Origin of the sequence: Sphingobacterium sp. BIGb0165, assembly GCF_024810095.1 — a bacterium.
GTDB lineage: Bacteria > Bacteroidota > Bacteroidia > Sphingobacteriales > Sphingobacteriaceae > Sphingobacterium > Sphingobacterium detergens.
Genome location: NZ_JANUEB010000007.1, coordinates 346,029 through 403,699, shown reverse-complemented (window position 1 = coordinate 403,699; position 57,671 = coordinate 346,029). Strand labels below are relative to the sequence as shown.

Below are 57,671 nucleotides of genomic sequence, written 5' to 3'. Positions count from 1 at the left end.
CGATCGAAGATGCACCGGCGTCCATGGATATTTTTGTTGTTGCTAAAGGTTGTCCAAGTTTTAATTTTAGACTTGTCGCTCCGGCATCAATATCCAATACCTCAATTTTATATGGTGAAAGATCCAATTTGGCATCAATTGCACCAATATCAAAGTTCAGCTTCCATACGATATTTGGATTGAGTGCGATGTAGGTATTGTTATTTTTGCTATTAAAATCTTTGTCTTTGAATTTACCTTTTAAGTTAATATCAATCTTATCTGAAGATTCACCATGGGTAGTCATACCCAAAAGATATTCACTAGAGGTATTATATGCGGTGAAAATTGAAGATGTAGTTGTACTATCGTTTTTTAAGGATGTAGCGCCTAAATCGATGTTTAAATTTGCGCTTTTGATTTTATCGTCTAGAGGGACTTGTAGCTTTTGTGCTGTATAGTTGGTCTTATCATTTGGATCGTCCATATCGATCTGTACCCCTTTGTTTTTTAATAATTGCGTCAAAAGAGGTTCTTTTGGAGTAGATAATCCGATATATGTAAGAAAACCCAGGATAACTACAGTAGCACCGATAGCAATAAACTGTCCGATTTGTTGATCCTTAGGGACCAGCATACGGATTCCAGCGAGGACAATAAATAATGGCCAATATCTGAAAATTCCTACCCAATTAAAGGAAATACTGTTAAGTTGGGATAATAATAAGACAATCCCTATAAAAAGAATTGTAATTCCAGTTGTTATACGTTGTGTGTTCATGACTAATTCCGTTTGTTATATATCCCAAAAGTAAATCGCTTTGTTAGACACTGTACGAAAGATTAGGCTATTATACATAAAAATTCGGTAAATGTGACTAATTGATCGGTAAGTAATTTTGTTTTTCTCCTACTTTTTAGGTTTTCGCTTGTTTATATATTTGTTGGAATTAAGTACCTTTAATGGATACATGGGCCAAACATCGTGCTTGGTTTGTATAATACATAGAATTTAAATTGATAATATGATTTTTCATCACATTGGTGCGTATCTAATACTACTGAAGTCAGTCTTTAAAAGGCCGGAGAAAGGGCGTATCTATTGGAAAGAGACCATGCTGACAATGACCGATATTGGCATAGGATCTTTAGGACTTATTGTGATCATTTCCACGTTTATTGGAGCGGTAATGACCATGCAGATCGCTTTTCAGATGGTTTCCGATCTAATTCCAAATTCGATTATTGGTTCCATCAATAGGGATTCAAATATTTTGGAGCTAGGACCTACGATTTCAGGATTGGTACTGATGGGGAAAATTGGCTCATCGATTTCTTCCCAGATTGGGTCAATGCGTGTGACTGAGCAGATTGATGCATTGGAGATTATGGGGATAAACGCTCCGGGTTATCTCATATTGCCTAAAATATTGGCAGGGGTGACTATGATTCCGATGCTGGTTATTATCGCCATAGTCTGTGCACTAGTAGGTGGTCTACTGGGTGGCTCTCTTTCTGGAGCTGTAACTCCAGCGGATTATATTTTAGGTATTCAAGATAATTTTAATGGATTTACAGTGACCGTAGCACTTGTAAAGGCTGTTGTATTTGGCTTTATTATTACTTCCGTGTCGGCATATAAAGGCTATAAAGTGAAGGGAGGGGCCTTAGAAGTAGGACAAGCGAGCACTGAAGCTGTTGTCGTTGGATGTATTACCATTCTGGCAGCAGACTATGTGATTACAGCATTAATGCTTTAAAAAGATCATATGATTCAAATTGAAAATATTAATAAGTCTTTCGGTGATAACCATGTTTTAAAGGGGATCAGTGCAAATTTTGAACCTGGAAAAGTGAGTTTAATTATTGGTGGATCTGGTTCGGGAAAAAGTACCTTATTAAAATGTATTGTCGGATTACATCATCCGGAAAAAGGAAAAGTGTTGTTTGACCAAACGGACTTCACGAGGATGAATTTTGAGGAACGCGTGCCCATCCGGAAAGAAATAGGTATGCTGTTCCAAAATTCGGCCTTATTCGATTCAATGACAGTCGAGCAGAATATTATGTTCTCGCTGGATATGTTCACAGATATGTCTAAATCTGAGAAATTGGACCGTGCGAACCATTGCTTGGAACAAGTTAATTTAGAGGGGCGCAACAAGTTGTTCCCCGCGGAGCTATCCGGAGGGATGAAAAAACGGGTAGGCATTGCACGTGCAATCAGTATGAATCCCAAATATCTTTTTTGTGATGAACCCAACTCAGGTTTGGATCCTGAAACCTCTATTGTAATCGACGAGCTGGTTCTTAAAATTACACAAGAATTAAAGTGTACAACGGTCGTTGTGACCCATGATATGAATTCGGTTATGGGAATAGGTGAATATATTCTGTTTTTATATAAAGGGCAGAAATTCTGGGAGGGATCCAATAAAGATATGATGCGGTCTGATGTCGAAGAGTTAAATAATTTTGTATTTGCAAGCCCGTTGATGAAAAGTGCAAAGGCCTCTATGGGATAATAAATGCTGAAAAGGAAGCGTATGATTGAAATCTGTAATCAATAGCTTTTTTTTGTACAGATTGTGTCTTTATTGATTTACATGGAATTTTTATATGTTTTAATCTTACGAATGTTATTTTTAAGTAAGATGGGCGAACGCTAAATTTCAATATGAAAGAAATTTAGCTTAGTTTTGTCGGAAAATTTTGATTTTGGCAACAACGAATATACAACTATTGACCCCACAACACTGGAAGGACTATGAGCTCATTGACTGTGGTGATTTTGAAAAATTAGAACGTTTTGGAGATCTTGTATTAATCAGACCCGAACCACAAGCTGTATGGCCTAAGGCTTTGAGCGATGCAGAATGGAACAAACGTTATCATATCAAGTTCAAGGGGCGTTCAGCTACCTCTGGAGAATGGTTGAAAAAAAATCCGAAGATTCAAGATCGTTGGCATATCCAATATAAAAACGATGATGTAGCGATCAAGTTTAGGTTGGGCCTTACCTCGTTTAAGCATGTTGGTATATTTCCTGAACAGGCTGTCAATTGGGATTATATTTCGGAATCTGTTCGTTCTTTCAAGACTGAAAAACCTAAAGTTTTAAATCTTTTTGCCTATACAGGAGGAGCTTCATTAATAGCTAAAGCTGCAGGAGCGGATACAACACATGTCGATTCCATTAAGCAGGTTGTTACATGGGCCAATGAAAATATGGAGATTTCCAATCTCGACAATATTCGTTGGATGGTTGAGGACGCATTGAAATTTGTCAAGCGTGAGCTAAAACGCGGAAATACTTACAATGGTATTATATTGGATCCACCAGCATATGGACATGGGCCTAAAGGAGAGAAATGGAAGCTTGAAGATCATATCATGGAGATGATGACTGAGGTTGTTCAATTACTGGATCCTAAGGAGCATTTCTTGATCTTAAATACCTATTCATTAGGTTTCTCTTCGGTTATTGTTGAGAATCTAATAAAAACTGCATTTCCGAAAGTGGAGAATTTAGAAATTGGCGAACTTTTTCTACAGGCTACAGCAGGACCAAAATTGCCGTTGGGTGTTTTTGGGAAATTTCGTAAAATTGCAAAGTAGATCTTGCTGTTGAATAAACGCAAGTACTTAATAATATAAAACGCGGCAGGTCCACAAGACCTGCCGCGTTTATTTTTGGCATGAAATAGATATCGTACCTAAATATGAACATTATTTAAACGGATCATAGCAAGTTCCAATTGTAATGGTATGGCTTCCAGGGTACTTTTAGGGATATAAAAGAGTTTATTTTGTAGCTTATGATAGTAATCTATCCCTAGCTGTAATTGCGCCTTGAACTTCGTGATATATTTTATTTTTTTGTCATTGAGGATGTCTTTATTGTCCTCGACGTACTTTTGGATATGATCGATGTAAAGGTCTAATTCATTGATTAGCACAAATGGTCTATCTGAATGCATTAGGATAGAGCCGCGGCCATAAATATGATCAACCATCTGTTTTAAAGAATATTGCCTTTTGAACCAGATCAGATTAGGTCCGGGGCAAATAGAAACAGCAGTCTGTTCTTTATTTCGTTGGATGCCGTATTTGAGGTAGGCAGGAGCTGCGAGACCTTCACAGAGGCAGGTTTTTTCGGTTATGGTATCGAATGACCTGCTATATTCTTCTGCGGTAAGTCCTTGCGCCTGCAGTTCTTGGATCTTTTGATACTGATAAGCGCGTGAAGCGGTGCAAATCGGTTTTTCTCCGAACTCACGATTAGCGATAAGATATTCCTTTTTGCAGGGGCTACCCGGTCTCCCTTTTTTGATGCGTTCCAATCGTAATTTTTCGGCACTACTTGGCCTAAAATTATTAAACGGTACTCCTAAAGGCGATGCTCCACTGCAATAAAAATCTGTTTTCTCAGCTTCCTCTAGAGCTTTCAATGTTTCATTGTCTACAGTTGTCGCCTCTGGGACCATTAGAAAAGGGGAACCCCAGCCTACGGCATCAAATTTATAATAATCCAGTAGAAACTGATGCTCCATAGCTGTCCCTACTCCGCCTTGTACAGTGTATTTAATTGGAGGCAAATCCGTTAATAGTACTCCTTGAGATGCCCAATAATCCTGATAGATTGTAAATAGTTCAATTTTTAAATTTTCTTTTTTTTCTTTGAATTCTTCAAGGATGGGTCCCAGTAAAAAACCTTCTGTAGCGAAAGCATGCCCACCACAATTCAACCCAGATTCTACCCGGAATTCAGATACCCAAACACCTCTTTTTGCAAGATATTTTGCCTGGATGAGTGATGATCTAAAGTCGCTGACTTTCAAAACAACCTTTTTGTCAAACGTGCCGTCAGTTTTTGGAAAGAATGCTGGTAATTCGGCCAGATAGGCATATAAATGAGGATTCATTCCTGCTGATAGGATAACAGCGGAATGTAAAGTGGAATTGACGAATCCGCGTAGCGCAGCTGAAGCGTCTGAATACTTTTGATCCAAGGCAACATCATTTTTGAAATTCAGTTTATCCACTTTGGACATAATATTGACATCGATTTCGCCGGGTTTTACATAGCCGACCAATAATTCTTGTAACTGCCGCTTGATACTGGTATTGGTCTCAATCTCCATGGCATGATAGATTGGTCTAGCAGGATGAGATTCCGGCAATAACTGAAAATATTTTGTTAGATCCGAATCTGCTGTAAAAGATTGTTGCTTTAGCGTTTCCATTTGCTGCTCGACTAAAGTCTTGACCAAATCAAGATAAGCGGTGATTCGACTGGCCCTATAATCTTCTTCTTGCTTATGAATTGGGTGAAAGGCCAGCTGGTTAAGTTTGCAGTAATATGCCCGGATACGCTCTATGAGCTCATCGTCTACAATAGACATGACCGTTGAGATGCCATAACGGGCAACTTTGATTGCTGAGTCTATCGAAAAAGCAAGTCCTAATACAGGGATATGGAAAGTGTGCGTCATTCTTAAATAGTTCTTTTACGAAATAATCAAGAATAATGCGATTAAAAAATAATGACTACACGTGTAAAGTGGTGATTGTGATCACTATTCAAATACAATGGTTTTGTAATCGTTGAGCATTACACGGTCTTCACTCAATAAGCGGATCGCCCTACTTAAAACGGCTTTTTCAATCTCCTTTCCGGCAGTAACCATATCTTTGACTGTGTAGGTATGATTGACATGACGAATATCTTGAACAATGATAGGGCCTTCATCAAGCTGGTCAGTGACAAAGTGTGCTGTCGCACCAATAATTTTTACACCTCGGGAATGTGCCTGTTTGTAAGGATTTGCCCCAATAAATGCAGGTAGAAAAGAATGATGAATATTGACCAGCCTATTTTCGAATGTTGCAACAAATAAAGGGGAGAGGATCCGCATAAATTTTGCTAGAATAATATAATCAAAATCGTATTGTTTGATTTGGGTAATTAATTGTGTCTCAAAATCTTCTTTCGATATACCTTCATGCGAAATATAATGGAATGGGATCTCAAATTTATCGGTAAACGAATGTAAAGTGTCATAATTACCAATGACAGCCTGTATTTCTGCTCCCCAGGTTTCAAAATGTTGCCGGACAAGAATATCAGCTAAACAGTGGTGTTCTTTGGTTACGAGAACAACAATTTTCTTTCGATTACTGGGGTTGACTTGAATCTGAGCTGAGGGAGGAAGTACCTTGGCGAGGGAATTGGCTAGCTGTGTCTGATCAGGAAAAAGACCATTACAGACAAGACGGACAAAAAACTTGTTCGCCTCCTCATCAACATATTCTCGCATGGTAATGATGTTAAGCTGAAATTGGGCCAGTGTGTTGGAGATATTGGCTACTAATCCAACGGCATCTTGACATTGGATCAGAATTAAGGTTTGGTTGTACATGAAATATTGGTCGTAGGTCGCAAAAAAGCGGGTTAATTTAACCCGCTTTTTTTGTTAGTTCTTCTTCAAGGTCCACTTCTACACGTAGATTTTCGACAATATGTTTTTGTCGATCTGGTGTATTTTTACCCATGTAATATTCTAATAATTGTTGGATTTTATTGTCTTTTGATAAAATAACGGGATCAAGACGGATATCTTTTCCGATAAAGAGACCAAATTCAGATGGTGATATTTCACCTAAACCTTTAAATCGTGTGATTTCAGGTTTGGCGCCAAGTTTCGCAATTGCTTTTTGTCTTTCTTCATCTGAGTAACAATAGATCGTCTCCTTTTTATTCCGTACCCTGAATAAGGGTGTTTGGAGGATAGATACATGTCCCGCTTTGACCAAATCAGGGAAAAACTGTAAGAAAAAGGTCAATAAGAGCAGACGGATGTGCATGCCATCAACATCGGCATCGGTAGCGATAACGATATTATTATAACGTAGTCCATCTAACCCATCTTCAATATTGAGGGCGTGCTGCAAGAGGTTGAACTCTTCGTTTTCATAAACGATCTTTTTAGACATGCCATAAGAGTTCAACGGTTTTCCTTTTAAGCTGAAAACGGCTTGAGTCTGTACGTCACGTGATTTGGTGATCGAACCTGATGCGGAATCACCCTCTGTTATGAAAAGTGTCGTTTCTTGGTTGCGCTCGTTTTTATCGCTAAAATGGACTTTACAGTCGCGCAATTTGCGGTTGTGTAAAGAGGCCTTTTTAGCCCTTTCATTCGCTAGCTTTTTAATCCCTGCAATATCCTTCCGTTCTCTTTCAGATTGGAGAATACGTTTTTGAAGCGCATCCGCTGTACTTGGATTTTTATGCAGGTAATCATCCAATGCTTTTTTGAGAAAGTCATTAATAAACCCTCTTACAGTAGGGCCTTCTGGGCCTACACTCTGAGAGCCTAATTTTGTTTTTGTTTGGGATTCGAAAACCGGTTCCTGTACTTTTATTGCGATGGCACCAATAATCGAGGATCGAATATCTGATGCGTCAAATTCTTTTTTGTAGAACTCGCGAATGGTTTTTACAAGTGCTTCGCGGAATGCTGCTTGATGTGTTCCCCCTTGTGTGGTATGCTGGCCATTAACAAAGGAATAATATTCTTCTCCATACTGTTGACCATGGGTCATTGCAATCTCGATGTCTTCCCCGCGTAGGTGAATGATTGGATAGCGCATGGATTCGGCATCAATATTCCTTTCTAATAGATCTTTTAATCCATTCTCAGAAATAAATCGCTGTCCATTGAAGTTGATCGTAAGACCTGAATTCAGAAAAACATAATTCCAGATCATATTCTCTACAAATTCTGAACGGTATTTGTAGTTTCTGAAAATAGAATCGTCTGGATAGAATGTTACCGATGTGCCATTACGTTGAGTAGTGTCTTTCTGCTCATCATTTACCAATTCCCCTTTGGAAAACTGCGCGATACGCGTTATATTTTGGCGGTAGGACTGTACCGTAAACTGGCTTGATAATGCATTGACGGCTTTTGTACCCACACCATTTAATCCAACGGATTTTTGGAAGGCCTTGCTATCATATTTACCACCCGTATTGATTTTGGAAACTACATCTACGACAGAGCCAATCGGAATTCCACGGCCATAATCGCGTACTGAAACTTTGTTTTCGTTTACAGTGATATCAATGGTTTTACCGGCACCCATCACAAATTCGTCAATCGAGTTGTCGACGACTTCCTTCAATAAGACATAGATGCCATCATCGTAGGCCGAGCCGTCCCCCAATTTTCCTATGTACATTCCCGGACGAAGGCGGATATGCTCTTTCCAATCCAGGGACCTAATACTGTCTTCGTTATATGTACTCATAAATTTATGTAGAACTTAGCTAACAAAAGTATAAAAAATAAAAACGATATATGGTATAGAAGACTAAATTTTTTAGATATCTATGGTTTCTGATATGATTGGTAAAATTGGCGATTTCCCAAGAAATGTTTACATTTAGTGTAAGTAATTATAAAGAGAAAAATTTATGGGGTTATTTGATAAAATCAGGAATGAATTTATTGATATTATCGAGTGGGTCGATAATAGTACTGATACGATCGTATGGAAATTTCCTAGGTATCAGAATGAAATAAAAATGGGAGCGCAACTTACTGTACGTGAGGGGCAAGCAGCGGTGTTTTTTAATGAGGGTGTGGTCGCCGATGTATTCCAACCCGGAAGATATGAATTGACGACACAAAACATGCCGATTATGACAACCATCAGAGGTTGGAAGTACGGCTTTAATAGCCCGTTTAAGGCTGATGTCTATTTTATTAACCTACGTCAGTTTGTCAATCAACGTTGGGGAACAAAAAATCCGATTATGTTGCGTGACCCTGAATTTGGGCCGATACGTCTTCGTGCTTTTGGAAATTTTTCATTCCAAGTGAAAGATGTCCCTGTTTTTATGAAACAGCTGGTTGTGACGACCCCGGTATTTACTGTAGATGATATTACTGAGCAATTGCGCAATATTGCTGTGTCAAGAGGTATGGATGCTATTGCGGAGTCAAAAATTCCGGCTTTGGATCTAGCGTCTAACTACGATGAAGTTTCCGCATTGATTCAACAAAAGATAACCAGAGATTTTGAGGAGATCGGGTTGAGCTTGACCAAATTTTTGATTGAGAATATCTCATTTCCAGAAGAAGTGGAAAAAGCACTGGATAAAAGAAGTAGTATGGGCGTGGTTGGGAACCTTGGTGCTTATGCGCAATTTCAAGCAGCCAATTCGATGGAGAAAGCAGCGGAAAATCCAAGCAGTGGTGGTATTGTTGGTGCAGGCTTTGGTGCAGGTTTGGGTGCTGGGATGGTTGGACAAATGGGTAATGTATTCCAACAGAATAATTTTGACGGGAATAACCCTACTGGTGTTGCTGGTGCGGGAGCTGTTGCAGCAGGATCAGCTGGGCCACCGCCATTACCCAAGGCCGTTGCTTATTACCTGGCTATAAAAGGCAAGCAGGAGGGACCTTTCGATCAGGAGCAATTGCGTGGATTAGTGGGTGAAGGTACACTTACCACGTCAACGTTAGTATGGAAGGAAGGGCTCGATAACTGGACTGAGGCTGATAAAGTTGTAGAATTGAAGGATTTGTTTTCACAGACCCCGCCACCAATTCCTGGAGTTTAGAGATATAAGTGCTATCACGAGTATGAGTTTTGAAGAGAAAACCTCCGAAATAGATCGGAGGTTAAAATGCCAAGGTTGTGGTGCCGTTTTGACTTATCAGCCTGGAACTTCCTATCTGGAATGTTCTTACTGTGGGACTAAAAATGAAATTGTGGATGAAATGCCAGTAAGCGGTGAGATTGAAGCAACGGATTATAAGGTTTTTGGTAAAGCGATGGAGGGTGTGGCAGATGAACGTTATAGTTATCTAGCTGAGGTTGTTCATTGCAACAACTGTGGCGCTAATTCAAGGTTGAATCCGCATGTTACCGCAGATGTATGTGCTTTCTGTGCATCGCCATTGGTTATTGATCATCAGCAAAGACGTATTGTCAGACCCCACGGGCTTTTACCTTTCACTGTGGACTACAAACAGGCGTTTGGATTATTGACACAATGGGCAGGGAAGGTCTGGTTTGCCCCCAATGATTTCAAAAAAATCTTTAATACACGGAATGACCGTTTAAAAGGTGTTTACATCCCATTTTGGTCCTATGACTCCGATGTAGATTCTTCTTATGAAGGATCCCGTGGGGAATATTATTATGTAACACGGACACGACGTAATTCAGACGGTGAAACGGAGGAATATGAAGAGCGCCGCACGAACTGGTATCCGGCTTCAGGAAGGATCTATAGTCGATTTAGAGATATTGTTATTTCCGGATCGACCTCACTGCCTGAAAAATTTTCAGACAAAATAGGTCCTTGGAACCTAGATTACCTGAAACCGTTTAATGAACAGTATTTAAGTGGTTTTATCGCGGAGACTTTCAGTGTTGATCATGTGGTGGCTGCCGGAACTGCCCGTGCTATTATGGATCGTGAAATTGTGCGACAGGTAGAGGATGATATTGGTGGGGATACACAGGACATTGATTCCATCGATAGCGATTTTAAGTCGATCAGATTGAAATATATTTTGTTGCCGATCTGGCTCTCAGCCTATCAATATAAAGGTAAGAGTTATCAAATTATGGTGAATGCTTTCAATGGCAAGGTTTATGGACAAAGACCGTACAGCGTCTGGAAAATTGTATCCCTGATCCTTTTGATTCTTTTAGTATTATATCTTTTGAGCTTTATGGGCTAAGGTTTGTAATGGTGATACAAAAAGAGCTGTACTTTTTTAAAAGTACAGCTCTTTTTGTTGCTGTAAAATGTAATTATTTATTCAATGAAAGCAAGAAGCCGATCGTGAAGTTTGCGTCCCAGTCAAATACAAAGGTATCGCAATTGGTCGCATCTTTAAGTGCTTTATAGATGTTTACTCCGCTTTTGGTTTTTATTTTTTCTGCTTTATAAGAGGAGGGGTCATTCAATACAGTAAACCGTTCTTCTCCTTGACGTGTTTGAGATGCTAGTTCAAAGGGAACACCACCAATGATAAAACATACTTCTCTTTTTGCAGCAGGTATTTTCTCACCTAATTTTTTCACTTCCGCATAAACGGCATCGTCTTTTAGATCTTTTTCATAATATTTTGCACCAGGTGCTTCCTCAGATTTGGTATCACCATCAATCCAGGAGATTTTAGTGTTGCCCGAACCGATATCCACAACAAAAGAGTTTTCTTCATAAGCTTTAGGAAGAACAGATTTAAGCGCTAGCTTTCCTTCTTGTTCGGCAGTCACTAAATTAACAACAAAACCCATTTTTCTGAGTTCAGAACTAATCACAGTCGTCTTAGGTTCTTTCTGTGCACCAGAGCTAATAACAAAGTGGATGTTTTTAGATTTCACACCTTTATCGAGCATCATACCGATATAGTCTTTTAAACCTTTACGGATATCTTCGGTATTGGCTAAACCTTCATAAGCAAAGGATTTTCCAAAATCTTTGGAGATAATTTCCCAACGATTTTCTTTATCCATATTGACGACAAAGGAATTAAATCCTGAGGCGCCCACTTCTACAACACCGTTATACTCTCCATCAACCGGTTTTTCAGGTTGATAATTGAATGAACGCGCGCTTCCAGAGGTCGGGGTAGCTGCATCTGGTGCATTGAAACTAGTTGTATCTGCTTTATTAACAGTTGGGGTTGTGTCGAATTTGCCTGATTGCATCGCCCAATAGCCAATAGCAAGAATAGGTACAGCGATAATAAGTGCTTTGATAGGCCATCTTAATCTAGCCCATGTCGATTTCTCTTCCATAATTTTGAATAATATGATATTGTTTTGTTAATTAATCTAGTAATGTAAAGCCTTTGTCGATTTTCTCCTCTGGCTTGAGTTCGTAGCTCGCATCGGACATCTGAGTGACATTAAGTACTTTCAAATTACGTTCATCGACCTTACGGATAAATTCTTCCAGTTCTCCTTGTGAAGGGGCGCCACCGACTGTGATGTTGTTGTTTTGATCCAAGAAATCCAAGTTGGATCTAATTGAAGCAATGTTTTGGCTGATAGCACCTGTAGCTGCATTCATCGCTTCCTGAAAAGCCCATCCATCTTTGATATTAAATACATCGGCAAGTCCATCCGTTGCATTTTTCATTTTTTGTGTTGCTTCTAACTTCTTGGAAATAATAGAAATACTGCTATCCAATGTACTTACATAGATACGTGCTGCGCTTTCGTTGTCTTTGAGGACTTCCAGTACTTTCGCAAACTGATTGGCGTATTGCACATAGCTACGGGCATTTTGTTCTTCGGATTCCCCTTCTTTACCTAGCAAAAAAGCTTTGGTACGTGTTTCCTTGGCATCTCTTGCATAGGCATTGGCTTTCTCAGCATTATTTTTGCTGGCTTCTTCTTTTGATTTTTCATCAAGATTAGCAGCTTCAGCTGTAAACCTTTTCGCATAAGTATACTTTTCTTCCGCAGTTTTTTGCGCTGTTTCACCGCTTTGAATCATATCAATGCGAACCCCGTCCACATTACTGATCTTTTCCTTTACACGTTTTAACGTGTCTTTGGCGTCACGGGACAGCAATTGTAAAGTCTCGATGGGATTGTTTCTAATAATGGATTTCTCCCCTTTGAACAACAGTACAGTGCCCAAGCGATGCAGTAGGGCGATGATCTTAGGAGCTAAAAGCAATAAGGTGATCAGGATAATACTGAAAATAACAAATAAAATGCTCTTTCCTGCGTATTCGAGCATAATGGGAAGGAATTTGAAAAAAGCAAATGCGCCGCCCAAAAGCAATGCCCAAAAGAAAACAGTAGAAGCAGTTTTTTTTGCTTCCGGAGATTTTAATTGTGCAGGTAAATGATCTCCCAAAACTTGAAATATGGGGAGTTGTGTCTTTATTTCAGCAGGAATATTGATGTATTGATCTTTTCTTTCCATTGATTTATAGTTATGTAATTGATTGATTAATCATATGCAATGCGTTGTTTATTTCGGTAATAACCTCACCAACAGCAGCGTTGCCTGTTGCTATTTTTTGTTCGATTTCTTTGATCTTTGGTTCGTACTTTTCATTAATCTGTCCCAGGGCGACCTGCTTTTTCTGTAGGTCATCTTGCAATTTGGTGATATTTTCCGTTAATGCTTTGATTTCACTGTTCAAATTCGCAATTTCCATTGTTCGGTCCTGTTCTGTCCTTTTCTTTTCCTCCTGTTTCTGGTCCGACTCTTTGGCTATGGTTTCTTTAAGCTTATTAGCATAATTTGTGCCAGTTGCCACAAGTTTTTCCTTCGATAGTGAACTATCTACAAACTTAAGTGAGGTATAGGCCGCTTTTAAGGTGTTTTCTTCTACTTTTCCCATTGCAGCAGCGGCATTCCAGACTTCAAAAAAATCGACACCCTGTTCATTGAGTTTTTCGAGGATGGCATAAACCTTTAGTTTCATTTCTTTGAGATCCGTAGATCCATCGTTGGCTGTAATAGGAATAGGCGGCGGAGTCTTGCCTGTTGCTACTGACTGTGTTACCGACATATATGTTTGTGTGGGAGTATTTAATTTTTCTTGTGTCGGAGCAGCAGGTGCTGGAGCCGGAGATTGAGGGGCAGAGCTTGTCTGATCATCTTCGAAAATTAATTTTTTAAGACTGTTTAATATCCCAGAACTTCTTTGGTTTTCGTTGTTGCTCATCATGTGACATTTTATTATACGTATACTAAAATAGTAAAAATTAGGATTGTGGCAGCTAATTTATTGGAACGAAATCATCATAAGGTTAATTAATGGTCAGAATGAGGCGAATAGACCTAGCTGATCATTTTCATATTGATAAAATATGGATGCAATAGATGTGACTTCAGTATCTGAAAAATAACACAGGTTGAAATTTGTCCGATGATAGGATTGCGATCGGTCTTACTTGTCGAAAGAGTTATGCTAAATGCCCCAGCGGGAATGCATATGCAATAAATAAAATAACTAATCGCGGGTCAATGGGGTATTTGATGAAATGAAGAAGTATCAATTGATCAAAGGGGGGTAGGTATTGGCTTTTTAAAAACAAAGAGCATGTCTGCAAAGTAGAAGTGAAGCTTGTGCATATTGAATATTGGAGAAAAGTCTATCGGGGAATAACTATGAAAATGAAAAAGGGCTGTCCAGATGACAGCCCTTTTATGAAGAATAGATAGAAAGTACTTCTATCTTCCAAAGTCGTCTTGAACACGAACAATATCGTCTTCATCTGAAGGGTTGTTCGCATCGGTATGTTGCCAAATTTCTGCCAAAATACCAAAGCCATCCAAGCCAATTAGACGGTGACGTTGTCCCTGACGTAATCTGATTGTTTCACCTTCTTTCAAAGTAGATACCACTGACTCCTCATCGGTATCAGAAACCATAACACCTACGTTGCCTTGAATAACACGCCAGATTTCAGCGCGGCGGTGGTGGTATTGCCAAGAAAGTCTCTTGTCTGGAGCAACGATCAGAATTTTTGGGCTTAATTTTCCTGAAATTCTTAATTCCTGAACATCCAATCCACCAAAATACTCATTTGCGAACTCTTGTGCCTGGGATTCGTCGATGACAAAAAAGCCACCCCAAGGGCGCGCTGCATCCGACTTCTCAATGTTGAATCCTTTGGATGTCAACATCTCTTGCACTTTTTCAAATAATGCGGTTTTATCTATAGCCATCTTATAAAATTTCTAAAAATTTATTGATCATTAATTCAGCAGCTAAATATAGAAAAAAATCATTAATATTTTTAGTTAACCGTTTTAGCTTTACTGAAATCATTAATAAAATGTGGTTTTTTATCAAATATACAATCTATCAATAGGATATGTTTTCAAAATGAAATACTTAGTTTTGTGGTCAATCTAATTTCAGGATATGTCAAATTTTCAAGTCGATAGAGAAAATACAGCATTTATGCAGGCTGTTGCATTTGTTAATCAAACCAATCAGAATGTATTTATTACAGGAAAAGCAGGTACGGGAAAGACGACTTTCTTGAAGTATATTCGTGAGCATAGCTATAAGAAAATGGCGATTACTGCGCCAACGGGAGTAGCCGCCATGAATGCGGGTGGGACGACCTTACATTCCCTATTTTGGCTTCCTTTCGGAACATTTGTTGAAGATTATGAGTTGCGCTGGGATGAGCAGGATAGTCATATTTACAATAAATCTCGTTTGTTCAGTACGATAAAGTTAACGAAGCAACGTCGGGCGATTCTACAGGAACTGGAATTATTGATTATCGATGAGGTTTCGATGGTACGGGCAGATACACTGGATGCGATCAATGTGATATTACAATCTGTTCGTCGTGATATGCGTCCTTTCGGTGGATTACAGGTCTTGTTTATTGGAGATTTATATCAATTGCCTCCTGTGGTCAAAGATGCGGAATGGAATATTCTCCGTGATCATTATTCGTCTGTATTTTTCTTCAATGCGAAGATTCTAAGGGATAGCCCTTTGGTCATGCTGGAGCTTAATAAGATTTATCGTCAGCAGGATGAAGGGTTTATTTCGATCTTGAATGCAATACGGAATAATCAATGTACCAGTGAAATGCTAACTACTCTAAATGGTTATTACCAACAGGATTTTGTGCCAAAAGAAGAGGAGCAATATATTACATTGACATCCCATAACCGGAATGCCGATGAGATCAATAGCGCACAACTGGCTTCGTTGTCTGGAAAGATGCTCAACTTAAAAGCCGTTGTGAAAGATGACTTTGCGCAAGGTTCTTATCCTGCCGAGGAAACGCTATCCTTAAAAATAGGAGCGCAGGTGATGTTCATCCGGAATGATTCCGGTGATGAGCGGAAATATTATAATGGTAAGATCGGTACTGTAAAACATATTGATACAATACAAGGTACTGTTTCAGTCACTTTTCCTGACGGATCTGAAGAGGTGACAGTCAAAAGAGAGACTTGGGAAAATATCCGTTACAATTATGATAAGGGGCAGGATCAAATCAAAGAGGAGATCCTGGGTACATTTTCTCAATTTCCTTTGCGACTAGCCTGGGCTATTACAATCCATAAAAGCCAGGGTTTGACTTTTCAGAAAGCAATTATTGATGCGGGTACCTCATTTGCGGCCGGACAGGTTTATGTTGCGTTAAGCCGTTTGACGAGTTTGGACGGACTTGTACTTAAATCCATTATTCCATCTTATGCCATCCGTACGGATTATCAGGTGGTCGAGTTTGCACAACGTGCATATTCCCAATCCAGTATTAACGAAATATTGGAACAATGCCAACGAAATTATCTGGGGCAAATTTTGATGAATGGTTTTCGATGGGATGGCCTCTTGGTGGAAACTTCGGAGCTGCTAAAATCAATGGATGAACGCAATATCGATGGGAAAGAGCAGGCTGTTCAATTTTTCCAGGAGATCGTTAAACAGCTTCAGACACAGGAGAAAGTGGCTCACAAATTTATTGTTGTCCTTTATGATCTCCTTCGGGATAAGGATGCGATTGATTATGACCTGATTTGCGAGCGTTCTACTGCCGCTGTAAATTGGTTTTTACCACGAATGGATAAGGATCTTATTGCGGCCCTGACAAAGCATATTGAGGAATACCAGATCCGCAAGCGGACAAAGAAATATGTTGATGAATTGAAAGCAATATTGTTGGATTATAAGAGAAAACGTGAGCAGTTGCAGCATTGTCTAATTATTGCCGAAACGCTATCCAAAAGAGAAGATTTTCAAACAGCTATGCTTGATGTAGCTGCGCAGGTCAAGACAAAAGAAAAAGATGAATTGGTGGCACAAAGCGCTGACGAAGAAGGGGCTAAAAAACTGGATACAAAGGATATTTCTTTAGAAATGTTTAAAGAGGGGATGACTATCGCTGATATTGCGGGCAAGCGTGGGATGGTCGCTGGTACAATCTATGGGCATCTGATTAATTTTGTGGGAACAGAGGTAGAGGCAACAGAATTAATTGATCAAGAAAAGCTTGATCGTATCCTTGATGTTATTCGTGCAAATCCAGACAAATCATCCTCCGAACTGAAGATGTTGCTGGGTGCAGATATTGATTATCCGGATATTAAAATTGGACAAAAAGTTTTAGGATTGTAGTGGGTAAGGATTTATGATGTATATTTGTCAACCTTTTATTATAAGCTAATTGAAAGAGGAGAAAACCAATAAGAAAATTAACAAATGGATTGTATTTACTTCCATGCCGATTCAGATGGGTGTGACAATATATTTGTTTTATTGGGTCGGGAGTTGGTTAGATAATAAATATGCCATTGTGGGTGATTGGGGAATGAAAGGATTGACGTTGTTGGGTGTGGTTGTATCCTTGTATCAGTTCATTAGGCAGGCAAATCAAATTAATAAGAATGAATAGTTATTTGAAAAGCATACTTATACTGCTGATCGTCTTTGTGGCAAGTTTTGCTGCGCATTATTTAGTGATATCCGGAATGAACGTGGAACAATACTGGAGCAAAACCTCCTACAGTCTGGTGGGAATGTATACTTTTGGATTCTGTTCTTCGTTGCTGGTTGCGGTCTTGATATTTTTTGCAAATTGGTCTATGCCGGAGAAACTGGGGGTTATATTTCTGGGCCTAGTGCTCTTGAAAGGTGTTGCAGGATATATTTATATTAAAGACGGGTTAAAGACCTTTGAAAATAACTTTATCGAATATAACTTTTTGGTTGTATTTTTTATCTCTCTGTTTGTGGATGTCTACGTCGCTTTTAGCGCTTTAAATCAAGCAGATAAAAAGGTTTAAACTATTTTTGGAAAAAGTTTAAACAAATGGTGATTTATGCCAAATAAAATTGTATTTTTGCGCAAAATTTTTTATTATTCAATAGTAATCTGAAATGGTGAATCTTAAGAGAGCACTTTTATTATTTGCAGTAATTTTTCTTGCTGTCAATCCTTTTACCTTAAAAGCAGCTGAAGAAGCGCATGGGGATGCGCCTAAAACCCAAGCTGAGGAAATCAAAGAGTATAGTCAACATCACTTACAAGATGATCATTATTTTTCTTTGTTCTCCGATCAAAAAGCAGGAAAACATTATGGTTTTCCATTGCCAGTAATTCTTATTGATAATGGATTGGTTGTTTTTTCTTCTGGCGAGTTTCATCATGGCGAATCCGTTGTAGAGAAAAATGGTCAATACTATACACTTTACCATGGCAAGATCTATAAAACAGATGCTGCAGGTACCTTAAACTTTGATGAAGCACATCACCCTACGAATGCAAAACCTTTAGATTTCTCGATTACAAAGAATGTGGTGGGCCTATTATTGGCAGCATTCTTATTGTTCTGGGGTTTCATATGTCTGGCTAAAACATATAAGAAAGGTGTTAATAACCTTCCTAAAGGTGTTGGTCGCGTTTTAGAACCATTGGTTTTATATGTACGTGATGAGATGGCTGTTCCAAATATTGGTCATCGTTATAAAGAATTTATGCCTTACCTGTTATCTGTGTTTTTCTTGATCTTTGTTTTAAACTTGTTGGGTATGACTCCACTAGGTTTTAACGTAACAGGAAATATTACAGTCACTTTATGTTTGGCTTTATTCACTTTCTTTATTACCAACTTTAAGGCTAATAAAGATTATTGGAAACACATTTTTTGGATGCCAGGTGTTCCAGTTCCTTTCAAATTTATTTTGGCGCCAATTGAGGTGTTGGGTATGTTTACTAAGCCTTTCTCCTTGATGTTGCGTTTGTTTGCGAATATTACTGCTGGTCACTCTGTTGTAATGGGGTTGATCGCAATCGTATATTTATTTCAACAACAGTTGACTGTCGGTGGTAGTATCGGGGTGTCAATGTTGTTAACATTAGTGTTGTTTTTCTTGGAGTTATTGGTTGCGTTTTTGCAAGCCTTTATCTTTACCATGTTGTCATCCTTGTTTATCGGAATGGCTGTTGAAGAACACGCACATCATTAATCGAATTTTTTTGTTAAATTTTATAAAATAATTATTATGTACAACTTAATTGGAGCAGGTTTAATCGTAATCGGTGCAGGTTTAGGTTTAGGTAAAATCGGTGGTTCAGCTATGGAAGCTATCGCTCGTCAACCAGAAGCAGCATCTAAAATTCAAACTGCGATGATCATCATTGGTGCCTTAGTTGAAGGTTTAGCATTCGGTGCTTTAATCTTAGGTAAATAATCCAAGCTGATTAAAAAAGTTTACTAAACACAGTTTGCAACGGTTGGTTGCAGACTGTGTTTAAACAAAAAAATACAAACAAAAGAAAATTATAATTTACAATTGTATATAAATGGAAGCATTAATTAATCAGTTCTCGTACGGTTTGTTCTTTTGGCAACTAATCATCTTATTGGTTGTGATCTTTTTATTGGGCAAGTTTGCTTGGAAACCTATCGTCAATGCTTTGGATGAACGTGAGCAAGGAATTGCGAATGCATTGGAAGCTGCTGAGAAAGCTAAATTAGAAATGGCTCGTTTGACAAATGAGAACGAACAATTGCTTAAAGAGGCTCGCGCGGAACGTGATGTTATCCTTAAAGAAGCAAAAGAGCTAAAAGAAAAAATCGTTGCTGAGGCAAAAACACAGGCACAAACTGAAGGTGCTAAAATGATTGCTCAAGCGAAAGAGGAGATCGAAGAACAAAAGAATAAAGCTTTGGCTGAGGTAAAATCACAGGTTTCTTCTTTGTCTTTGGATATCGCTCGTAAAGTGTTAACAAAAGAATTTGAGGACCAAGGTAAGCAAGAAGCTTTAGTAGCAGATTTGCTGAATGATGTTAAATTGAACTAATCCGGTCACTCAAATTACGAAATAGAATTATGTCAGTATTTAAAGTAGCATCGAGATATGCAAAGTCATTAATTGACTTGGCTAGCGAGCAAGGCTCACTGGAGACCATCAAGACAGATATGGATTCGTTCATTACTGTTTTAAAATCCAGTTCAGAATTGCAGGCTGTTTTGGCCAATCCTATTGTTCCTTTGGACAAGAAGAAAAACATATTGGATGCTTTATTTAAAGATAAGATCAATCCGAATATCTTGGCATTCTTTAAAATCATGATCAACAAAGGTCGTGGTACAATAGTATATGCTACTGCTCAGGAATTTGTCCGTGAGTATAATGAGGTAAAAGGTATTGTGAAAGCTACAGTTACATCTGCAGCGCCACTTTCTGAAGCTAATTTGGCAGCGATGAAAGATGTACTTGCAAAAGAAACCAACGCTCAGGTGATATTGAACAATAAAGTCGATAGCAGTTTGATCGGTGGATTTGTAGTCAATGTTGGCGACCGCCAGATTGATGCAAGTATTGCTGGTAAGTTGAATAAATTAGAAAGATATTTGAATCAGGGTAACTAAGTTATTCTGATACTTGAAGTAAAATAAATCAAAAAACCCCTTATAATAATTAAAATGATAGAGGTAAGACCAGATGAAGTTTCGGCAATTCTAAGAGAACAATTGTCGGGCTTTAAATCAGAAGCCGAACTAGAGGAAGTGGGTACCGTACTTGCTGTAGGTGACGGTATTGCTCGTATTTACGGCTTAACTAAAGTTCAGTCCGGTGAGTTGGTTGAATTTGATAACGGATTACAAGGTATTGTATTAAACTTAGAAGAAGACAACGTCGGTGTTGTACTTTTAGGTCCTTCTGACGAAATTAAAGAAGGAGATACTATTAAACGTACCAACCGTATTGCATCCATCAAAGTTGGAGAAGGTTTGTTGGGACGTGTTGTGAATACATTGGGTCAACCAATTGATGGTAAAGGACCTATCCAAGGTGAATTGTATGAAATGCCTATCGAGCGTAAAGCTCCAGGTGTTATCTACCGTCAACCGGTAACTGAACCGTTACAAACAGGTATCAAAGCGATTGATGCGATGATTCCAGTAGGTCGTGGTCAACGTGAGTTGGTAATTGGTGACCGTCAAACAGGTAAAACTGCGGTTTGTATTGATACGATCTTAAACCAAAAAGAATTCTATGATGCAGGTCAACCTGTATTCTGTATCTACGTTGCTGTAGGTCAAAAGAATTCTACAGTAGCGAATATCGTTCGTACATTGGAGGAAAGAGGTGCAATGGCTTATACAGTTGTTGTAGCTGCTTCTGCAGCGGATCCTGCTCCACTTCAATTCTACGCGCCAATGGCGGGTGCTGCTATCGGTGAGTTCTTCCGTGATACAGGTCGTCCAGCATTGATCGTTTATGATGATTTGTCTAAACAAGCTGTGGCTTACCGTGAGGTTTCTTTGTTGTTACGTCGTCCTCCAGGCCGCGAGGCATACCCAGGTGACGTATTCTACTTACACAGCCGTTTATTAGAGCGTGCAGCGAAAATCAACTCTTCTGATGATATCGCTCGTAATATGAATGACCTTCCTGAGTCAATCAAGCATTTGGTTAAAGGTGGTGGTTCATTGACAGCTCTTCCAATCATCGAAACACAAGCAGGTGACGTTTCGGCATATATCCCTACAAACGTAATCTCTATTACAGATGGTCAGATCTTCTTGGAGTCTAACTTATTTAATGCTGGTATTCGTCCGGCGATCAACGTAGGTATTTCGGTATCTCGTGTGGGTGGTAACGCTCAGATCAAACCGATGAAAAAAGTATCAGGTACATTAAAGTTGGATCAAGCGCAGTACCGTGAATTGGAAGCTTTCGCGAAATTCGGTTCTGATCTAGATGCTGCTACTAAGGCTGTATTGGATAAAGGTGTTCGTAACGTTGAGATCTTGAAACAAGGTCAATACTCTCCAGTTTCTGTAGAGAAACAAGTTGCGATTATTTACATTGGAACGAAAGGTTTATTGCGTAATGTTCCAGTAAATAAAGTAAGAGAGTTTGAAGAAGAATTCTTAACGCAATTGGAACAACGCCATCCAGAAGTTTTGTCAGCCTTCAAAGCTGGTAAATTCTCTGATGAGTTGACTGCAGTATTAGAAACAGTAGCTAAGGATTTAGCATCAAAATATTAATTAGTAATGAGTATTTGGTATTGAGTCCGTTGACTAGACTCAATACTCAATACTAGGTACTTGATACTTAAAACAAATATGGCAAATTTAAAAGAAGTAAGAAACCGGATTACCTCGGTATCATCAACACAGCAGATCACTAAAGCCATGAAAATGGTTTCGGCTGCTAAATTGAAGCGCGCTACTAACGCTATCTTACAATTGCGCCCATATGCGAATAAACTAAGAGATATTTTGGCTGATGTTTCTGCAAGTGTGGAGGGAAGTAATTCTCCTTTCACAGTAGATCGTGAGCCAAATAAGGTGTTGATCGTTGTTGTTTCTTCTAATAGAGGTTTGGCTGGGGCATTCAATGCAAATGCTATCAAGATGACTAATAACTTGATCGCTAACAAATATGCCGAGCAGCATGCGAAAGGCAATTTGAGCATTATCGCTATTGGTAAAAAAGGTTACGATTTCTATTCGAAACGTAATTTCGATGTGATAGCTAATCACTCAGACTTGTTCTCTGACTTAAATTTTGGATCTGTTTCTGTAGTGACAGAATTTATCATGGAACAATTTAAGGAAGGTAATTTTGATCGTGTTGAAGTGGTTTATAACCAATTCAAAAACGCTGCAGTTCAAGAGTTGACAGCAGAGCAGATTTTGCCTTTATTACCACCTGCAGAGCAAAACACACAACATACGCATAAAGCAAAAATTGAAGCTGAAGTGGATTATATCATCGAACCTTCTAAAGAGAAGATTATCGAAGAGTTAATTCCTAAAGCCATCAAGATTCAATTATACAAAGCTGTTTTAGATTCCAATGCTTCCGAGCATGGTGCACGTATGACAGCAATGGATAAAGCAACTGAAAATGCTGGTGACTTAATAAAATCACTTAAGTTATCGTATAACCAAGCGCGTCAAGCGGCAATTACAACAGAATTGACCGAGATCGTCTCTGGAGCGGCAGCGTTATCAAACGGATAATCCTGTTAATCGGGAAAACATAAAAAAGGCGATAATCGTAAGGTTATCGCCTTTTTTATGTTTAGTAATCCTTTTTTACCATCGGATTAAAGCGGATCCCCAGGTAAAGCCTGCGCCAAAGGCGGCTAAACAAATAAGATCGCCCTCTTTTATTTTTCCGGCTTCCCAAGCCTCACATAACGCGATAGGTATGGACGCTGCTGTGGTATTGCCGTATTTTTGGATATTGTTGAACACCTGATCCTCATTTAATCCCAAGGTTTTCTGCACAAACTGTGAAATACGAAGATTGGCCTGATGAGGAATCAATAAGTCGATGTCAGAAGTTTTCAGGTTGTTCTTTGTCAAAGCCTCATGAATAACTTCAGGGAACTTTACAACGGCCTTTTTGAAAACGGCCTGTCCATCCATATTTGGGAACGCAGTTCCATCTTCAAGCATTTCTTTGGTCATCAATAATCCCCCCAATTCCTGTTCCGGCCAATCGGGCATTTTGTCCAGCCAGATTCCACTTGATGCTCCTGGATAATACATCGCGAGCTTTTCTGCTTCCGCACCATCAGAATGTAAATGCGTGCTCAAAATGCCTTTGCCAGTTTCGGTTGTTGGCTGTACAACTACAGCTCCGGCACCATCACCGAAAATAACGGAAACAGCACGTCCTCTGGTTGAAAAATCGAGTGCAAATGAATGTTTCTCTGAACCTACCACAAGTACATTTTTGTACATCCCCGTTTTGACAAATTGATCCGCTATGGATAGGGCATAGATGAAACCAGAACATTGATTTCTGATATCCAATGCGCCGACCTCGTTCATCCCCATTTCCCGTTGTAGTAAAACAGCGCAGCCTGGGAAATAATAGTCAGGTGACAAGGTTGCAAAGATGATGAAATCGACATCTTCCTTACGGATATTGGCGCGTTCAATTGCTATTCTCGCGGCTTCAACACCCATTGTGGTTGTCGTTTCTCCGATACGGTCGGCATAGCGACGCTCTTTGATACCTGTTCTTTCTTGAATCCATTCGTCACTGGTATCCATAAAACGTGTTAAGTCATTGTTGGTATATACGTTTTTTGGAACGTAATAGCCAATTCCTGCAATTTTTGACTGAAACATAATAAATTCCTCTAATTGATTGTATTCTTCCCTTTTATATTATCGTTAATTTAGAAAAAAATATTCTATTTTTGCAGCATGGGTACCCAAACTGCTGAAGAAACCTTTACGTTAGAAGAGATATTAGCGTCTGTTAAGGACTCTAATCGTTTGATTTTATGGAATGACGAAACGAATACGTTCGACCATGTGATTCATTGTTTGATGTATCACCTTCAATATACCGAAAAGCAAGCTGAAAAAATTGCATGGAAAGTGCATACTGAAGGAAAGTGTGCCGTTTTGGAGGGTACTTTTACAGAGATGGAAATCTATCGTAAGATTTTGAAATCAGAAGGATTGACGGTCTCGGTGGAATAAATTTACTATCCTTTTTGTTACCGTAATAATATGGTTACGCTTCAAGTTTGTCTCTAAGTTTTAGTTTTATTTGCATTAAACTATAAACTAAGCTGAAGCTCTCATGTTATTTTACGCTAAATCGTTTAAATTTTTATTATTATTTGTATTCTTTCTACCAGTTATTGTTCTTGCGCAAACTGGTCAAATCAAAGCTATCCTGATCGATAGCAAAACTTCCAAACCTATTTCGTCTGCCAGTGCTGCGCTTTTAGATGCGAGCAATAATAGTTATGTTAAAGGCGCGCAGTCAGTAGATCAGGGATTTCTTTTATTCTCAGATATCAAACCCGGTAAATATAATGTTCGTATCAGTTATGTAGGCTATGAAACGCATATTATTGAAGGGGTGGATGTGACAGCATCGAAAAGCAAGGACCTTGGACGGATTGGTTTAAATTCAACAGGTGAGCTACTGGAGGAGGTTGTAGTCGAGGGGAGAGTTCCTGCGATGCAGATTGGTATTGACCGCAAAACCTTTAACGTGGGGGAGAGCTTGGTCAGTGCGGGTGGAACAGCAACAGATGTGTTAGCCAATGTACCCACGCTTCAAGTGGATCAAGATGGATCGGTGAGCCTGCGTGGATCCACTAGTGTCAAGATTCTAATAGATGGCCGCGAGTCGGCACTCGCAGGAAACGATGTCACATCTTTGCTTCAGAGTCTTCCGGCTAATTCCATAGAAAAAGTTGAGGTCATCACCAATCCCTCGTCTAAATATGATGCGGAAGGGCAGACAGGGATTATCAATATCGTCTTAAAGAAAAATATTCGAACAGGGCTGAACGGATCGGTAAATACATCCGCTGGTTCCTATGACAATTATATGGCTGGTATTACATTGAATTATCGTGATCGGAAATTCAATTACTTCGGATCCTATAACTTCAATAAACGTAACATGGTTGGAAGCGGGAAGACGGACAATATCTTTTCGCGTGATACGACAAGCAATTATAGCGAATCCGAATCCTCAAGAAAGGGAAATAGCCATACAGTAAAGGCTGGATTTGATTATAATATGTCGGACCGTACTTCATTGAGTTTTTCTGGTAATTTGAGCATCCGGGATAATAAACGGATAGAGGACTTAAATTATCGTTTTTTTAAAGGACCAGATGAAACAGGAACCAGTGATCGTAAGTCTACCCAATTTGAGGACGATCTGGGCTATGAATTCAACGCCGATTTTAAACATCAATTTAAGCGACAAGGAGAGGAATTGACGGGGAATGCGAGTTATGGAAGAGACAAGGAAGATGGTACGAACGATTTTTCTCAAAAATATACCGACGGACGGAAAGAAACCGCACGGAGGAATACGACCTCCGAAGACGGTAAGAATATCAATCTTCAGCTGGATTATGTGCTGCCATTCTCCGAGGTAAGCAAATTCGAGGCTGGCTACCGTTCTCAAATTAGAAAGTCATTTGATACGCAATTTTCCGAACTCCGCGATACAACAGGTAAATATCTGCCAGACTATAGGATCAGCAATGATTTTGATTTTACCAGTACTGTCCATGCAATTTACGCTAACTATCAAAATAAGCTAACGGATAAAATTGGCTATCAAATCGGGTTACGGGGAGAACAATTTGAACTTAAGTCTACATATCTCTCGAAGGATCCTGACGCCGAGGAAAAAGAATCCAATGCAAAGCAGAACTTTTTTAGATTATACCCGACTTTGTTTTTAACATATGATGTAGATGATAATGGTGATAAAGTTCAGTTTAGTTACTCACGTCGTGTGCAACGAGCTCGTGGTTGGCAGGTCAATCCATTTTTAAATGTATCCGATGATTTGAATTATCGTCAGGGAAATCCGAATCTGAAACCAGAAGATGTACACAGTTTTGAAATGAGTTTTGCCAAAACTTTTGGAAAGGTAAATTTAATATCTTCGGCTTATTTTAATCACGCCAGTGAGGTTATCCAACCTTTTGTTTACAAAATAGAAGATGGCAGAACATACAGTCGATGGGAGAATATGACCAGCCGAAATCTTTCAGGTTTTGAATTTATTTCAAAGGTCAATGCGACGAAGGATTTTGACTTTACATTTAATCTCAATTTGATCCACATTAAATATAATGCAAATCCAGACTATGAGATAAAAGAAAGAAAAGACTTCGCTTACAATGCTAATTTAACAGCCAATTATCGTTTTACACCGACTTTCTCTGCTCAAATGAGAGGGGAATACAATTCTTCACGTGTCATGGCTCAAGGGCAGATGAATGCTATGAAAGGGGTGGATGTTGCGCTGAAAAAAGATGTATTCAAGAAGAAGGCATCGATTATGTTGAACGTTAGAGATGTGTTTAATTCGCGCAAAATGAATGGTATGCTAGAAACATCTCAACTTGTGTCTAATTTTGAACACCGTTGGATGAAGAGAATGGTAACTTTATCACTATCCTATCGCTTTGGCAGTCAGGATCTAAATAAGTCTAAAAAGAAAGAAACAAATACAAATGAAATAAATGGTGGTGGAGAGGAATATTAAAAAATATTCCTCTTTTTAACCCCAAATGCTTAATTTTAATTTTGAAACAAACCTAAAACTAAAAAGAATGAAGTTATTAAAAACAGTTCTTGCGGTATCGGTGATGGCATTTTCTGCACATCTAAATACAGCAGTAGCGCAAGCAAAAAAAGAAGTGCCGGCTTACAAAATTTTGGATTTGCCACGTGTGGATATCAAGAAATTCAAAAAGAATAAGGCCGGAGCATATGTTATCTTTGATGGTACTTCGATGGAAGGCTGGAGAGGATATGATAAAACTGTAGTTCCCAAAAAATGGGTTATCAATGAAGGCGCAATTAAATTTGATAGTGAAGCGAATGTGGGCAAGGACGAAGGTGGTGATTTGATTTTCGCACATGACTTCAAAAACTTCGAATTGGAATTGGAATGGAAAGTAGCAAAAGGAGCAAATTCCGGAATTTTCTTTTTGGCCAAAGAAGTCGAAGGTCAGCCAATTTATATCTCATCACCCGAGTGTCAGGTTCTTGACAACGAAAACCATCCAGATGCTAAAATGGGTGTCGATGGGAATCGTAAGTCTACATCATTGTATGATATGATTCCTGCGAAACCACAAAATGGCAAACCTTACGGCGAATGGAACAAGGTGAAGATCCGCGTGAACAATGGTAAAGTTGAACACTTCCAAAATGGGGTGAAGGTCGTTGAATATACACTGTGGGATAAATCATGGGTTGACCTATTGCAAAAAAGTAAATTCAGTCAAGAAAAATGGCCTCTGGCTTTTGAGTTGCTGAGCCATGTAGGTGGAGAAAGTAAATCAGGATTGATTGGTCTCCAAGATCATGGAAACGATGTTTGGTTTAAGAACATAACCGTAAAAGTTTTAAAATAACAAAAAAGCAGCTTTAAAGCTGCTTTTTTGTTATAATATAGATTGTAATTCTTTCAGATCGACAATCATATGTGGTACATCTTCGGGTTGCTCCGTACTGTTCGGATTAAAGAAGATCGCATCCATGCCGACATTCATTGCCCCACGTACATCCGCATCCAGATTATCTCCAATCATCAATGACTGTTGTACGTGTGCCCCTGTAGTTTCTAGTGCATATTGAAAGATCCTTGGATCAGGTTTGTTCACTCCGACGACCTCAGAAATAAAGATATTTTTGAAATATTTGTTCAAATTGCTTTTTTTCAATTTGGTCTCACAAGCCTCCTTAAAACCGTTGGAAATCAAATGCAGGTTGTATTTTTCGTCCAGATAGGCCAAGGTTTCATGAGCATGCGGAAATAAATTCGTCTTTTGAGGACAGATCGTGAGGTATTCCAGTTCAAATTCTTCAGGAAACAATTCGGGGTCTACACCCATTTCGATAAATGTATCAGCGAATCGAGCCTTTCTTAACTCGGGTTTTGAAATCTTTCCATGATGGTATAATCCCCAAAGGCGATGATTGTTGATTGTATAAGTTTCTATGAAACGGGAAGGGGATTCCTTGTTAAACAAGCTGTCAAACTTGTATTTAAAATATAGTTCGTGGAGACTTTCTTCGGCATTTTTGTCAAAATCCCAGATGGTATGATCCAAATCAAAGAAAATATCCTTTTTCTCACGATTAAACATATACAAATATACCACCTCTGGGGAGATTTTATCTTATTGTGAATCGGCTAATTTTCTTCTTTGTGTCATAATCTTTAGGATATTTCCGAATGCCTTGGTGAATAGCTATTTTTGCTACATGAAGAAAGCGCTTTTACTCTTTTATTTCCTTTTGTTTTACGCGATCATGCAGTTGATATGGTGGGGGGTGATGTTCATCCGGTTTGATCCAAGCAAAAAGAACATGATTATAGGCGAAGGTATTTTCTTCTTGATCATTTTTTTATGGGGTGCGTGGCGGTTAAAGCGCCTGGTAGAGCGAGAACAGAAATTGTTGCAACAGCAGCAAAATTTCCTTTTGGCTATTACGCATGAGTTGAAATCTCCTTTGGCATCCGTCAAACTCTATATTCAGACCATTTTGCGACGAGATCTGGATAAAGAGCAACAACAGACTTTTTTAAGAAATTCCCTAAAAGATATTGAGCGATTGGATGATCTGGTAGAGAATGTCTTGATGACGACCAAATTGGACAGCCGCAATTACAGCATGCCCAAAGAGGATTTTAACTTTACCTCTTTGGTGGAGCAAATTGTCGATCGACTTCAAAAGAATTCATGCAGCTCACAGGTATTGAAACCTTACCTGGAGTCGGATATTATTATCCATGGTGATAAATTTGCGATAAGTAATGTCGTGACAAATCTCATTGAGAATGCTATTAAATATTCACCGGCCTGTGCCATGGTGGATGTCAAACTATATACGGAGAGCAGTAAAATAATTTTTTCTGTTGCTGACCATGGTATCGGTATCAGTGATGAAGAGAAAAAACTTATCTTTAATAAGTTTTATCGCGTGGGAAGTGAAGCGACACGGAAAACCAAAGGTACTGGTTTGGGGTTATATATCGTGAAAACCGTGTTGCAGAAGCACGATGCGACCATTAAAGTTAAAGATAACACTCCTAAAGGGAGTATTTTTGAAGTAACATTTGAAAGAAATGCAAAGTAAACAAAGAATATTACTTGTCGAAGATGAAGAACACTTGTTAGAAGCAATCAAGTTGAATCTCGAAATGGAAGGTTACCGTGTCACTACGGCTACTGACGGAAAAAAAGCATTGAAAGTTTTTAAAGAGGAACGTTTCAATCTCGTGATATTGGACGTTATGATCCCTGAAATTGATGGATTTCAAGTTGCGGAAACAATTCGACTACAGAATACAGAGGTTCCTATCATGTTTTTGACTGCCAAGAACAGTAGTGAAGACCGTATCACTGGACTAAAAAAAGGTGCCGATGATTATTTGGTAAAACCGTTCAATTTAGAAGAATTGATTCTCCGTGTTGGAAATTTGGTTCGTCGCGGTATGAAACCAGATGATCTTAAAGAATTGAATTCTTATCAAATCGGTGATAAAACCATCTATTTTAATTCTTACGAATTGCATCATGCAGATGGAACAATTACCTCATTGACGAAAAAAGAAACCATGCTATTGAAGCTGTTGATCGAACGTCGTAATGAAGCCGTTTCGCGTGAGCAGATTTTAGAAACTGTATGGAATTATGACGTCTATCCTTCGACGCGTACCATTGACAATTTCATTTTGACATTCCGGAAATATTTTGAGCCTGATCAAAAGCACCCAATCTATTTCCACTCTATCCGAGGTGTTGGTTATAAATTTACCGACAATAATGCATAGCAAATAAAAGATGATGACAATTAAGGCTAGAATAGCCGTTATTTTTATTGCTGCGTTACTTTTGGGCTATGGTTTATACCAAGGGCATTATCAGACAGCTGTATTGTTGGCTGGTGGAATTGGTTATCTAATTTGGAGCCATTTTCGGGAAGGTTCAGTTTTTTTGGCAACACAAGCTTTTCATCGGCAAGACTATGAAAAGACAAAAAACTTGTTATCCGAAATAAAAAATCCAGATACACTTCGTAAGGGGCGTCGTAATTTCTATGAATTTATGATGGGAAATATAGCCTTGAAAGAAGAGCGTATCGATGAGGCTGAATACCATTTTCAGCTGGCTTCTCGTCTACCCTGGAAAAAAGATAATGAAAAAGGTATGGTAATGATCAATCTGGCTAATATTGCACTGCGAAAGACAGATTATGAACGGGCAAGGGCGTATACAGATGTGGCTAACAAATTGCATTTAACTGCACGACAAGCCAGTATTATTACAAAAATAGAAAACGAAATTTCAAAACATTTATAGTGAGTACTACTTTACAAAACGACTTATTGATTAGAGCTGCATTCTCGCAGCAAACGGAGAGACCTCCTGTGTGGATGATGCGTCAAGCTGGACGCTTTATGAAAGAATACTGGGATATCAAAAACAAGTATTCTTTTCTCGAAATGTGCAAAACACCAGAGATTGCAGCAGACGTAACGATGTTACCTGTAGATTTGTTGGGAATAGATGCAGCGATCTTGTTTTCGGATATTTTGGTTACAGCAGAGGCAATGGGTGGCGATCTGTCATTTGAACAAGGAGTAGGTCCTCGTTTTTCTAATCCAATTCGTTCTGTCAAAGATGCGGAGGCATTATCGGTTGACTGTCTGGATAAGTTGCAATATGTTGCGGATGCCATAAAAGTAATTCAACAACGTCTTGATAATCGTATTCCATTGATCGGTTTTGCAGGAGCTCCTTTTACCATTTTAAGTTATTTGGTTGAAGGCGGTTCGTCAAAGGATTTCAAGTTGACGAAGTTGATGTTAAACAATCAACCTGAATTGGCGCATACAATCCTTCAAAAGATTGCTGATGTAACGGTAGAATATCTTAATATGCAGATTGCAGCAGGCGTAAATGCGATCCAATTATTTGACAGCTGGGCTTTGGCTTTGTCTTGGAATGATTACCGTGATTTTTCACATTATTATAACAAACAAATCATTTCCAAATTGAACCGCAAGGATATCCCTGTAATATCTTTCTGTAAAGGATCATCTGTCTTTGCTCCAATGATGGTGGAGGCGCAGCCAGATGTGGTTTCAATCGACTGGAATGCAGATCTTAAAAATATGAAGCAATCTTTGCCTCAAGGAATAGCTGTTCAAGGGAATTTAGATCCGTTTGTACTATATGCTGAAAAGCCTGTTATCAGAAAGAAAATTATAGAATTATTTGAGCGCATGCGCGGAGAGAATGGTTTTATATTCAATTTAGGACATGGTATTATGCCTGATATTCCTTTTGACAATGTAAAATACGCAATCGAGGTTGTGAAAGAATTTAGCTATTAAACTTTTGATTAGAAAGCGTTCTAGAAAAACGAAACAAGATTTTAGATAAACATCCGATCAAGAAGAAAGAAGACTTGCTATAACTAGCAGGTCTTTTTTTTGAGCAAGAGATGGCAGTTGGGAATAGTTAAAAAGCGTTTTTTATTGTTTTATAATGCATTAAATGCGGGTTATCATGGACATGGTGAAAATTCGTGCAAAATATGTTAAAATGAGCACACTTACTTTTTTTGTAAATCTTGTTTTATTTTATAGCTTAGTCGCAAAACCTAATAAATGAGTAAAAATACCTTGATGGATGGATTGTTGATTAATGAAGAAGCGCTGGAAGAAGTGTTTCATCATTATTTTGATGAGCTATGCCGTTTCTTAGGGTATTATACACGTGATGTACAGTTGGTGGAGGACTGTTTGCAGGATGTGTTTGTTAAACTATGGGAAGATCGGGATCAAATCCATATTTTCCATGTCAAGACCTATCTTTATCGGGCGGCGCGTAACCGTGTGCTCAATGCTTTACGCAATGAAAGTGCACGTACTGCTCATTTGGAGCGTTGGTTTAAGGAGGAAATGATCCGCCAGGAAGCAGAGGAGTGTATCAATATGGAGGAGTTTTCACTTGTTTATCAGGAAGCTATTGGTAAATTGCCTGAAAAATGTAAAATCGTCTATCAATACTGTAAGGAAGAACAGAAAACCTATCAGCAGGCTGCCCAAGAACTGCAAATATCCATCAAGACAGTCGAAAATCAGATGTCCATTGCGTCTAAAAAAATACGGGCACATATACTTGAACGCTATCAAATACTGTATCCAGATTCGATTTTATTGGTTTTAACGATGTGCGGTGCAGGTCTTTCCACACTCGTTTAAATATTTTTAAAAAAAATACAAAATCTTTTAGGGGTTTTCTCCGCTCTAGGTGTCTATTTGTCGTAAACCCAAAATAATGAATAGCAGTTATAAGCCGTCACTGGAGCAATTAGTTCGATATCTAAAAAAAGAGAGTGATGTAAAGGAAAATGAAGCGATTGTAGCTTGGCTCGATTCAAGTGAACAAAATCGTCATTATCTATTGCAGCTGGAAAACGAGTGGATACATCTCAAAGAACCGCCACTGATAATCGATCGGGCAGATCGTCCACGGATATGGCACAAAATCCAAGATCGTATCCAACCTGTCGTAAAAACTATTGTTTTTGACCGTAACCGTTTTTGGTGGTTGGTCAGTGCTGCTGCGATTCTTATTTTTCTGTCAGGGACATTGGGGACGTATTTTATTCAGCGTAATATTTTGATGAACACATCTTCGCAGGAGCAAACAATTGTCTATACGGCTTTAGGGCAAAAGTCACAGGTTATATTACCTGATGGATCAAAAGCTTGGTTAAATGCGGGAACTAAAATGAGCTATTCGCATGCATTCAATCAACATGATCGCAAGATTACACTTGAAGGCGAGGCATTTTTTGATGTGGTGAAAAAAGAAAATATGCCTTTCACCGTTCAGACTTCCCATTTGGATGTCCTCGTGAAAGGAACTGCTTTCGATGTTTCAGCCTATGCGGATGATGCCAAGATAGAAGTGTCTCTGCTGCGTGGAAAAGTTGCGATAAAAGATAAAAAAGGACAATTAATCGGAGAATTAAAACCTAATGATTGGATCCAACTGGATAAACGGACTGGTCGATATACGCAGATACGACAATTGGACGCGGTACAATATAGCACCTGGAAATCTGAGGAACTTGTTTTTGAGAACGAATCTTTGGAAAGTGTTCTTAAGAAATTGGAGCGTTGGTATGGTGTCAATATTACTTGGAGGGGAGCAGAGCCCGATAGACATTATACTTTCAAAGTGAAAACTGAAAGTTTACGAGAAATTTTGGAATTGATCAATGTCATTACACCAATTCACTATACAATAGCAGGCAAATCTGTTGCTATAGTTTCGAAAAAACAATAACCAAAAATTGATGATGTAAACTACTTAAAACAAAATATACCAAAAATTATGAAAAAGAAACCTATTCTGATGAGTCTTTTACTCCTCAGCCAGACCTTCTTTGCTGTAAACGCTCAGCAGATATCAGGCAAAAAGGAGTCTTCAAATCTTAAGTCACTTATCGAGATTGTTGAAAAGAAGTATGGCTATTCATTTATGTTCAGTAATTCGGATGTAGATGTCAAGACACCACTTTTCTATGATAGTCAGGCCAGCAGCTTGGAAGCTCTGTTGAAAGATGCGTTACAAGAGAGCTCGATTACATATGACATTACGGGGAAACGGATTTTATTAAAACGTAAGGTTGCAAATAAACAGCAAACGGGGCAAGTAAAAGGAACTGTTGTAAATGAAAAAGGTGAGCCATTACCGGGTGTGAGTATACATGCTTCGGGTAGTGGAAAAACTGTCGCTACAGATCTTTCAGGCACTTTTTCTCTAGAAGTGAACGCGAAGGACTTACTTCAGGTTAGCTATGTAGGTTACCAAAACCAACAAATTAATGTACAAGCAGGGAAAGATGTTGATATCACCTTAACTAGTGGAAATAGAGAACTTGAGGAAGTCGTTGTGATTGGATATGGTACTTTAAAGAAGTCTGATGTCACGGGTGCAATAGCAAGTATTAGCACAAAAGATCTGGCGAAACGTGCAACAACAAACCCTGCTGAGGCATTACAAGGGGTGGCAGCTGGTGTCAATGTGCAAAAAAATAGCGGTATTGCTGGGGCGGGAGTTCAGGTCAAGATCCGTGGGGTCAATACCTTCGGCAGTAATGAACCACTGTATATCATAGATGGTTTCCCAGGTACAATCAGTAATGTCAACCCCAATGATATTGAGAGCATGGAGGTACTCAAAGATGGTGCCGCTGCCGCAATATATGGTTCTGTGGCTGCCAATGGTGTTGTTATCGTCACAACGAAAGCGGGTAAAGCTGGAAAAATTCTTGTAGACATCAATAGCTTTACAAATGTAACAGAAACATCTAATCGACTAAAAGTACTCGATGCTGACGGTTATGTAAAAGTGCACCGTCAAATGTATGACGAATACAATAAGTATGCTACGACGCCAGTCAAACTCCCCGACTATATCAACAAGCCAGGTACCAATAATACCGATTGGCAAGAGGAGGTGTTCCGTACAGGACTTTCTACAGCGAATAGCGTCGCTATCAGAGGCGGACAAGACAATACCCGCTATTCCCTGTCCGCGAACTTAAGTAATGACAAAGGTGTTGTTATCGCGAACGATTTCAAAAAGGAAAACGTTCGTATGAAATTGGGGACCAAGAAGAATATCTTCACCGTAGAAGGGAATATGGCCTATACAAATTCCAAATACCATGGACCTAATTTTAGTCTCAAAGAAGCCTATATGATTTCACCTTTGGTACCGGTATATGACTCCGCGGAAAAAGGTGGTTTTGGTTTGACAAATTGGGGTGGTATTCCCAATAATGTCAATGTGATTGCCGACGAACATTATAAAACAAGCTGGACAAAAAAGCAGGATTTCGCCGGAAATGCTTTTGTTAGTGTAGATATCATGAAAGGCTTAACCTTTAAAACAAGTTATGCCTTTAACGCGATCAATACACAAAATTATTACCATTATCCTCCATTCGCCTCAGATGAAAAGAATCCGTATGAATTTCCTTTTTATTGGGAGGGACGCAGCTATTGGCAGGAACAGGTCTTTGATAATCTCCTGAACTATAAAACAGAATTTGGAAAACATAGCTTAAACGCGCTTTTGGGTAGTTCGTTGAATATGCAAGAATCCAATTGGAATAATGTAGGTGTTGAAGGAAAGAAGATCGTATACTCGGTTGAGAATGGTAAACTGATGAGCAAGGAAAGTGCTGAGGGATTTTTGGATCCCAATTTTATGACGATCAGTTCGGGACAAGGTGGAACATTCTCCGCAGATGGTTCTAAATATGACTATAACCGCATGTCTATCTTTGGTCGTGTCAATTACTCTTATGCCGATCGTTACCTCGTACAGTTAACCTTACGCCGTGATGGTTCATCCAAATTTGGAAAGGATAGCCGATATGGGAGTTTTCCTTCAATAGCATTGGGCTGGAAAGTCGATGAGGAATCATTCTTCCCGAAAGAATCCTTCGTATCTAATCTGAAATTAAGGGGAAGCTGGGGAAAACTCGGGAATGAGGTCGCTTTGGGGTACTACGACCACCAGGCGCTGATCAGTACCTACAATAATTTGTACATGGGATATGTGCGCGGAAGTGGCAATCCTTGGCCAGGTAGTATTGCAATGGGGCTTGAGAATCGACTGTTGAGCTGGGAGACCACAGAGTCTAAAAACATAGGAGCAGACTTTGGTCTATTCAATAACGTATTAAAAGGTTCGGTAAATTACTTTATCAAGACCACCAATGACCTTTTGATCACTAAGAAAGTTGCTCCATCTGCGGGTTTGGAAGATCCGACATTAAATGTCGGAAAGATCCGAAACTCGGGTTTTGAGCTTGAACTCAAGTATGCAAATCGAAAAAATGAGTTTCAATACGATATCGGCTTAAATCTTTCAACCCTCAAAAATAAGGTCGTCAGCCTCGCTAATGAAGACCAGATTCTTTTGGGAAATGGTCTAAAATTCGATACCGAACATTTTCCGAATCAGACTCGTGTAGGATATCCGATTGGAGGATTCTTCCTTTACCAAACCGATGGTATCTTTCAGAGCATGGAGGAGGTGAACAAACATGTCAACAAGGAGGGTAAATTATTACAAGATAATGCCAAGCCGGGCGATATCCGTTTTGTCGATGTCGATGGTAATGGTGTGATTGATGATGAAGACAAGAAATACAGTGGTACAGGGATTCCTAAATTGGAAGTAGGTTTGAATCTTGGTGCTTCTTACAAAGGCTTTGATTTTTCGGCTTTGATCGGAAGCGGCTGGGGACATAAACTCTATAATGGGAATCGCTACTTTTTTGAAGCCATGAGTTCTGGATCCAACTTTTTGAGCAGTACGTTAAATGCATGGACAGAAAACAACCGGGATACCGATGTTCCACGTGCTGTATTACAAGATCCAAATGGAAACAGCCGTGAGTCCACACGTTTTTTGGAATCGGGTAACTTTATTAGACTACGTCAGCTGCAGATCGGGTATACTTTGCCTAAAAATCTGTTGCATGCGATCCGTTCAGAAAATCTACGGTTTTATATCAGTGGACAGAATATATATACCTGGACAAAATACAAGGGAATTGATCCTGAGTTTGCACCATCTGGAGTTAACAATAAATCCAGCGTGTTGAATACAGGGGTAGACCGTTATATTTTTCCATTTACCAAGTCCTATTCCTTTGGAGTTCAATTTACATTTTAAGACTTGGGTATTTATTGTATCATAATTAAAGAAACTAGAAGATGAAAAAGAATAGAACAAATTATAAATGGATTCTTTGTATCGCTTGTGCGCTAAGCACGACATTGTCCTGCAGCGATAAATTGGATTTAACATCACCAGACAAACTTACTTCAGATAACTTCTGGCGTAATGCCGAGGATGCTGAGTCTGGACTTTCTGCTGCCTATTCGCAGTTGGAAGCAGCAACGGATGTATGGGAATTTGCGGAGGTAAAATTTCCGGTCGAGGCTTATCGTGAAGATGCTTGTGAAATCGGTAGCGATGCATTGAACTATCAAACCTGGGTAGAACTCTATAATTTTACCTATACCAATGGTAACAGTCAGTTTACGGCTTATTGGAGTAAAGCATATCGCGGTATTTCTTATGCAAATCAGGTGATAGAGAAGACTGCACCGATTGAAATGGATGCAAATAAGAAAAACCAGATTATTGCCGAAGCAAAGTTCTTGCGCGCCTATTACCATTTAAAACTATTGCTCAACTGGGAGAAGATCGTTGTACGTGATCAATATATCACCAGTGAAGGAAAGATTAACAAGGCCTTATCTACACGTGATGAAGCGTGGGCTTTTATTATTGGGGATCTGGAGGCTGCGGTTGGCAATTTGCCTGTGAAACAGGAGGCTGCGAATGTTGGTCGAGCTACTAGAGGGGCGGCGAATGCTTATCTTGGCTACAGCTACTTAACATCAGCATATGAAAATACGGCCAAGAAAGAGGAACTTCTTGGAAAAGCTGAACAGGCCTTTAAAGCAGTATCAGGATATAACCTGGAAAAAGATTTCCTGTCTATGTTTGACGGTACCAATAAAAATAGTGCAGAATCTATTTTTGAGCTTCAATTTACTGATAATACCGCAAATGGTGCGAGTTACCGCACAGCACTGCATAAGTGGATCGCTGTAGGGGAGTTGGGCGGTTGGGATGAAATCTTACCAAGCAAGATGCTCTTAAACGAATTTAAAAAGGAGGGTAAGATCGCTACAACAGGACGTTATGACTCTCGTATGTACCAAACGGTGTTCTGTAATGATCCTTATTTTAATGATTTGAAGAATGGAGGAGTTTATGGCTTTACCTACGATGAAATATTTGGTGCCGGATCTGACCGGGCAAGTTTCAGAAAGTATTTACCACGAACAGCAGCCGATTTAGATAAGTCCCGCACAGCAGTCAATCTCCCATTGATGCGTTATGCTGATGTGTTGTTGTTATTGGCTGAAACCTTAAATGAACGTAATCGCCCTGCAGATGCCATCCCTTTGATCAATCAGGTACGCCAGCGGGCAGATATGCCGGCACTTCCTTTGAATTTGTCTGTTACGGAAGTCAAAAAACGTATCGAACATGAGCGTATCGTGGAGTTTGCCTTGGAAAATACCCGATTCTACGATATGAGAAGATGGGGGAAAGCGAAAGAAGCATTGCAAGCTATTGGTCGGAATAGTTTTGATCCTGCTAAACACAACTTTTACCCTGTTCCATTATTGGAGATTAAGTCAAATGATAAAATTAATTAAGGAGCATGTTTACCGTTTTTTTTGTCATGCTTTTAGGTGTAGGAATAGGGATAGGACTTCGGTCCTTTCCTATTCTTAAACATACAGGTATTCTTGTCCGATTGGTCATATTTGCCTTACTGTTTCTTTTGGGACGAGAGGTCGGACAAAATCCAAAAATAATAGACAATCTTGATACATTGGGGTTGCAAGCTATATTGATCACATTGGCCGGAGTCGCTGGAAGTGTTCTTTGCTCATGGTTCGTTTATCGTTTATTCTTTAGCAAACATGAAAAGTAGTTTGATCATTCTCGCATTTTTTATCGTGGGTGTTTTTGTCGGTTTCAAGGGAATTATTCCAGCCGAATTGTTGAAAGAAGAATGGAATACTTATGTCCTCTATGCATTGATGTTGTTGGTTGGGGTTACCATTGGTTATGATAGGGAACTCTTGATATCTCTACGAAAAGTTAATTTAAGCATCGTACTCGTCCCCTTGGCGACTATTGTTGGAACATTGTTAGGTACCTTCATCGTCAGTTTCTTTATCCGCGACTGGAATGCCGCTGAAAGCATGGCTGTAGGATCTGGATTTGGTTACTACTCTTTATCAAGTATTTTTATTACACAATATAAGGGTGTCACATTGGGAACTATAGCATTGATGTCGAATTTGATGCGTGAATTAATGGCGCTATTGATGGCCCCATTAGCTCGAAAATGGTTTGGCCCGCTAGCGCCGATTTCTGTTGCGGGCGCCACAAGTATGGATACTGCATTACCCATTATCACACAATACTCCGGCAAACAGTATGTTCTCGTTGCGATCATCCATGGTATACTGATTGACCTCAGTGTACCCTTTTTAGTTACTTTTTTTTGTTATTTATGAGAAATAAGATCGAAACCTTATGGGTTACAATTAGTTTTTGTTTGATTTTGATAGGATGCAATACGGTCAAGTCCCCTAAAATGGATGGCTATGGTGGATTGTTAAGGGTCGAGCAACAACCAGAAGGTTCAGCTCGTCGAACAAATCCATTTTATACCGATCGCGGCGCCTGGGTTGGATTTGGTATCCATGAAGATAAGAACGTGACCGGTTTTTGTGGACCCTATGATCTGGATGGGCGTGCCTGGTTAAGTAGTGCATTGCTGCAGATTGGAACAGCTCCGGCTGGAGAAAAAAATCTATTGAGCCGTGATAGCAGTTGTTATTATCCGGATCGCCTGTGGATGCGTTTGCGAGGAGAGGATAGGGAAGTTGAGCAAACTCTTAAACAGGTCTCATCAACAACAGCCATATTACATATTAAAAACAAATCATCAAAAGAACTATGGACCTATGGCAATCTCAATCAAGGGCAATGGACATTGGCAGGTAATACCCTATGGTCTAAACTTCCAAATGGAGAACTTCTTTTACTATCTTTTGAAGCTGGTGTGAAAGTAACTTTTGATCAGAGGAAATATCAAGCCTATTTAGAAAAAGCGGATACGGAGATTGTCATGACCCATTATGCCAACCCGATCACCTTAGAAAAGGCACTCGTAACGGCAAAAACAGCTGTTGAGCAAAGTAAGGCTTTAAGCATACAACATACAGCACGATGGGTGAATTATATCAGCTCAAATACTCGTCCGGAACTCTCCATGGAAGAACATCGCATTATGGTGAAAAGTATGATGACGCTGATGAGCAATTGGCGGAGTGCAAAAAAGGAATTAAAACATGATGGTGTTGTCCCTTCGCATGTAGCTGATTACTTTGTTGGATTTTGGGCCTGGGATTCATGGAAGCATGCCGTTGCATTGGCGCAGATAGATCCCGCTTTGGCGAAAGATCAGGTTCGCGCTATGTTTGACTTTCAAGATAGCGTCGGGATGATTGCCGATTGTATCTATACGGACCATCGCGAGAATAATTACCGTGATTCCAAACCGCCATTAGCTGCCTGGGCGGTAAATGCGATCTATGAAGCCGATCATGACCTATCGTTTGTACGGGAAATGTACGATAAACTGGTCTTGTACCATGAATGGTGGTTTCGCTACCGGGATCACAATAAAAATGGTATCTGTGAGTATGGTGCTACGGATGGAACATTGGAAGCCGCCAAGTGGGAAAGCGGTATGGACAACGCTATTCGGTACGATAGTACCCAGATGTTATTGAATGAAAAAGGTGCCTGGAGCATGGATCAGGAATCTGTGGAGCTCAGTGCTTATCTTGAGCTGGAACGAAAATATTTGATGCATTTTGCGGAATTGCTCGGAGTACCATTTCGGGGGAAAAAAGAATCATACCTTGCCATGGATTACTTCTTCAACCAGGAGCGCGGTTATTATTTTGATCGCAAACTGAATGGAGCGCTTATTCCATGTTTTGGTCCTGAAGGCTGGTCGCCATTGTGGACAGGTTTAGCTACTGTGCCACAAGCTGAAGCTGTGGTTCGTGTGATGCAGGATACGGCTAAATTTGCCTCCTTTGTACCTTTTCCTACTGCGGCTCTAGACAACGCCAAATTCATGGATAGAGGATACTGGCGCGGACCTATTTGGCTCGATCAAGTCTATTTCGCAATTGCTGGTTTAAGGAAATACGGTTATCAAAAGGAAGCCGATATGTATACCAAACAAGTCTTTGAGCGATTGGAGGGCTTATCTGGTCATGGACCAATTCATGAAAACTATGAAGCGCGCACAGGCAAAAGGCTCAAAGCACCACATTTTAGCTGGTCTGCAGCCCATTTATTTCTGTTATATAAAGAACTGAAAACTTCTCCACAAAAGAAATAGGTCAGTTGAAATAAGTGGAAATACCAACGCTTCATATCTGATAGGTTGTACTATCTATACCAGATTTGAAGCGTTGTTTATTTAACATGCATTATTGAAAATTAAAACTAAGTAGTCGGGATGGACTTTCGTCTTTTGTATACTTCATGTAAGATTTTTCTAATTAAAGCCTAGCTTTATTGATTGCCCCTAACTTTTCTTATTTTTGTACCCATGGTCTATTTATACGCAAAAGCAGTTCATATTATCTTTGTGGTTTGTTGGATGGCTGGTTTATTTTATATCGTTCGCTTATTCATTTACCATACCGAAGCTAAATCCAAATCTGCGGAAGAGTATGGGGTTTTGCATAAACAGTTTATACTGATGGAGAGTAAATTGTGGTGGATCATCACAACACCAGCCATGTACCTCACTATTCTGGCAGCTCTCGTCATGCTGTATATTAATCCGGGATTGTTGACCATGGGCTGGATGCATGTCAAGCTCACCTTTGTATTGGGACTGATCCTTTATCATTTTGCTTGCCAACGTATTATGTTTCAATTAAAAGGGGAATCATCGACTTGGTCCTCGACCAAATTGCGTCTTTGGAATGAACTGGCGACCGTCTTATTATTTGCTATCGTATTTACAGTCGTATTAAAATCTGCTCTCAATTGGATATTCGGTGTTCTGGGACTTTTAATACTGTCTATTTCCCTGATGATGGCTGTGAAACTCTACAAAAAAATCAGAAATAAGAACAATGCGGATAAAACGTTAAATTCTTAATTTTCTTAATCCTTTTCTATTCTCGTTAGTCGAACGATTATAAATTGAAAAGGAATATGTACAAGAGACTTTTGACTGTGATCATGTTGCTTGCTATCGCAACTGGAGGATTTGCCCAACGCTATAGACCTTACGGTGGAACATTAAATATCTATTCGGCCGATGTTCCCTTCTTTCTTTATATCAATAATGTTTTGTACAATAATAGGCCCTCGACTGATATTCGTGTGCCGAATTTGCAAAACCCGAGGTATAATCTCCGTATTGTATTTGCAAACAGACAGCAGAGAACACTGAGCGGAAGTGCTGTGCAGCTTGTCAATCGAGATGGTCAATACTTGGATGTTGTGTTTTCGGTAAGCAGCCGTGGCGGAAATAGAGGTATTGTTCTTGAATCGATGAATCCTGTTGGTCGCTATAATGATAATTATCGCAATGGCGACAACTATAATAATGGTGATTATAATGAAGACAGGTACGATCGGGGTCAACAACAAGACGAGCGATATGGTCGGTCTGAGAATGATAGAAGTAATAATCAACAAAATCAGGACGATCCGATCGACAATACTGGTTATCAGGATAAAAATGAAGCTAACCAATTGAATGATCTGCTCAATCAAAAAGAAAATGATCAGGACCGCTTGCAAGTGGCGGCTCAAGAGCTGAAAAATAGGCGATTTCGCAGTTCCGAAATCATAGATCTCATGGAACTATTTATCAGGGACGATAATAAATTAGCTTTTGCTAAATATGCCTATCCAAGCTGTATAGACAAAGAGAATTATGATAAAGTAGGCGATGCACTATCTTTTAGTTCCACTCGGGAAAAATTGACAGCATTTGTTAAAACGCAGCGTTAGTTACAGTTGAAATTTATCTTTTGGTTTCATTGCCAAGAAAGATTGGTTAAGAATAAGAATTACCTGTATAAATAGGCTATTTGTGTCATACCAACGATGGTTGTATAGTGCAAATAGCCTATTTCAGTTAAATGTAACCTCAGCTATATTGTATCTATTCCGCGAAACAGATATACTTCAATTCCATGTATTCATCGAGTCCATGTTTTGATCCTTCACGACCGACGCCAGATTGTTTTACCCCACCAAAAGGAGCTGCAGCATTCGATATTAATCCTGTGTTAACACCTACCATACCTGCCTCAAGTTGTTCCGCTACACGAAAGCAGCGATTGATATTGGTACTGTAGAAATAGGAGGCAAGGCCAAATTCGGTGTGATTGGCCATGGCTATACCATCTTCTTCTGTTTTGAAACTAAACAATGCGCAGACTGGGCCAAAAGTTTCTTCGTGAAATATCAGTGCCTCTTTAGGGATATTGGTAAGGACTGTAGGTTGGAAAAACAGACCTTTGATCACATGTCCACCAGCGGCCAATTCTGCCCCGTGATTCAAAGCATCTTGAACATGATGCTGTACTTTTTCTAAACCTTTGGCATTGATCAATGGCCCTACCTGAACACCTTTGTCGAGTCCATTGCCCACCTTTAATTGACCCACAGCATGGGCTAATTTTGTAGCGAATTCGTCGTAGACGTCTTCTTGGACTAAGAAGCGGTTGATAGAAACGCAAGTTTGTCCGGAGTTTCGGAATTTACCAGCAATAGCACCTTCTACTGCGGCGTCAATATCTGCGTCACTAAATACAAGGAATGGAGCATTTCCGCCGAGTTCCATGGAGACTTTCTTAATGTTTGAGGCTGATTGTTCGATCAATGTCCTACCGACCTCAGTAGAGCCTGTGAAAGAAAGTTTACGGACAAGATCATTTGTGGCAAGTTCCTTTCCGATACCAGCGCTGTCCCTTCCGGTAATGACATTAAAGACTCCTTTTGGCAGACCTGCTTCTTCGGCGAGTTTGACCAATGCGATTGCAGATAAAGGTGTTTGGGATGCGGGTTTGAGGACTACTGTACAGCCCGCTACAAGCGCCGGAGCGACCTTTCGGGTGATCATGGCCAAAGGGAAATTCCAGGGCGTAATTGCCGCAACGACCCCGACACCTTGTCGGATTGTCATCATTCTTACCCCTTTTTTCTGAGCGGGAATCGTTTCCCCATAGGCTCTCTTACCCTCCTCGGCAAACCATTCAACAAATGAATTCCCGTAATCTACTTCTACTTTCGACTCATTGAGCGGTTTTCCACTCTCAAGTGTCATAATTTCAGCAAGTAGGTCTTTATTTTGTTGAATGAGATTGTACCAATTGCGAACAATAAGACATCGTTCCGAAATTGTTGTATTTTTCCAGCTTTTCCAGGCTTTGTCAGCCGCTTGTATGGCTTTTGTACAATCTGTAACTTTCAGATCGGGTAATGCTGCAATTGTTTTTCCAGTGGCGGGGTTGACAACATCAAATGTGTTTTTTGATGTGATAAATTTTCCGTTTATATAGGCTCTGTCAATTAAAAGTGGATTTTTCATTGGAATCATTATTTTTTGTATTTTACAAGCCATTGCTGCTGTTTGTGACCTGTATTTATTTATTCTTGCTGATATATTACCTTGGATTATTTGGTACATCAGCTGCTTTTGGAACAATATTCTTCCGCCTATTGTTTCGCAAACAAGCAATTTTATGGGAAGCTTTGCTTAGACGAATTTTCTCCGTTGCTGTTCGTTGGGAACCGTACAATACTTATTTGTTCCAAACCATTTGTAGCGATTTTTTGCAAAATAGTCATAGCCCAAGTCCCGCCACTTTTTCGGTAGTATTTTGAGGAAATAGACGATTGAATAGGGAAGACCCAATGTTTTGCAGATATTCAATATGGCTTCGCTTTTGATATAAGTACCGCTAGGAGATATATAAACAATAGAATCTATATTTTTTGGAATAGTGTGTAAATTATTTTTAGCGAAGTCAGATTGTAAGGAACTAAATAGAAGCCTATTATTGGAGTCTATTTTCAATAGGATTTGGACAAAACGATTACAAACTAAGCAATCACCGTCAAAAAAGATGATATGTTTCCCTTGCATATTCATTAATATAAAGTTACTTCTATTTACTGAAAGAACTGCCATGAAAACATCACATCTTTTATAAAACCTTCATGCTTTCACGAACATCGACAGCAATGAAAATCTATTGAAGATTTTTTCTGGCCAATAAACGGAGCATAGTGAGTTCATTGATGCCCTAAGCGAAAAATACGAATCAATAAAAAATAGAAACTTTCATAAAAAAAGCGGTGTTTCTATGAAAAACACCGCTTCTGAAATATTCTTTTTGATCTTTATTACAAGTTCTTCATAATGGTATGTCCCATACGATCCCTTTTTGTTCGTAGATATTCCTCGTTGTAGGGGTTCGCGGTGATTTCAATAGGAACGTTTTCTACGATTTCCAGCCCATAGCCGACCAATCCTGCACGTTTTGTTGGGTTATTGGACATCAAACGCATTTTTGTTACCCCTAGATTTCTAAGGATTTGTGCACCAACACCATAGTCTCTCAAATCAGCTTTAAATCCAAGTTGGGCATTAGCATCAACGGTATCCAATCCATTCTCTTGTAATTTGTAAGCATGCAATTTATTGATCAGTCCAATACCACGGCCTTCCTGATTCATATAGACAATTACACCTTTTCCTTCGTTTTGGATCATCTCCATCGCTTTATGAAGCTGAGGTCCACAATCACAACGGCAAGATCCGAAAATATCACCGGTCACGCAGGAACTATGGACACGAACAAGAATAGGTTCATCTTCATTCCATTCACCTTTATAAAGGGCAAGATGTTGTTCACCCGTATCTTTTTGAGTAAAGGCTTTCATTTGAAAATCACCATATTGTGTGGGCATATTGACAGTCACCTCTTCAGTAATCAATGAATCGTGTTTTAAACGGTATTCAATAAGGTCCTCAATACTGATGATTTTTAAATCAAATTTTTTGGCTACTTCCATTAATTCTGGTAGTCTAGCCATTTCACCATCTTCTTTTAAGATCTCGACCAATACACCTGCTGGTTCAAAACCTGCCAAACGAGCAAGGTCAACAGTTGCTTCGGTATGTCCTGTTCGACGGAGTACACCACCATCTTTAGCAATCAATGGAAAGATATGACCAGGTCTACCCAACTCTTCGTAGTGAATATTTGGGTCTATCATTGCCTTGATCGTCTTTGAACGATCAGATGCAGAGATCCCTGTTGTACAACCGTATCCTTGTAAGTCAATAGAAACGGTGAAATTAGTTTCATAAACCGCTGTATTTTGCCCCACCATCAGGTCAAGATGCAAAGCATCCGCTCTCTCTTTGGTGATAGGAGCACATACCAAACCCCGACCATGGGTTGCCATAAAGTTGATAATTTCGGGAGTTGCGTTGCGGGCTGCGGTGATAAAATCACCTTCATTTTCACGATCTTCGTCATCTACGACGATAACTACTTTTCCCGCTTGTATATCAGCGATCGCTTCTTCGATCGTGTTTAATTTGAATTCCATTTAATTGTTATATTGTATTGATACAAAGTTAGTGTAGAATCTAATTTTATTTATAATAGCGTTGTCACAAATCTAATGTGACTCCTTTAATTTATTCTTTTTACCAAATTTCTCTTTGATCCATTTCCAGGCCGCTTCTGCTTTTAATTTGTACTGATCAATATCAAACAAAGCCGAATCTGTAGTCGATTTATAGGTTAAAAATGCAGCAAGGGGAGTTAATATGATAATAGCCATCCACATACCTACAGCCGAAGATATAGCACCATCTTTAGCCGTTTTTTCCGACACTGTAGAGATGATATGATAGATTAAGAAAAAGATAATGGCCATAACGACAGGAAGTCCGAGACCTCCCTTTCTAATAATGGCACCTAAAGGCGCTCCAATAGCAAATAACAGTAGACAAGATACGGCCAATGTGAACTTTCTATGCCATTCAATGCGATAACGTATATCTTTTGTTTTATAATCTTTAAATTCAAGGGTGCGGCTGTTGAGATCCTCTTTTAAATAGTTTAGCTGGCTCAGGGCATTCATGGTGATCTGTGTCCGTTGTTCAGGAGGTACAAGATCAGCTACTAAATCTTTATAAGGTTTGATCTTCGCTTCTTTTACCTTTGGCAGGCCAGGTTGATTTGCACTAAAATACTTCGAATAGATATTATAGCGCGTATCAAGAGTTCGTGTAATTGCTTTACCCATACTGTCGATTTTAACATGGTTGGAGTCAATATACATATCCAGTTGTCTAAGATTTAACATTGCATGGTGGCTCTTGAAAAGACTTTCATCTGTTTTACCTTGTTGAAAGCTACCCATGTCGAACTTCTGTTCCGTTTCCTTAAATTTAAAGCGTGTGAATTGCTGGCGTGGATCGTATGTTTTTGAGTTCTTTGTGCGCGACTCTTCATAGCGTATACCATCCTTCAATTTGAGGATCATATAACTATTGTCTGGTGAATTATAAATGTATCCTTCTTTTGCCATTAGCACATTGTTGGCCGTATTGCCACCCCGATGATCATAGATCATTAAGTCATAGAGAATCGTTCCTTCCCTATTTTTGCCTCTTGCACGAATGGAGTATCCTGGAATTGTATTATTGAAAATACCGGGTTTGATCAGAAAGTCCGCCTTTTTATTACGTACATCTGTCAGCAAGGTTCCCATTTTTAGGTTGACCACAGGTAAGATATAATCGGAAAATAGAAAGGAACTCGTAGCAAAAATCGCCACAAGTATAAATAGGGGGGTCATGGCTTTACGTAAAGATACGCCTGCTGCTTTAATGGCCACAAGTTCATAGCTTTCTCCCAAGTTTCCAAAGGTCATAATGGAAGACAATAACATGGATAAGGGCATCGCCATTTGAATTTGAACAATGCATTGATACCCAATAAGCTCCATAATGGTGTACCATTCAAATCCTTTTCCGATCAAATCATCGATGTATTTAAATAGGAAAAGCATCAATAACACAAACATCACAATAAAAAATGTGACAATGAACGGTTTAATGAAAGCTTGAAGAATAAGTAAATGAACCTTTTTCATCCGTGACGCTAAGCAAATTGATGCCTTTACATTAAAGCATCTTCCAGCCAAGGAGCTCTTTTAGAGCCCTTGGTGAAAATATATTGCAAAGATAGGTTTTTTTATGCACCTATAACACTTTGAAGATAGACGATTGAATTTTTCCAGATTAATTTTCTGTTTTCCAAGTCCTCTTCTTTAGCAAAATCTATTATTTTAAGTGCGACGTCGTTTGTCAGCTCATCTTGATCGATCTCTAGATCGAAGAAATAAGGATCATCATCGAGCCACTTAAAACGCACTGATTTGTTTTCTTTTGATGCTACGATTTTTGCGCGATGCGGTTCATCGTCCCAAATGAAGGTATAAACAGTGTCTTTGTAGTTTACATCGTCTGCAAACCATTGTGCCAGTTCGTTTGGTTCTTGCAAATACGGAAATAAAATTCTAGGTGAAGAGTTGATGATATATTCTAGTTGGAATTTTATTTTATCTGCCATAAAAATGTTTTTTTAAATTTCAGTTTGTTTAAATCAAAAATAAGCTATATTTGCATTCCCAAAATGGCGGGGTAGCTCAGATGGTTAGAGCGTTGGATTCATAACCCAAAGGTCGGCAGTTCGATTCTGCTCCCCGCTACAAATCTCTTCCCATTTTGCTTTTTATCGCATAAACTTATTATTTGTAATAATACATATTTATTTTGTTATTGCAAGTTTTTTTGTGAAAAGTTGAAGGCTTTTTAGCAAATATTTGAATTTAAAATCGCGCAAATCTTATCCCGACTTTTTTCCTAACTGAAACGTTATTTTACTTCGTTAAGAATGAGTTTGTTGTGTGGTATAATGATTTTTGAATAGGATAAATCGCTAAAAAAAATAAAAAAATCTTTTGAATTGACAGGCGAAGTGGTATATTTGCATACCGAAACGGCGGGGTAGCTCAGATGGTTAGAGCGCAGGATTCATAACCCTGAGGTCGGCAGTTCGATCCTGCTCCCCGCTACTTTTAAAAAGGAAAGTCTAAATATAGATTTTCCTTTTTTTTTGAACCATTTTTGAAATCACCTTTGATTAGAACACCATTTTTTCCACCCCAAAGGTTGCCTAGCAATAGCCATATGTTGGCGATCAAGCATTGTTTTGTAATACAATTTCCGCGTATATCATGCCTGATGCACCCTGATGATAGGTTGTGACATTAAATTCATGTATATTTATGCGGTTTCTTACCTATTATTTTTTTACTATAATGAACTTCAGACCTATTCTTATTCTAGTGTGGCTTATTATCGGTTATCATGCTATTGCGCAAAAGAAAGCAATAAGCCATGTTGTCACGCACAACCGTACTACGATTATTTGTGATGCCACTAAAGGAGAAAACCCTTATCCAGCATGGGGGGTATTTCCCAAGGCCGAATACCCCGTAAGAAAAATAACCATGCATGTCACTTTGGGAAGTCCTGATAGCTTAAACACTGCACATTGGGATTATCTGGATCATATCGTGTTGAGACGCAAAGGGGGAGCGAAAGGAGAGGTGCTGAACTATGAATTGGGCCGGATGCTCACCCCCTATGGGAGTATTTATAACAAAGGGTGGAATTGGAAGTGGCAGGTAGATGTGACCGACTTTGCCCCTTTTTTGCGAGATAGCGTTGAGATTGTATATGTACATTCGGGTTTTGAGGATAAAACAGTAGGTTGGGCACTTAGCATAGATTTCGAAATTCTATCGGGACCTCCAGTTGTTACACCTCTTGGTATAACACCTTTGTGGAATAAGGGCTATAAATACGGCGATCCCAACGAGAAGATAGAGGAGAATTTATTGCCGGTAACTTACGAATCGCTTGGGCAAGCAGCCTTAAGCCGTATACGTATTCAGCATACAGGACATGGTATGGACAAACCTCGTGGTTGCAGCGAGTTTTGTACACGATGGCGTGAACTCATGCTCGACGGAAAGGTCGTTGACCTGCGGGATATGTGGAAAAAGTGTGGCGATAACCCTTTATACCCGCAAGGCGGGACATGGATCTTTGACCGGGCGTATTGGTGTCCCGGTGATCTGCAGCAACCTGATGTAATCGATGTATTCACGAAGCCGGGCCCCCATACTGCAGCACTGCGAATGGAACCCTATACTGCTTCAAGCAATATACAGGCGGTTGAAAATATCTCAGCTTACTTGTTTCATTATTCGAAACCCAAGCAAAAAATAGATGCTGCCGTTGAATCTATTATGGTACCAAACGACGAGCAACGTTTTTCGAGATTAAACCCAGCCAGTTCTGGCCCACGGATATCTTTCAGAAACCTAGGGGCAGATCCGTTGCATTCGCTTACAATTGTGTATGGAACTAAGGGATTTCCTTCTAAAAGATTTCATTGGAAGGGAAATCTTTCTTTTAATCAAGTGGCAGATGTAATGCTGCCAGGGGAAATTCAGGAAAAAGATGGTGAAAATGTCTTTCATGTAGCGCTTATCAAACCGAATGGTAAGAAAGATGCATGGTCAGAAGACAATGAAATGGAAGTTGTTTTTACAGCACCAGAGAAATTTCCCAATGAATTTGTTGTGAAATTTCTTACAAATAAAGTACCTCAAGACAATAGTATTTCTTTAATAAATGCTCAGCAGGATACCGTTTTTCAAAAGAAGGCGGCACAGTTAATTGCGCTCACACTATATACTGATACGATACGCCTTGCGGCAGGCAATTACTCCTTTCGCTTGATAGATACCGCTGGAAATGGACTACAGTTTTGGGCACAACCCGAAAACGGAGATGGTTATCTTCGCATCTTCGACCTGAAAGGAAACCTTATTCATGCATTTGAAAGTGATTGTGGAGTGGGTGAAATGTTTAGTTTTAAGGCTGTTCCGGGATTTGAAATGGATACAATAAAGGCTCAATATGCATTTTCCCTGTATCCAAGATCGGTGGTTGACCAAACGCAGTTAAATGTGGTATCCAATAAGCAGAGCGATATGACTGTGCGGATAACGGTTGACGGTGTGCTATGGCAAAAGCATGAATATAAAGCTGTTAAGAATGCAATATTCAACTATGATCTTAATCATCTTCCTAAAGGAAGGATAATTGTAGAAGCTTTTATGGATGGTATCAGTCGGTTTAAAGGACGGATCAATAAAAAGTAGTCGTGAAATACACAGGCCCCATTTCTGGAGCCTGTGTATTCATGGTAATTTCTTAATTATCATCAAAGGCCAGGCTTTTCCAATCCTCTTTTTGTAAATATTTGAGCATGATAAAAAACAATATCCAGGCGAGTACTACCAGTCCCCAAATCAATAGTTCATACTGAAAGATAACTTTATGAAGATAGCCCAAAAGTCCGAGTAAACCTAAGATCAATAAGTTGACCAGTGCTTTTGAACTGGATTGACTCGCTTTGGAAAAAGGGTAGTTTTTTACGAGAAAGAGCATGATCAGGATACTTTCGATTCCGCCAACAGCCGACGAAAGCAATAAGTCATTTATGGACCTGATACCGAATAGAGGAACACAAATGCAAAGAAATAGAACATTAAATGGTAGTACGTATTTAATAAGACATGCTTTAAGTACACCGGTCATAAATTGTCCCGGACGATCTATTGGCGTGACATAATAGATCCAAGCGGCCTTATATTTATTGCTCTGTGTGATCAGCTGAAATACAGTCAATATAGTTAGTAGTGAGAGGTAAAACATAACGATATATAAGCCAGATTCCCCTAACTTAACCAGTTTTTCTCTTATCGGCAAGCCTTCACCAGTCCGTAAAAATAGAAATACAAAATAGATGGGTAAATAGGCCAAAGAGGGGTAAAGCTGCTGCTTAAATTCCCTTGTTTTTGAACTTATAAGCCATACAATACTAAACCCAGCCTCTTCAAGAGGAGATGAGCACAGCTTTGTTCCTAATTTTTTATATAACGGGCGTTTTGTGAGGTTTTGCGAAATCACTTTTGTTGATTCAGGTAAAGGTGCATCTGCACTGGCGAGAGCGGCTATTTTTGCGTTAAAACCCCTAGAAAACAACTGTGTACAAGCATAGATCCCAAAGAGCGGAACAGCTATACCCAAAACAGAAAATAGGATGATCTGTAGACTATGGTCACCCAAAAGCAGAGATTGAAAAGAAGCAATCCAGGTACTGGGAAATAACCAAAGGAATTTGAGCTGTTCAATGGTCAATTGAGACTCGACGATTGTTTGAATCAGATTGGGGCCAAGGTAATAGGCTAAAAAAATGATCATTGAAAGCCCAATTTGTAGATAGGTAATAATGTCTTTAAATTTTTGGATGGGTAGATATTTGATGCTTATTAGATAGAAGCCGTTGACGAATACCAATGCTACAAGTGTGCTTAATAGCAGTTGTACAACCAGTAGAAAAATGGCGATAATATCCCAGTTGAAGAACACATAGATTAAAAGTGGCAAGCATAATGCAATGACCTGATTGAAAAGTTTAATGGCAATAAATGTTATTCGCGATAATGCTATCGTTCGATCGTTGACCGGCTTGGGCATAATGATGTATTGATCTCTGGTATCCAAAAGTATGGGCGAAAAGTCCGACACTAATGTAATGCTCAGCATGCTGATAAAACAAAGCAGCATAATAGCAAGAGCTAAGTAGCGATCCGGAATTAGAATTAGAATAACCATGAACATCAAACCAATGATCATATACAAGATAAACTGTATAATAGAGGACGAAGAGGAAGACTTTCCTGTATTCCGTTTCTTAAATGTGATTGGCTTTCTGTTATCTAGGGTAACTTTAGTCTCTAAAATAATTTTAAACTGTGCAAAGTTTACCCCCAAATTTTCCCATACTCCCCTAAATAGAAGAATAAATCGTAAGATATATCTTTCCATATTATTGAATAGCGGTGATGATGTCAGATGCATCCAATGCATCGTTGTCGGTATTGGTTAATTTTGCAAATATGTGCTCAAGTGATTCGTTGGGATTTGACTTCAATTCGTCAATCGTTCCATCCGCAATAATACTCCCCTGACTGATCAGGAGGATTCGATCGGATACTTTTTCAACGACATCCATCATGTGTGAGCAGTAAAAAATAGTCTTACCTTCTTTGGCGAGTAATGATATGAGTTCCTTCACGAAGATTACCGCATTGGCATCTAGCCCAGACAGGGGCTCATCCAGGATGATGATCTGCGGATTATGGATAATACCGGATATAAGGAGCACCTTCTGACGCATACCTTTGGAAAAGGTATCCATTCTATTATTCGCATTTACGGCTAGACCGAATGCGCTTAATAATTTGAGGGAACGTCCCTGGATCGTATGATCCTCCATACCATATAATTTTCCGACAAAATCGAGATATTCCATTGGGGTCAATACTTCGTAAAGTTCCGCATTTTCAGGAACATACCCGAGTTGAGATTTTATGGAAAGGGGATCCTTTTGAATATCGATACCATTGATCTCAACTTTACCGGTGAAATCTTCAATCAATCCGGTCAATATTTTGACCGTGGTAGACTTTCCTGCACCATTGGGACCTATATAGCCAATGACCTGACCTGGAAATATATCCAGATTGATTCCCTTTAAAATTTCTTTTGTTCCGTATGATTTTTTTAGGTCAATGATACGAATGAGCGGCAACAAACCTTCCATATATTTAAATCTTCTAACGTAAACTTACATAAAAATATAGAGTTGCGGGCTTTATTTATTCAGAAAAAAGGAGTCCTAAGACTCCTTTCAAAACTACTTTATAATTGGAAAACTACCTGTCATTTTTTGGATATCCTTCTTCATCAAGATCATCTCTGAGATCTTCTTCATTTTGGGCCAGCTTTTTATCTAAAGGGGATAGTCGATTGTGCTTGAAACTTTCGATTCGCATATGTGCATCCTCTAACTCATCTTCCTCTAAATCTTCACGATCAGCGTATTCATCTCCGACAAAAGGATTTGAATTATCATAAGTAGAGTCATCATCTATTGCACCTTCGGATAGTGTGTCATAATTTGCCGGATGATCGTAATCGGGATCATTATCGTCCACATCCAGCTCATAACTGTCCATATCTTTGTTATAAGCTAGATTTTGCTCCGAATCAGAGTAGTCAGCTTCGACTTTTCCCTTCGTCTTTTTGTCTTCCGTGCTAGCCATAATCCTATGATTTATCTTCAATAATACAACAGGCAGCAGCGTGAAAAGTTTTAAAAAATATCAGAAGACTCCGGATGTAGTATATTTTTTTTAGCAATTGATAAATTCGCTAAAATAGTGATCATAAAGGCATAAAATTCTATCTGATAATGCAAACAAATTGAAAACATCATTGTTACTAATAGTAACAGTAAATCTTGGCCATTATGATTTTCAAGCGTTTAAATTATCAGACATTACAGAGTTTGCGCCTACAGGGGTATAATATCTTATTGACCATCGGGCGTTCAGAAGATGAGAACCCAATTTATTTCCCCATGAAATTGGAATCATTCAATTCGACACAGACAAATACCAGTAGCGGACAAGAACGTACACTCCAGGGTCAGAAGATATTGATTCTCGACGAAGCGATCCAACGTTCGCTAAATAATGACCTCAATGGTGTCATTCAACTTGACAACTAGCTGACTGTTTTTCTAGATTTTTTATAAGCACTTGGGGTTATATTTCTCTTTTTCTTATAAAAGTTGGTCAGGTGACTTTCATCGTTAAAACCTAGTTCATCCACAATCTGTTTCATGCTGTATTGGCTCGATGCCAATCTTTCTTCGATAAGTTGGGTACGAATATCGTCTATATACAGTTTATAACTTTTCTGGTATTTTTTCTTAAAAAAGGCGCCGAAGTAATTGGCCGAAATCTGAAAATGATCAGCTATATTTTTTATTTGTAGTTTGTCTGGGAAATAGATGTTTTGTTGGATATAAGCTTCTATTTCTTGAGACATGTCACGGGACTCATTGATCGGAAGATCCAGATCTTTTAATATATTTTCAATTAATGCAAAGAGTGACATCACTTGATGAAAGACAAAGGTAGAGGTCGCTGCATTTTCAGATTCTCCCTGTTGATAGATTAAGGAGATTACTTTTTCTATTAATTTTCTATTCTCCTTTTTAAGGGACAGGCTTTTATTGCGTAGTGTTTCTGAATTGAAAATATCCTGAGGATTGTAAGATAAACAAAAATTTTGTTGTATATGATGCAGATCTTTAAAGTAATGGGTTGAAAAATATAAAATAAATACACTTGAATCTTTCTTACTTTCAAGTATTTCTGAAGCGGTATTCAGGAAGAGCAGATTTTCTTTGAGAAATTTTGCACCATTGTTTTTTGATACCAACGTGCCTTCCGAAATATAAGCCAATGCAAAATCAAAACCTAGTTCGCTTAGATCAATCTTTTGCTTATGTTTGATTTTTTCGGGGAGAAAGGATAAATTCATTGTGTACTTGTAAATTTTGTTTTATCGAATGATAATCGATATGACAGCCAAATATCGTTATTTTGGATTATATCTTTTGACTTTTTAAAGAAAACAATGTGCTGTTGTAGGTTCCAGAAATAGGACTAAGTACTTTTTGCACTTCGCGTCATTTTTTCGATATTATCCCATTGTTCTTCAGGAATAATATCTAGACCATTAAATTCTCCTGCGCCTTTTAACCATTCTCCACCATCTATTGTTATGACATCGCCATTAATGTAGCTGGAATAATCCGATACAAGATATGCCGCAAGATCAGCCAGCTCGTCTAATTGACCCAAACGTCCTAAGGGAATCCGTTTCGTAGGAGATAGTAGTTCTCCTAATTCACCTGGTAGTAGGCGCTCCATGGCACCTGAGGTCTGAAACGGACCGGGGGCAATTGCATTTAAACGTATTCCTTTTTTTCCCCATTCAACAGCAAGGGATCTTGTCATAGCCAATACACCAGCCTTGGCTGTCGCGGAAGGAACAACATAACCAGATCCTGTCCATGCGTAAGTCGTTACAATGCTAAGCACCGTTTTATTTTGGTCCTTATTTTCAATCCAACGTTTGCCCAATGCTAATGTGTAATTTATACTACCCTGAAGTACAATTCCGATGACAGACTCAAAAGCACGATGACTAAGCCGCTCGGTAGGGGATATAAAATTTCCTGCAGCATTGTTGATTAGGATGTCGATCCCGCCCAATTGTTCGTAGCCATAAGCTACTACACGCTCGACATCTTCATAATTACGTACATCTCCAGCTATGGCCAGGCATGTGCCTTGGTGTTTTTCGGATAGTTCTTTTGCTGTATGTTGAATCACATCATCCTTTCGGCTGCTGATCAAGCAGGAAGCACCCAGCTCTAGGAAATAATCAGTCATCGCTTTTCCTAGCCCCGTACCACCACCTGTAATTAAAATGCGTTTGCCTTTTAGTGCACCTTCTTTTAACATGCCCATATCTTGTTTCGTTTTATGTATGATTAAGTTACATAAATTTGAATGAAAATAAAAGTGATGGATGAAAGACGGGGGAAGTGATTGTGGTAAATGATAGGGCTAACAGGACGATAGGGGAACCTGAGGATCGTAACAAATGATAGGCAAACATAGGGAAGATGAAGATAAATTATTGGGAAAACGGGAATGATGGGGAACGGAGAGATGGTAACAAATGATAGGAGAATGGGACTGTAGGAGGTTGACCGCCTATAAATAAAAAAACAGGGACTATTTTGTCAATAGCCCCTGTTTTTATTTTTTCCGATCTATTGCTCGAAAGGAAATATGCTTATGCGCCTAATTGTACGCGTTTGAAAGCAGTTACTGTCAATCCTTTAGAAACTGAATCTAAGAATTGAGCGATATTTTTAGAAGAATCTTTTACAAATTCTTGGTTCAACAAAGTAGTGTCTTTGAAGAATTTGTTCAATTTACCTTGAGCGATTTTCTCAGCCATCTCTGCTGGTTTACCTTCTGCAATGATTTGCTCTTTCGCGATAGCGATTTCACGCTCGATTGTGTTTTGATCAACACCGTCTTTATCGATTGCGATAGGGTTCATCGCTGCGATTTGCATAGCAACATCTTTACCAGCTTCTTCAGCACCAGCTGCGTCAGCAGAAAGACCTACTAATACACCTAAACGGTAGTTACCGTGGATATAAGCGATTACTTTCTCTGCAGTGATAGTTTCGTATTTAGAAACGTCAATTTTCTCACCGATTACACCAGTTTGCTCGATCAAAGC

General features: G+C 39.2%; 53 protein-coding genes and 2 tRNA genes (2 of these 55 cut by a window edge). 34 read left to right on the top strand and 21 right to left on the bottom strand.

Translation table 11 applies throughout. The features are described 5' to 3' along the window. On the bottom strand, positions 1 to 760 hold the 5' portion of the coding sequence (locus M2408_RS18305) for a LiaI-LiaF-like domain-containing protein (RefSeq protein WP_120262199.1). The gene continues 188 nt to the left of window position 1, outside the view; only the first 760 of its 948 coding nucleotides appear in the window; it begins with the start codon at positions 758 to 760; its stop codon lies beyond the left edge, outside the window. 244 nt (positions 761 to 1,004) lie between these two features. Between M2408_RS18305 and M2408_RS18300 the strand changes: the two genes are divergently transcribed. The 3 genes from M2408_RS18300 to M2408_RS18290 all read left to right on the top strand — a co-directional run bounded on the left by M2408_RS18300 (position 1,005) and on the right by M2408_RS18290 (position 3,597). Further along, positions 1,005 to 1,739 carry an ABC transporter permease gene (locus M2408_RS18300; RefSeq protein ID WP_120262200.1) on the top strand — a complete coding sequence of 245 codons (735 nt, stop codon included), beginning with the start codon at positions 1,005 to 1,007 and terminating at the stop codon, positions 1,737 to 1,739. Positions 1,740 to 1,748: 9 nt separating this feature from the next. Next, positions 1,749 to 2,504 carry an ABC transporter ATP-binding protein gene (locus M2408_RS18295; protein ID WP_120262201.1) on the top strand — a complete coding sequence of 252 codons (756 nt, stop codon included), beginning with the start codon at positions 1,749 to 1,751 and terminating at the stop codon, positions 2,502 to 2,504. 187 nt (positions 2,505 to 2,691) lie between these two features. After that, positions 2,692 to 3,597: a class I SAM-dependent methyltransferase gene (locus M2408_RS18290; RefSeq protein WP_259184635.1), complete on the top strand. Its 906-nt coding sequence runs from the start codon at positions 2,692 to 2,694 to the stop codon at positions 3,595 to 3,597. Between the two features lie 98 nt (positions 3,598 to 3,695). Here M2408_RS18290 and M2408_RS18285 read toward each other — a convergent pair whose 3' ends face one another. From M2408_RS18285 to M2408_RS18275, 3 genes are all read right to left on the bottom strand, one after another. Continuing rightward, the gene (locus M2408_RS18285; protein WP_259184631.1) at positions 3,696 to 5,474 is read right to left on the bottom strand and encodes a hypothetical protein; all 1,779 of its coding nucleotides are present in this window, start codon (positions 5,472 to 5,474) and stop codon (positions 3,696 to 3,698) included. Between the two features lie 84 nt (positions 5,475 to 5,558). Next, positions 5,559 to 6,401, bottom strand: a complete 843-nt coding sequence (gene purU, locus M2408_RS18280) for a formyltetrahydrofolate deformylase (protein ID WP_259184621.1) — start codon at positions 6,399 to 6,401, stop codon at positions 5,559 to 5,561. A gap of 37 nt (positions 6,402 to 6,438) precedes the next feature. Next, the gene (locus M2408_RS18275; RefSeq protein WP_120262205.1) at positions 6,439 to 8,292 is read right to left on the bottom strand and encodes a DNA topoisomerase IV subunit B; all 1,854 of its coding nucleotides are present in this window, start codon (positions 8,290 to 8,292) and stop codon (positions 6,439 to 6,441) included. Between the two features lie 166 nt (positions 8,293 to 8,458). Between M2408_RS18275 and M2408_RS18270 the strand changes: the two genes are divergently transcribed. Continuing rightward, positions 8,459 to 9,610, top strand: coding sequence for an SPFH domain-containing protein (locus M2408_RS18270; protein WP_259184609.1), 1,152 nt, complete (start codon positions 8,459 to 8,461; stop codon positions 9,608 to 9,610). A 22-nt stretch (positions 9,611 to 9,632) separates the two neighbouring features. After that, the gene (locus M2408_RS18265) at positions 9,633 to 10,742 is read left to right on the top strand and encodes a zinc finger domain-containing protein (protein WP_259184607.1); all 1,110 of its coding nucleotides are present in this window, start codon (positions 9,633 to 9,635) and stop codon (positions 10,740 to 10,742) included. Positions 10,743 to 10,815: 73 nt separating this feature from the next. On the opposite strand, the gene M2408_RS18260 is transcribed toward M2408_RS18265, so the two are convergent. The 4 genes from M2408_RS18260 to M2408_RS18245 all read right to left on the bottom strand — a co-directional run bounded on the left by M2408_RS18260 (position 10,816) and on the right by M2408_RS18245 (position 14,665). Next, positions 10,816 to 11,808 (bottom strand): hypothetical protein, encoded by a 993-nt coding sequence (locus M2408_RS18260; protein WP_259184606.1) that lies wholly within the window; start codon positions 11,806 to 11,808, stop codon positions 10,816 to 10,818. Between the two features lie 31 nt (positions 11,809 to 11,839). Continuing rightward, on the bottom strand, positions 11,840 to 12,949 hold the full coding sequence (locus tag M2408_RS18255; RefSeq protein WP_259184604.1) for a hypothetical protein: 1,110 nt from the start codon (positions 12,947 to 12,949) through the stop codon (positions 11,840 to 11,842). Positions 12,950 to 12,959: 10 nt separating this feature from the next. Next, a complete protein-coding gene (locus M2408_RS18250) occupies positions 12,960 to 13,703 on the bottom strand; it encodes a hypothetical protein (RefSeq protein WP_259184602.1) in 744 nt (247 codons plus the stop codon). Positions 13,704 to 14,209: 506 nt separating this feature from the next. Further along, the gene (locus tag M2408_RS18245) at positions 14,210 to 14,665 is read right to left on the bottom strand and encodes a phosphoheptose isomerase (RefSeq protein ID WP_223581170.1); all 456 of its coding nucleotides are present in this window, start codon (positions 14,663 to 14,665) and stop codon (positions 14,210 to 14,212) included. Positions 14,666 to 14,906: 241 nt separating this feature from the next. Here M2408_RS18245 and M2408_RS18240 point away from each other — a divergent pair, with 241 nt between their 5' ends. From M2408_RS18240 to atpG, 9 genes are all read left to right on the top strand, one after another. Next, positions 14,907 to 17,132, top strand: a complete 2,226-nt coding sequence (locus M2408_RS18240) for a helix-turn-helix domain-containing protein (RefSeq protein ID WP_259184599.1) — start codon at positions 14,907 to 14,909, stop codon at positions 17,130 to 17,132. A gap of 49 nt (positions 17,133 to 17,181) precedes the next feature. Then, positions 17,182 to 17,409 (top strand): AtpZ/AtpI family protein, encoded by a 228-nt coding sequence (locus M2408_RS18235; protein ID WP_259184598.1) that lies wholly within the window; start codon positions 17,182 to 17,184, stop codon positions 17,407 to 17,409. After that, a complete protein-coding gene (locus M2408_RS18230) occupies positions 17,402 to 17,800 on the top strand; it encodes a hypothetical protein (RefSeq protein WP_120262213.1) in 399 nt (132 codons plus the stop codon). The genes M2408_RS18235 and M2408_RS18230 overlap by 8 nt, the downstream gene beginning before the upstream one ends. A 94-nt stretch (positions 17,801 to 17,894) precedes the next feature. Continuing rightward, positions 17,895 to 18,983 carry a F0F1 ATP synthase subunit A gene (atpB, locus tag M2408_RS18225; protein WP_120262214.1) on the top strand — a complete coding sequence of 363 codons (1,089 nt, stop codon included), beginning with the start codon at positions 17,895 to 17,897 and terminating at the stop codon, positions 18,981 to 18,983. Between the two features lie 36 nt (positions 18,984 to 19,019). After that, positions 19,020 to 19,208 carry an ATP synthase F0 subunit C gene (gene atpE, locus M2408_RS18220; RefSeq protein ID WP_028070619.1) on the top strand — a complete coding sequence of 63 codons (189 nt, stop codon included), beginning with the start codon at positions 19,020 to 19,022 and terminating at the stop codon, positions 19,206 to 19,208. A gap of 112 nt (positions 19,209 to 19,320) precedes the next feature. Continuing rightward, positions 19,321 to 19,821 carry a F0F1 ATP synthase subunit B gene (locus M2408_RS18215; RefSeq protein WP_259184571.1) on the top strand — a complete coding sequence of 167 codons (501 nt, stop codon included), beginning with the start codon at positions 19,321 to 19,323 and terminating at the stop codon, positions 19,819 to 19,821. A gap of 29 nt (positions 19,822 to 19,850) precedes the next feature. Next, positions 19,851 to 20,393: a F0F1 ATP synthase subunit delta gene (locus tag M2408_RS18210; RefSeq protein WP_259184563.1), complete on the top strand. Its 543-nt coding sequence runs from the start codon at positions 19,851 to 19,853 to the stop codon at positions 20,391 to 20,393. Between the two features lie 54 nt (positions 20,394 to 20,447). After that, a complete protein-coding gene (gene atpA / locus M2408_RS18205) occupies positions 20,448 to 22,022 on the top strand; it encodes a F0F1 ATP synthase subunit alpha (protein WP_104385731.1) in 1,575 nt (524 codons plus the stop codon). Positions 22,023 to 22,100: 78 nt separating this feature from the next. After that, the gene (atpG, locus tag M2408_RS18200) at positions 22,101 to 23,003 is read left to right on the top strand and encodes an ATP synthase F1 subunit gamma (protein WP_120262217.1); all 903 of its coding nucleotides are present in this window, start codon (positions 22,101 to 22,103) and stop codon (positions 23,001 to 23,003) included. Positions 23,004 to 23,078: 75 nt separating this feature from the next. On the opposite strand, the gene M2408_RS18195 is transcribed toward atpG, so the two are convergent. Beyond that, complete coding sequence (locus M2408_RS18195) at positions 23,079 to 24,125, bottom strand: 3-oxoacyl-ACP synthase III family protein (protein ID WP_259184540.1); 1,047 nt, start codon at positions 24,123 to 24,125, stop codon at positions 23,079 to 23,081. 78 nt (positions 24,126 to 24,203) lie between these two features. Here M2408_RS18195 and M2408_RS18190 point away from each other — a divergent pair, with 78 nt between their 5' ends. The 3 genes from M2408_RS18190 (at position 24,204) to M2408_RS18180 (ending at position 27,913) form a co-directional block, all read left to right on the top strand. After that, a complete protein-coding gene (locus M2408_RS18190; RefSeq protein ID WP_259184538.1) occupies positions 24,204 to 24,485 on the top strand; it encodes an ATP-dependent Clp protease adaptor ClpS in 282 nt (93 codons plus the stop codon). A 103-nt stretch (positions 24,486 to 24,588) separates the two neighbouring features. After that, on the top strand, positions 24,589 to 27,036 hold the full coding sequence (locus M2408_RS18185) for a TonB-dependent receptor domain-containing protein (protein WP_259184536.1): 2,448 nt from the start codon (positions 24,589 to 24,591) through the stop codon (positions 27,034 to 27,036). A 67-nt stretch (positions 27,037 to 27,103) separates the two neighbouring features. Next, a complete protein-coding gene (locus tag M2408_RS18180; RefSeq protein WP_259184524.1) occupies positions 27,104 to 27,913 on the top strand; it encodes a DUF1080 domain-containing protein in 810 nt (269 codons plus the stop codon). A gap of 30 nt (positions 27,914 to 27,943) precedes the next feature. Here the strand turns inward: M2408_RS18180 and M2408_RS18175 are convergent, their stop codons facing one another. Further along, positions 27,944 to 28,648, bottom strand: a complete 705-nt coding sequence (locus M2408_RS18175) for a YjjG family noncanonical pyrimidine nucleotidase (RefSeq protein ID WP_259184763.1) — start codon at positions 28,646 to 28,648, stop codon at positions 27,944 to 27,946. A 118-nt stretch (positions 28,649 to 28,766) separates the two neighbouring features. Here M2408_RS18175 and M2408_RS18170 point away from each other — a divergent pair, with 118 nt between their 5' ends. The 13 genes from M2408_RS18170 (at position 28,767) to M2408_RS18110 (ending at position 43,264) form a co-directional block, all read left to right on the top strand. Then, positions 28,767 to 29,642: a sensor histidine kinase KdpD gene (locus M2408_RS18170; RefSeq protein WP_120262223.1), complete on the top strand. Its 876-nt coding sequence runs from the start codon at positions 28,767 to 28,769 to the stop codon at positions 29,640 to 29,642. Further along, a complete protein-coding gene (locus M2408_RS18165) occupies positions 29,632 to 30,339 on the top strand; it encodes a response regulator transcription factor (protein ID WP_120262224.1) in 708 nt (235 codons plus the stop codon). The genes M2408_RS18170 and M2408_RS18165 overlap by 11 nt, the downstream gene beginning before the upstream one ends. 10 nt (positions 30,340 to 30,349) lie before the next feature. Beyond that, positions 30,350 to 30,868, top strand: coding sequence for a hypothetical protein (locus M2408_RS18160; RefSeq protein ID WP_259184495.1), 519 nt, complete (start codon positions 30,350 to 30,352; stop codon positions 30,866 to 30,868). Continuing rightward, positions 30,868 to 31,905, top strand: a complete 1,038-nt coding sequence (hemE, locus tag M2408_RS18155; protein WP_223581155.1) for a uroporphyrinogen decarboxylase — start codon at positions 30,868 to 30,870, stop codon at positions 31,903 to 31,905. Before M2408_RS18160 ends, hemE begins: the two co-directional genes overlap by 1 nt. Before the next feature lie 276 nt (positions 31,906 to 32,181). Beyond that, positions 32,182 to 32,778 carry an RNA polymerase sigma-70 factor gene (locus M2408_RS18150; RefSeq protein WP_259184484.1) on the top strand — a complete coding sequence of 199 codons (597 nt, stop codon included), beginning with the start codon at positions 32,182 to 32,184 and terminating at the stop codon, positions 32,776 to 32,778. Between the two features lie 76 nt (positions 32,779 to 32,854). Further along, complete coding sequence (locus M2408_RS18145; RefSeq protein WP_259184468.1) at positions 32,855 to 33,871, top strand: FecR family protein; 1,017 nt, start codon at positions 32,855 to 32,857, stop codon at positions 33,869 to 33,871. Between the two features lie 48 nt (positions 33,872 to 33,919). After that, complete coding sequence (locus tag M2408_RS18140) at positions 33,920 to 37,282, top strand: TonB-dependent receptor (RefSeq protein WP_259184467.1); 3,363 nt, start codon at positions 33,920 to 33,922, stop codon at positions 37,280 to 37,282. Between the two features lie 41 nt (positions 37,283 to 37,323). Then, positions 37,324 to 38,847 (top strand): RagB/SusD family nutrient uptake outer membrane protein, encoded by a 1,524-nt coding sequence (locus M2408_RS18135; protein ID WP_259184465.1) that lies wholly within the window; start codon positions 37,324 to 37,326, stop codon positions 38,845 to 38,847. A 5-nt stretch (positions 38,848 to 38,852) separates the two neighbouring features. Further along, positions 38,853 to 39,128: a lysine exporter LysO family protein gene (locus tag M2408_RS18130; RefSeq protein ID WP_259184463.1), complete on the top strand. Its 276-nt coding sequence runs from the start codon at positions 38,853 to 38,855 to the stop codon at positions 39,126 to 39,128. Next, positions 39,118 to 39,720 (top strand): lysine exporter LysO family protein, encoded by a 603-nt coding sequence (locus M2408_RS18125; protein WP_259184460.1) that lies wholly within the window; start codon positions 39,118 to 39,120, stop codon positions 39,718 to 39,720. Before M2408_RS18130 ends, M2408_RS18125 begins: the two co-directional genes overlap by 11 nt. Then, positions 39,717 to 41,627, top strand: a complete 1,911-nt coding sequence (locus M2408_RS18120) for an MGH1-like glycoside hydrolase domain-containing protein (protein ID WP_259184449.1) — start codon at positions 39,717 to 39,719, stop codon at positions 41,625 to 41,627. The genes M2408_RS18125 and M2408_RS18120 overlap by 4 nt, the downstream gene beginning before the upstream one ends. Positions 41,628 to 41,840: 213 nt before the next feature. Beyond that, on the top strand, positions 41,841 to 42,401 hold the full coding sequence (locus tag M2408_RS18115) for a CopD family protein (protein ID WP_259184442.1): 561 nt from the start codon (positions 41,841 to 41,843) through the stop codon (positions 42,399 to 42,401). A gap of 56 nt (positions 42,402 to 42,457) precedes the next feature. Beyond that, positions 42,458 to 43,264, top strand: coding sequence for a DUF4476 domain-containing protein (locus M2408_RS18110; protein WP_259184440.1), 807 nt, complete (start codon positions 42,458 to 42,460; stop codon positions 43,262 to 43,264). A 154-nt stretch (positions 43,265 to 43,418) separates the two neighbouring features. Here the strand turns inward: M2408_RS18110 and M2408_RS18105 are convergent, their stop codons facing one another. The 5 genes from M2408_RS18105 to M2408_RS18090 all read right to left on the bottom strand — a co-directional run bounded on the left by M2408_RS18105 (position 43,419) and on the right by M2408_RS18090 (position 48,918). Then, positions 43,419 to 44,849 carry an NAD-dependent succinate-semialdehyde dehydrogenase gene (locus tag M2408_RS18105; protein ID WP_259184439.1) on the bottom strand — a complete coding sequence of 477 codons (1,431 nt, stop codon included), beginning with the start codon at positions 44,847 to 44,849 and terminating at the stop codon, positions 43,419 to 43,421. A gap of 168 nt (positions 44,850 to 45,017) precedes the next feature. Continuing rightward, on the bottom strand, positions 45,018 to 45,407 hold the full coding sequence (locus tag M2408_RS26385) for a thiol-disulfide oxidoreductase DCC family protein (protein ID WP_409049494.1): 390 nt from the start codon (positions 45,405 to 45,407) through the stop codon (positions 45,018 to 45,020). A gap of 260 nt (positions 45,408 to 45,667) precedes the next feature. Next, positions 45,668 to 46,882 carry a bifunctional 3,4-dihydroxy-2-butanone-4-phosphate synthase/GTP cyclohydrolase II gene (locus tag M2408_RS18100; protein ID WP_120262235.1) on the bottom strand — a complete coding sequence of 405 codons (1,215 nt, stop codon included), beginning with the start codon at positions 46,880 to 46,882 and terminating at the stop codon, positions 45,668 to 45,670. A gap of 72 nt (positions 46,883 to 46,954) precedes the next feature. After that, positions 46,955 to 48,439 (bottom strand): LptF/LptG family permease, encoded by a 1,485-nt coding sequence (locus M2408_RS18095; protein ID WP_120262236.1) that lies wholly within the window; start codon positions 48,437 to 48,439, stop codon positions 46,955 to 46,957. 101 nt (positions 48,440 to 48,540) lie between these two features. Further along, on the bottom strand, positions 48,541 to 48,918 hold the full coding sequence (locus M2408_RS18090) for an START-like domain-containing protein (protein ID WP_120262237.1): 378 nt from the start codon (positions 48,916 to 48,918) through the stop codon (positions 48,541 to 48,543). 65 nt (positions 48,919 to 48,983) lie between these two features. On the opposite strand from M2408_RS18090, the gene M2408_RS18085 reads away from it, so the two are divergent. The 3 genes from M2408_RS18085 to M2408_RS18075 all read left to right on the top strand — a co-directional run bounded on the left by M2408_RS18085 (position 48,984) and on the right by M2408_RS18075 (position 51,586). Then, positions 48,984 to 49,057 (top strand) — tRNA-Met (locus M2408_RS18085). A 292-nt stretch (positions 49,058 to 49,349) separates the two neighbouring features. Beyond that, positions 49,350 to 49,423: transfer RNA gene (locus M2408_RS18080), tRNA-Met, on the top strand. A 246-nt stretch (positions 49,424 to 49,669) separates the two neighbouring features. Then, the gene (locus tag M2408_RS18075; protein ID WP_259184426.1) at positions 49,670 to 51,586 is read left to right on the top strand and encodes a peptide-N-glycosidase F-related protein; all 1,917 of its coding nucleotides are present in this window, start codon (positions 49,670 to 49,672) and stop codon (positions 51,584 to 51,586) included. A 52-nt stretch (positions 51,587 to 51,638) separates the two neighbouring features. Here M2408_RS18075 and M2408_RS18070 read toward each other — a convergent pair whose 3' ends face one another. The 3 genes from M2408_RS18070 to M2408_RS18060 all read right to left on the bottom strand — a co-directional run bounded on the left by M2408_RS18070 (position 51,639) and on the right by M2408_RS18060 (position 54,598). Then, the gene (locus M2408_RS18070) at positions 51,639 to 53,318 is read right to left on the bottom strand and encodes a hypothetical protein (protein ID WP_259184412.1); all 1,680 of its coding nucleotides are present in this window, start codon (positions 53,316 to 53,318) and stop codon (positions 51,639 to 51,641) included. 1 nt (position 53,319) lies between these two features. Beyond that, positions 53,320 to 54,096: an ABC transporter ATP-binding protein gene (locus tag M2408_RS18065; RefSeq protein WP_259184409.1), complete on the bottom strand. Its 777-nt coding sequence runs from the start codon at positions 54,094 to 54,096 to the stop codon at positions 53,320 to 53,322. 112 nt (positions 54,097 to 54,208) lie between these two features. Continuing rightward, complete coding sequence (locus M2408_RS18060; protein ID WP_120262241.1) at positions 54,209 to 54,598, bottom strand: hypothetical protein; 390 nt, start codon at positions 54,596 to 54,598, stop codon at positions 54,209 to 54,211. 206 nt (positions 54,599 to 54,804) lie between these two features. Here M2408_RS18060 and M2408_RS18055 point away from each other — a divergent pair, with 206 nt between their 5' ends. Further along, positions 54,805 to 55,065, top strand: coding sequence for a hypothetical protein (locus tag M2408_RS18055; protein WP_120262242.1), 261 nt, complete (start codon positions 54,805 to 54,807; stop codon positions 55,063 to 55,065). Here M2408_RS18055 and M2408_RS18050 read toward each other — a convergent pair. The 3 genes from M2408_RS18050 to tsf all read right to left on the bottom strand — a co-directional run. Beyond that, the gene (locus M2408_RS18050; RefSeq protein WP_259184407.1) at positions 55,062 to 55,886 is read right to left on the bottom strand and encodes an AraC family transcriptional regulator; all 825 of its coding nucleotides are present in this window, start codon (positions 55,884 to 55,886) and stop codon (positions 55,062 to 55,064) included. The genes M2408_RS18055 and M2408_RS18050 overlap by 4 nt on opposite strands. A gap of 125 nt (positions 55,887 to 56,011) precedes the next feature. After that, positions 56,012 to 56,875, bottom strand: a complete 864-nt coding sequence (locus tag M2408_RS18045) for an SDR family oxidoreductase (protein ID WP_120262275.1) — start codon at positions 56,873 to 56,875, stop codon at positions 56,012 to 56,014. 337 nt (positions 56,876 to 57,212) lie between these two features. Then, positions 57,213 to 57,671: the 3' portion of a translation elongation factor Ts gene (tsf, locus tag M2408_RS18040; RefSeq protein WP_120262244.1), read on the bottom strand. It continues 378 nt past the right edge of the window; 459 of the gene's 837 nt are visible here — the last part of the coding sequence; its start codon lies beyond the right edge, outside the window; its stop codon occupies positions 57,213 to 57,215.

Coding starts and splice junctions, on each gene's coding strand:
- M2408_RS18055 (WP_120262242.1), top strand. CDS start 54,805: ATGATTTTCAAGCGTTTAAATTATCAGACATTACAGAGTTTGCGCCTA.
- M2408_RS18045 (WP_120262275.1), bottom strand. CDS start 56,875: ATGTTAAAAGAAGGTGCACTAAAAGGCAAACGCATTTTAATTACAGGT.
- M2408_RS18175 (WP_259184763.1), bottom strand. CDS start 28,648: ATGTTTAATCGTGAGAAAAAGGATATTTTCTTTGATTTGGATCATACC.
- M2408_RS18160 (WP_259184495.1), top strand. CDS start 30,350: ATGATGACAATTAAGGCTAGAATAGCCGTTATTTTTATTGCTGCGTTA.
- M2408_RS18190 (WP_259184538.1), top strand. CDS start 24,204: ATGGGTACCCAAACTGCTGAAGAAACCTTTACGTTAGAAGAGATATTA.
- M2408_RS18250 (WP_259184602.1), bottom strand. CDS start 13,703: ATGATGAGCAACAACGAAAACCAAAGAAGTTCTGGGATATTAAACAGT.
- M2408_RS18065 (WP_259184409.1), bottom strand. CDS start 54,096: ATGGAAGGTTTGTTGCCGCTCATTCGTATCATTGACCTAAAAAAATCA.
- M2408_RS18135 (WP_259184465.1), top strand. CDS start 37,324: ATGAAAAAGAATAGAACAAATTATAAATGGATTCTTTGTATCGCTTGT.
- atpE (WP_028070619.1), top strand. CDS start 19,020: ATGTACAACTTAATTGGAGCAGGTTTAATCGTAATCGGTGCAGGTTTA.
- M2408_RS18245 (WP_223581170.1), bottom strand. CDS start 14,665: ATGTTGACATCCAAAGGATTCAACATTGAGAAGTCGGATGCAGCGCGC.
- atpG (WP_120262217.1), top strand. CDS start 22,101: ATGGCAAATTTAAAAGAAGTAAGAAACCGGATTACCTCGGTATCATCA.
- M2408_RS18140 (WP_259184467.1), top strand. CDS start 33,920: ATGAAAAAGAAACCTATTCTGATGAGTCTTTTACTCCTCAGCCAGACC.
- M2408_RS18270 (WP_259184609.1), top strand. CDS start 8,459: ATGGGGTTATTTGATAAAATCAGGAATGAATTTATTGATATTATCGAG.
- M2408_RS18300 (WP_120262200.1), top strand. CDS start 1,005: ATGATTTTTCATCACATTGGTGCGTATCTAATACTACTGAAGTCAGTC.
- M2408_RS18195 (WP_259184540.1), bottom strand. CDS start 24,125: ATGTTTCAGTCAAAAATTGCAGGAATTGGCTATTACGTTCCAAAAAAC.
- M2408_RS18285 (WP_259184631.1), bottom strand. CDS start 5,474: ATGACGCACACTTTCCATATCCCTGTATTAGGACTTGCTTTTTCGATA.
- M2408_RS18120 (WP_259184449.1), top strand. CDS start 39,717: ATGAGAAATAAGATCGAAACCTTATGGGTTACAATTAGTTTTTGTTTG.
- M2408_RS26385 (WP_409049494.1), bottom strand. CDS start 45,407: ATGCAAGGGAAACATATCATCTTTTTTGACGGTGATTGCTTAGTTTGT.
- M2408_RS18070 (WP_259184412.1), bottom strand. CDS start 53,318: ATGGAAAGATATATCTTACGATTTATTCTTCTATTTAGGGGAGTATGG.
- M2408_RS18100 (WP_120262235.1), bottom strand. CDS start 46,882: ATGGAATTCAAATTAAACACGATCGAAGAAGCGATCGCTGATATACAA.
- M2408_RS18295 (WP_120262201.1), top strand. CDS start 1,749: ATGATTCAAATTGAAAATATTAATAAGTCTTTCGGTGATAACCATGTT.
- M2408_RS18145 (WP_259184468.1), top strand. CDS start 32,855: ATGAATAGCAGTTATAAGCCGTCACTGGAGCAATTAGTTCGATATCTA.
- M2408_RS18260 (WP_259184606.1), bottom strand. CDS start 11,808: ATGGAAGAGAAATCGACATGGGCTAGATTAAGATGGCCTATCAAAGCA.
- M2408_RS18170 (WP_120262223.1), top strand. CDS start 28,767: ATGAAGAAAGCGCTTTTACTCTTTTATTTCCTTTTGTTTTACGCGATC.
- M2408_RS18185 (WP_259184536.1), top strand. CDS start 24,589: ATGTTATTTTACGCTAAATCGTTTAAATTTTTATTATTATTTGTATTC.
- M2408_RS18265 (WP_259184607.1), top strand. CDS start 9,633: ATGAGTTTTGAAGAGAAAACCTCCGAAATAGATCGGAGGTTAAAATGC.
- M2408_RS18090 (WP_120262237.1), bottom strand. CDS start 48,918: ATGGCAGATAAAATAAAATTCCAACTAGAATATATCATCAACTCTTCA.
- M2408_RS18150 (WP_259184484.1), top strand. CDS start 32,182: ATGAGTAAAAATACCTTGATGGATGGATTGTTGATTAATGAAGAAGCG.
- M2408_RS18165 (WP_120262224.1), top strand. CDS start 29,632: ATGCAAAGTAAACAAAGAATATTACTTGTCGAAGATGAAGAACACTTG.
- M2408_RS18050 (WP_259184407.1), bottom strand. CDS start 55,886: ATGAATTTATCCTTTCTCCCCGAAAAAATCAAACATAAGCAAAAGATT.
- M2408_RS18105 (WP_259184439.1), bottom strand. CDS start 44,849: ATGAAAAATCCACTTTTAATTGACAGAGCCTATATAAACGGAAAATTT.
- M2408_RS18110 (WP_259184440.1), top strand. CDS start 42,458: ATGTACAAGAGACTTTTGACTGTGATCATGTTGCTTGCTATCGCAACT.
- M2408_RS18240 (WP_259184599.1), top strand. CDS start 14,907: ATGTCAAATTTTCAAGTCGATAGAGAAAATACAGCATTTATGCAGGCT.
- M2408_RS18180 (WP_259184524.1), top strand. CDS start 27,104: ATGAAGTTATTAAAAACAGTTCTTGCGGTATCGGTGATGGCATTTTCT.
- purU (WP_259184621.1), bottom strand. CDS start 6,401: ATGTACAACCAAACCTTAATTCTGATCCAATGTCAAGATGCCGTTGGA.
- M2408_RS18275 (WP_120262205.1), bottom strand. CDS start 8,292: ATGAGTACATATAACGAAGACAGTATTAGGTCCCTGGATTGGAAAGAG.
- M2408_RS18075 (WP_259184426.1), top strand. CDS start 49,670: ATGAACTTCAGACCTATTCTTATTCTAGTGTGGCTTATTATCGGTTAT.
- M2408_RS18115 (WP_259184442.1), top strand. CDS start 41,841: ATGGTCTATTTATACGCAAAAGCAGTTCATATTATCTTTGTGGTTTGT.
- M2408_RS18095 (WP_120262236.1), bottom strand. CDS start 48,439: ATGAAAAAGGTTCATTTACTTATTCTTCAAGCTTTCATTAAACCGTTC.
- atpA (WP_104385731.1), top strand. CDS start 20,448: ATGATAGAGGTAAGACCAGATGAAGTTTCGGCAATTCTAAGAGAACAA.
- M2408_RS18215 (WP_259184571.1), top strand. CDS start 19,321: ATGGAAGCATTAATTAATCAGTTCTCGTACGGTTTGTTCTTTTGGCAA.
- M2408_RS18125 (WP_259184460.1), top strand. CDS start 39,118: ATGAAAAGTAGTTTGATCATTCTCGCATTTTTTATCGTGGGTGTTTTT.
- M2408_RS18130 (WP_259184463.1), top strand. CDS start 38,853: ATGTTTACCGTTTTTTTTGTCATGCTTTTAGGTGTAGGAATAGGGATA.
- M2408_RS18060 (WP_120262241.1), bottom strand. CDS start 54,598: ATGGCTAGCACGGAAGACAAAAAGACGAAGGGAAAAGTCGAAGCTGAC.
- M2408_RS18255 (WP_259184604.1), bottom strand. CDS start 12,949: ATGGAAAGAAAAGATCAATACATCAATATTCCTGCTGAAATAAAGACA.
- M2408_RS18210 (WP_259184563.1), top strand. CDS start 19,851: ATGTCAGTATTTAAAGTAGCATCGAGATATGCAAAGTCATTAATTGAC.
- M2408_RS18230 (WP_120262213.1), top strand. CDS start 17,402: ATGAATAGTTATTTGAAAAGCATACTTATACTGCTGATCGTCTTTGTG.
- atpB (WP_120262214.1), top strand. CDS start 17,895: ATGGTGAATCTTAAGAGAGCACTTTTATTATTTGCAGTAATTTTTCTT.